Source organism: Pseudomonas sp. GD04091, assembly GCF_029836165.1.
GTDB lineage: Bacteria > Pseudomonadota > Gammaproteobacteria > Pseudomonadales > Pseudomonadaceae > Aquipseudomonas.
On record NZ_JAOEBG010000028.1, the window covers coordinates 1 to 54,443 of the forward strand.

Below are 54,443 nucleotides of genomic sequence, written 5' to 3' on the forward strand. Positions count from 1 at the left end.
TAGACTCGCTCAACCAGGCTTTCAACACCGACCTTCAGAAACTTCGGGCTCTCGCCCAGAATCTCCCGCGCCTCGACCTCGTCCACCCGCCACCCGGCAAACCCTGCCCGCACTTCGGCGTCCGGCACCGCAAACGGTGGCCCGTCGATCAATGCCTGGTCGTAATCCAGGGTCACCAGCAGACCGCGGCAGGCCGCCGGCAACTGCTCGCCCAGCAACACCATGTATCGCTCGCGCATCGCCACTGGCAAGGCGATCAACGCCGCCCGGTCATACACCCCCGTGCAATCCACCAGATCCTCGGCGCGCAGGGCGAACACATCACCGCACCACAACTCCACCTCGTCGCTGCGCCACACCTCGAAAGCGCCACGCTGGGCAACCTGCGCCACCAGCCCATGCTCGGCGAAGAAGTCCTCCACCGCCCGACGCGACAGCTCCACCCCCAGCACCCGATACCCCTGCGCGGCCAGCCAGAGCATGTCCAGGCTCTTGCCGCACAGCGGCACCAGCACCCGCGCGCCCGGGGCCAGGCCCAGCGCCGGCCAGTGCGCCTGCAGGTACGGATTCACCTGAGGTTGGTGAAAGCCGATCTGGTTGTCCGCCCACCGCTTGTGCCAGAACGCTGGCTCCATGATTCCTCCCGGTTTTTCGATAAAAGCCTGTGAAAACTTATATTGGATCTCGATCGTAGGCTGATCGAAGATGGCAGCATCTTACCTGCCAGGACCCTGCCATGCTGCCCAGCCTGTTCATTTCCCACGGTTCGCCCATGCTCGCCCTGCAACCGGGTGCCAGCGGCCCGGCCCTGGCCGGCTTGGCCCGCGCCCTGCCCCGTCCAAAGGCGATCGTGCTGGTGTCGGCGCATTGGGAGAGCCGTGAGCTGCTGGTCATGGCCAATCCGCAACCGCAGACCTGGCACGACTTCCACGGCTTTCCTGCCGCGCTCTATGCCGTGCAGTACCCGGCCCCCGGCGAACCGGCACTGGCTCGTCGAGTTGCCGAGCGGCTGGGGGCCAGGCTGGATGAACAACGGCCATTCGATCATGGGGCCTGGGTGCCGCTGTCGCTGATGTACCCGCAGGCGGACATCCCGGTGATCCAGGTGTCACTACCCAGCCAGGCCGGCCCCGCCCTGCAGCTGAAGGTCGGCCAGAATCTGGCGGCGCTGCGCGAGGAAGGCGTGCTGCTGATCGGTTCGGGTAGCATCACCCACAACCTGGGTGAGCTGGACTGGCACGCCGGACCGGATGTGATCGAACCCTGGGCCCTGGCGTTTCGCGACTGGGTGGTGGAGCGCCTGCAGGCCGGGGACGAGGCGGCGCTGCTGGACTATCGGCGCCAGGCGCCGTTCGCGGCGCGCAATCATCCGAGCGACGAACATCTGCTGCCGCTGTACTTCGCCATGGGTGCCGGCGAACGGTTCGGTATCACGCACCAGGGGTTCACCCTGGGGGCGCTGGGGATGGATATCTACCGGTTCGACTGAACGGCCTCCGCGGGCAAACCCGCTCCCACCGGCCTCGTGCCCGACCTGGGCAACGGGTTGGCTCGCGAAGAGGCCAGAACAGGCAAAAAAATCCCCGGCCTAGGCCGGGGATTTTTCATTGCAGCGCCAGGATCAGTCCTCGCGGTAGCGACGCAGCTTCAGCTGCTTGCCGGCCACGCGGGTGTCCTTGAGCTTGGTCAGCAGGCGCTCCAGGCCGTCTTCCGGCAGCTCGATCAGGCTGAAGCTGTCGCGCACCTGGATACGACCGATGGCGTCACGCGCCAGGCCACCCTCGTTGAGGATCGCGCCCAGCAGGTTCTTGGCGGCGATGCCGTCACGGGCACCCAGGGCGGTACGGCAACGCACGCGACCTTCGGCCAGCGGCATCGGCGCACGACGCTCACGATCGCCACGCTCAGGGCGCTCGCCACGCTCGGTGCGCTCACCACGCTCACGCGGGGTGTAGGTCGGCACCAGCGGCTGCTCGCGCTCGACGCTGGCCAGGTCCAGCGCCTGGCCGTTGGTGGCCTTGCGCAGCAGGGCCGCGGCCAGGGCGCGCGGGGTGCAGCCCAGGTCGGCGGTCAGGCGGTCGAACAGCTCGCCGTGGCTGGCCTCGGACTCGGCCACCAGCGGCGCCAGGCTCTTGGTCAGCTTCTTGATACGCGCGTCCAGCACGGCCTGCGGGTTAGGCAGACGGGCTTCGGCGACCTTCTGCCCGGTGACACGCTCGATCACCTGCAGCATGCGGCGCTCGCGCGGGGTGACCAGCAGCAGCGCACGGCCATCGCGACCGGCACGGCCGGTACGGCCGATGCGGTGCACGTAGGACTCCGGATCGTACGGCATGTCGACGTTGAACACGTGAGTGATACGCGGCACGTCCAGGCCACGGGCAGCGACGTCGGTGGCGACGACGATGTCCAGGCGGCCGTCCTTGAGCGAGTCGATCACGCGCTCACGCTGGTTCTGGGCGATGTCGCCGTTCAGCGCGGCAGCCTTGTAGCCTTTGGCTTCCAGGGCGGCGGCCAGGTCCAGGGTGGCTTGCTTGGTACGCACGAAGGCGATCAGCGCGTCGAACTCTTCGACTTCCAGCAGACGCAGCACGGCCGGGATCTTCTGGTCGGCGTGGACCATCAGGTGAGCCTGGTCGATCGCGGTGACGGTCTGGGTCTTGCTCTGGATCTTGACGTGCTTGGGCTCGCGCAGGTGACGCTCGGCGATCGAACGGATCGACGACGGCAGGGTGGCGGAGAACAGCACGGTCTGGCGCGACTCGGGGATGGCGTCGAAGATCACTTCGAGGTCGTCCATGAAGCCGAGCTTGAGCATCTCGTCCGCTTCGTCCAGTACCAGGTACTGCACGGTGGACAGGACTTTCTCGTCACGACGCAGGTGGTCGCACAGGCGGCCAGGGGTCGCGACGACGATCTGCGCGCCATTGCGAATGGCGCGCAGCTGTGGGCCCATCGGGGCACCACCGTAAACGGCCACCACATTAACGCCCGGCATCTGCTTGGCGTAGGTTTCGAAGGCGGTGGCTACTTGCAGCGCCAACTCACGGGTTGGCGCCAGGATCAGGGCTTGCGGTTCGCGCTTGCTCACGTCGATCTTGTTGAGGATCGGCAGGGCGAAGGCAGCGGTCTTGCCGGTGCCAGTCTGCGCCTGGCCGATCATGTCGTGACCGGCGAGGATGATCGGGATCGACTGTTGCTGGATGGCCGACGGCTCTTCATAGCCGGTGGCCAGAACGGCAGCAACGATGTTCGGATTGAGATCGAGAGCGGCGAATCCGCCGGTTTCCTGGGTCATGGGTCTGCCTCTAGGTGCATCCGCAAAGACCCATGCTCCAAAGCTGCACATGCCTTGAAAGACCAGAAGGTCACCCAGGCAGCTTTGGCGGCGGGGATTTGCGAAAACGATTGAAATAGGAACGTCTTGGGGAGGTCCGCCTAGCGGACGCGCAGCCGAAGCTGGATTCGGAGGATTTGCACCACCTGATTTTGAGGTCCGCTAAAAGACCGGCGCGTACTATACCCGAATTCGACGAAAGCCGTGAGAAATATTTCAATGAAAAAGGCCAGCATCCGGCCATCGCAGGATGAAAGCTGAAACGTTTCCATGCTGCGCCTGTTTTTACCCGCTAAGAGGGCAACACGATGCTCAGGAGGCCGGCCTGACGCCCTTGATCAGGTACTCCAGCGAATACCCCAACCGCGGCGCCAGCGCATCGGCCCGTGCGCGCAGGCCATCGAGGTCCAGCGTCTGCTCCAGGTCCGCCGGCACCAGCAGGATGACATTGCCCTCCTTCACCGGCAGCTCCCAGTAATGGCGGTGGTACAGCCCGCGCAACAACGCCGCGCCCAGCGGCCGGCCATCGTCGCCGGCCCACTGGTTGATCACCAGCCAGCCCCCGGGATTGAGCTGCTTCTGGCAGTTCTCCAGAAAGCCCCAGGCCAGGTGTCCGACACCCGGCCCATGGTCGGTATAAAGGTCGACGAACAGCAGGTCGGCCTTCTCTGCCGTGGGCAGCAGCTCGATGGCGTCGCCCACCCGCACGTACAACCGAGGATCGTCGTCCAGCCCCAGGTATTCCATGGCCAGACGCGGCACATCGGGGCGCAGCTCGATGGCCTCGACATCGTCGAGCGGCAGGAACTTCAGGCAGGCCTGGGTCAGGGTGCCGGCGCCCAGACCCAGGAACAGCGCGCTCTCGGGCTGCTCGTGGCACAGCGCGCCGGCCAGCATCGCACGGGTGTAGTCGTACTCCAGCCAGCTGGGGTCGGCGATGAAGGTACAGCTCTGCTCGATGGCGTCGCCGAACTCGAGGAAGCGGTAGTCCTCCACCTCGTACACGCTGATGACGCCAAAGGCATCCTCGACCCGTGCCAGCAGCCGCTCTTCCCGCTCCGTTGCCATCCCCTGCCACCTGCCTGCGCAAAACGCGTATTGTCCGCCAATGCCGAGGGTGCAACAAGCACGCCGGCGGCTGTACCATGGCAGACACGCCTGAATTCCTTATCGATAGAGCCTGCGATGACCCAACCCTGGAGCCCTGACAGCTGGCGCGCCCTGCCGATCCAGCAGCAACCCGTCTACCCGGACGCCGCCCACTTGTCGAAAGTAGAGCAGACGCTGGCCAGCTACCCGCCGTTGGTGTTCGCCGGCGAGGCCCGCGAGTTGCGTCGGCAGTTCGCCGAGGTCACCCAGGGCCGGGCCTTCCTGCTCCAGGGCGGCGACTGCGCCGAGAGCTTCGCCGAATTCTCGGCGGCGAAGATTCGCGACACCTTCAAGGTGCTGCTGCAGATGGCCATCGTCATGACCTTCGCCGCCGGCTGCCCGGTGGTCAAGGTCGGGCGCATGGCCGGCCAGTTCGCCAAGCCGCGCTCGGCCAATGACGAGACCATCGGCAATGTCACCCTGCCCGCCTACCGTGGCGACATCGTCAACGGCATCGGCTTCGACGCCACCAGCCGCGTGCCCGACCCGGAGCGCCTGCTGCAGGCCTACCACCAGGCCACCGCCAGCCTCAACCTGTTGCGCGCCTTCGCCCAGGGCGGCTTCGCCGACCTGCATCAGGTGCACAAATGGAATCTGGACTTCATCGCCAACTCGGCGCTGGCCGACAAGTACCACCAACTGGCCAACCGCATCGACGAAACCCTGGCATTCATGCGCGCCTGCGGCCTGGACACCGCGCCGCAACTGCGCGAGACCAGTTTCTTCACCGCCCATGAAGCGCTCCTGCTCAACTACGAGGAAGCCTTCGTGCGTCGCGACAGCCTGACCGGCGACTACTACGACTGCTCGGCGCACATGCTGTGGATCGGCGACCGCACCCGCCAGCTGGACGGCGCCCACGTCGAGTTCCTGCGCGGCGTGCACAACCCGATCGGGGTGAAGGTCGGCCCGAGCATGAACCCCGAGGAGCTGATCCGCCTGATCGACGTGCTCAACCCGGACAACGACCCCGGTCGCCTCAACCTGATCGTGCGCATGGGCGCCGGCAAGGTCGGCGACCATCTGCCGGGGTTGATCCGCACCGTCCAGCGCGAGGGGCGCCAGGTGCTGTGGAGCTCCGACCCGATGCATGGCAATACCATCAAGGCCAGCAGCGGCTACAAGACCCGCGACTTCGCGCAGATCCTCGACGAGGTCAAGCAGTTCTTCCTGGTGCATCAGGCCGAGGGCAGCCATGCCGGCGGCATCCATATCGAGATGACCGGGCAGAACGTCACCGAATGCATCGGCGGTGCCCGGCCAATCACCGAGGATGCCCTGTCCGACCGCTACCACACCCACTGCGACCCGCGCATGAACGCCGATCAATCACTGGAGCTGGCCTTCCTGATCGCCGAAACCCTCAAGCAGGTACGCCGCTGAGCAACACCTGACGCAGCCGACCGCCCTCGGCACGGGGGCAGTTGAGCTGCACCCGTTCCAAGCCCAGCCAGCCGGCCAGCTGCCGCAGGCCGAGCGCCACGGCGTGGTAGCCCTGTTCATCCAGCCCCGTTTGCTCTTCGTGCACCGCATGCACCGCCAGGCGCCCATGGGCGCGCTCGGCGCGCAGGTCGAGGCGCGCGGCGATGCGTTCCTTGTACAGGAACGGCAGCACGTAGTAGCCATACACGCGCTTGTGCGCCGGGGTGTAGATCTCCAGGCGATAGCGGAAATCGAACAGGCGCTCGGTACGGCTGCGTTCCCAGACCAGCGAATCGAACGGCGAGAGCAAGGCGCTGGCCTCGATTCGCCGGGGAATCCGTGGCGTGCCCGACACATAGGCCGGCTGCTTCCAACCTTGCACGGCGCAGGCCTGCAAACGCCCGTCCGCCAGCAGCTCGGCCAGCGCGGCCTTGCTCTGTTGCGGCGACAGGCGAAAGTAGTCGCGCAGGTCCTGCTCGGTGGCCACGCCCAATGCGTTGGCGGCATGCAGCATCAGCCCCTGATGCGCCTCGGCTTCGCTGATCATTGGCTGATCGAGAATGGCCGTCGGCAAGACCCGCTCAGGCAGGTCATACAGGCGCTCGAAACCACGACGCCCGGCCACGGTGACCTCGCCAGCGGCGAACAGCCATTCCAGCGCGTGCTTTTCCTCGCTCCAGTCCCACCAGGGCCCGGCGCGCTCCTGGCGCGTGGACAGACTGCCCGCGCCCAAGGCACCCTGGTCGCGCACCGCCGCCAGCACCCGGTCGATCACGTCCCGACGCTCGCGGCCGAACGCTGCCAGTTGTCGGTAGATGCCCTGGCCTTGCGCGGCGCGGGCCATGCGCCAACGCATCAAAGGATACAGCTCCAGCGGCAACAGGGACGCTTCGTGCCCCCAGTACTCGAACACCCGGCGTTGGCGGTTCTTGCCCCAGGCAAGCTGGTCGAGGGCGGCCTGCGGATAGTCGCCCAGGCGGGAGAACAGCGGCAGGTAATGGGAGCGGACCAGCGCGTTGACCGAGTCGATCTGCACCACGCCCAGGCGCTGGAGCATGCGCTTGAGGCTGGCCAAGGTTGGCGGGCTGACCGGCGCCTTGCCGAAACCCTGGGCGGACAAGGCCAGGCGGCGAGCCTGGGAAATGGACAGATCGAGGGGCAATGCTGATACCTCACAGTTGTTCTGCAACCCTTCTGGTGTGTCTGCACCATAGCATTCGCGGGCAAGCCCGCTTCCACAAGTTCAGCCGCGATGAACCTGTGGGAGCGGGCATGCCCGCGAAGAAACCAGCAAAGCCCTCACCTGCCTACTTGCGTAGCGGATCCTCCCAGAAATGCCGATCGGCCTCCTGCTGGATGTCCGCCCGCGACAACCCCAGGTCGTGCAGCGTGGCATCGCTCAGGCGCGCCAGCTCCTCGCGCTGGCGGTGCAGTTCGTACCAGCGCAGCAGCAAGCCGCCGGCGTCGTGCAGCCAGTGGTTCAGGGTCGACACAGGCTGGTGAGCAACGTTGAAATGACCTTTCATCTTGACGTCCTCCTTGTGGATGGCTTCAGTCTCGACCCAGGCCTAAGATCAATCCAACGAATGTTTCTGATGCCATGCATCTCGGAGATTGATGCCATGTCCCAGTATCAGAGTCTCGATGCGGATGTGCTGCGCACCTTCGTCGCCATCGCCGAGCAAGGTGGCTTCACCCGCGCCGGGGAAGTGGTCAATCGCACCCAGTCGGCGGTGAGCATGCAGATGAAGCGACTGGAGGAAGACATCCTGCAGCGCCAGCTGTTCGAGCGCGACGGCCGCCAGGTGCGCCTGACCGCCGAGGGCCAGGTGCTGCTGGGCTATGCCCGGCGCATCCTCAAACTGCATGGCGAGGTGTTCAACACCCTGCGCATGCCGCACATGGTCGGCGTGGTGCGCATCGGCACTCCGGACGACTACGCCATGCGCTACCTGCCGAGCATCCTCACCCGCTTCGCCCAGGCGTACCCGCTGATCCATGTCGAGGTGCATTGCGATTCGTCCAAGCAACTGATGCTGCGCCAGGACCTGGACCTGACCATCGTCACCCGCGAGCCGGGCAACGAGGTCGGCCAACTGCTGCGCCAGGAGCGCCTGGTCTGGGCCGCGGCGAAGGGCTTCTGTCCCCATGAGCAACGGCCGATGCCGCTGGCGCTGTTCAATACCGACTGCTTCTGCCGCGCCTGGACCTGCAACGCCCTGGAGCGCCAGGGCATCGAGTACCGCATCGCCTATACCAGCCCGAGCCTGGCGGCGATCTTCGCCATCGTCACCGCGGGCCTGGCGGTGACCGCTCAGCTGCAGAGCCTGATCGGCGGCGAACTGCGCATCCTCGACGAAGAGGACGGCCTGCCGCAGCTGCACATGGCCAATGTGATGCTGCTGCGCAACGACCAGCAGCATTCGCCGATCACCGACTGCATGGCCGAGTACATCGTCGAAGGGTTCAAATGAAGGGTGGGATCCACGGCCGCCTTGCGGCCCTTTGCGACCGGTCCGACGCCTCGGCAAGGCCGCGATCTTCTGTAGGAGCGGCCTTGTGTCGCGAAAGGGCTGCGTAGCAGCCCCTACCTACTAAAGCTCGAACCCAAGCATCACCGCACACACCACCAGGAACCCGCAGAACAGCGTGCGCAAGACCTTCTCCGGCAACGCATGCGCCAACTTCACCCCCCAGCTGATGCTCAGCAAGCCACCCACCGCCAACGGAATCCCGATGCTCCAGTCCACGCTCTGGTGCAACCCGTAGGTCAGCAGTGTCACCGTGGTGCTCGGAGCCGCCAACGCCAGCGACAGCCCCTGGGCCACCACCTGGGTGGTGCCGAACACCGAGGTCATTATCGGCGTGGCCACCACCGCCCCGCCCACGCCGAACAGCCCGCCCATGGTTCCGGCGAAACTGCCCAGCACCCCCAGCCAGGGCCATGGATAGCGCAACTCGGTACTCGCAGGCTTCACCGGCAGGAACATCCGCGCCACGTTCCACAACGCCAGCGCCACCAGAAAGCCGACGAAGTACAAGCGCATCGACTGGGCATCGATGCCCACCGCCCAGATCGACCCCAGCCAGGCGAACACGAAACTGCACAACGACAACGGCAGCGCATGGCGCAGTTCGATGCGGTTGCGCTGGTGATAGCGCCACAGCGCCAGCAACACGTTGGGCACCACCATCACCAGCGCGGTGCCCTGGGCCAGTTGCTGGTCGAGACCGAACAGCACGCCCAGCGCGGGAATGGCGATCAGCCCGCCGCCAATGCCGAACAGGCCACCCAGGGTGCCCAGAGTCGCACCCAACACGATATACATCAACCACTCGATCATCCGGGCCTCATCCGCCTGTATTGAGAAGATGACCGACATGCTACCCAGTCGCTGCTGGCGGGGAAACGCAAAGCAACGCACAATGGCTTTGCGCGTTACGCACAAGCAGAGACACCATGAGCCCCGACACCCTCACCGAACAACTGAGCCTGTTCCTCGACGTGCTGGAAACCGGCAGCTTCTCCGCCGCCGCCCGTCGCCACCCGCTGACCCCTTCGGCGGTGGCCCGGCGCATCGACAGCCTGGAAAGCGCGGTAGGCAGCCGCCTGTTCTCGCGCAGCACCCACGCCGTGCGCCCCACCCCGGCGGGCAACGCCTTCGCCGAACGAGCCCGACGCATCATCGAGGAACTGCGCCTGGCCCGCGCCGAAGCGGTGTCGCTGAGCAATGCACCCGAAGGGTTGATCCGCATCGACGCCCCCGCCGCCTTCGGCCGGCGCCATCTGGCGCCGGCCATCGCCGACTTCCTGGTCGCCTACCCCGGGCTCGATGTGCAGTTGCGCCTTATCGACAGCTTCGTCGACCTGCACGGCAGCCACCTGGGCGAAGTCGACCTGGTGCTGCGCGCAGGCCCCCTGGCCGACACGCGACTGGTGGCCACCCCGCTGGCCTACATGGTCCGCATCGCCTGCGCCAGCCCGGCCTATCTGGCCAGCCGTGGCCTGCCGGCCTGCCCCAGCGAATTGCCCGGGCATGACGGCCTCGACTGGGACGGGCTGGCCCCACCCTTCGCCTGGCGCTTCGAGATCGCGGGGCAGACCCGCCTGTTCCGCCCGGCGCGCATGCGCATGGCTGCCAACAACGCCGAGACCTTGCTGTTCGGCGCCTTGGCCGGGCTGGGCGTGGCCCATCTGCCCACCTGGCTGGTCAGCGACTACCTGCTGCGTGGCGAACTGGTGCCACTGTTCTGCGACAACGGCCTGCCCGCGCCCGAAAGCAGCGGTATTTATGCCCTGCGCCTGGAACATGAAACGAACTCTCGCAGCCGCTTGCTGCTCGAATTCCTCAAGAGCCGTTTCAGTCCGGTCCCGCCGTGGGACCTGGCCCTGCGCAGCGAGCTGCGCTGGTCATGAGCGCACCAAGCATTGGCGTGCTAGATTTCAATCCTCACCGATTTCAAGGACCTGCATGAACGCCGACACCCAAGCCCCCTGCGACGAGCTGCTGCTGGACAACCAGGTCTGCTTCGCCCTGCACTCGACCTCGTTGCTGATGACCAAGGTCTACAAGCCCCTGCTGCAAGCGCTGGGCCTGACCTACCCGCAGTACCTGGCCATGCTCGTGCTGTGGGAACACGATGGCCTGACCGTGGGCGAAATCAGCCAGCGGCTGCTCACCGACCCCGGCTCGCTCACACCGCTGCTCAAGCGTCTGGAAAGCGAAGGCCTGCTCAAGCGCAACCGCAGCCGCGAGGATGAACGGGTGGTGATCGTGCAGTTGACCGACAAGGGCCGTGCGTTGCAGGTCGAGGCCCGCCGTGTACCGCACTGCATCCTCCAGGCCAGCGGCCACAGCGCCGAGCAACTGCGCAAGCTGCAGGCCGACCTGCTGACCCTGCGCACGCACCTGCAAGAAAATCTCTGACGGCTAAGCTGTGAGATGGCCGTTCGGATGAATGGTCGAACATTTATCTTGCACGCAAAATAATTGCGCGCTAAGTTAATCCCATTCCCACCCCGCGCCCTCGGCGCACAACACACAAGCGAGGCTCAAGATGCAAAAGGTCACTCCGCTGTACATCGCAGAAGCCACTTCCACTGGCGGTCGTGATGGCAAATCCCGCTCCAGCGACGGCAAGCTGGAAGTCAAGCTGAGCACCCCCAAGGAACTGGGCGGCGCGGGCGGTGAAGGCACCAACCCCGAGCAGATGTTCGCCGCCGGCTACTCGGCCTGCTTCATCGGCGCGCTGAAGTTCGTTGCCGGCCAGGAGAAGAAAGCCCTGCCGGCTGACGCGTCGATCACCGCCAAGGTCGGTATCGGCCAGATCCCCGGTGGTTTCGGCCTGGACATCGACCTGCACATCAACCTGCCGGGCCTGGCCCAGGCCGACGCCGAAGGGTTGGTGGAGAAGGCGCACAAGGTCTGCCCTTACTCCAACGCCACCCGTGGCAATGTGGATGTGCGCCTGCATGTGACGGTGTGATACGCGGCTGGGGGCGCTTCGCGCCCCTTTCGCGACACAAGGCCGCTCCCACAGGGGGCGAGGCAACCCGCTGGATCCAGGCACAAAAAAACCCGGCCAAGGCCGGGTTTTTCGTGGGTCGCAAGAAGCAATTACTTCTTGGAACGGCCCTTGAAGCTGTTGTCGCGAGTGTCGATGTCGATCCACTCGTCGATCTGGATGAAGTCGGCAACCGAGATCTCGGTACCGTTCTTCAGCTTGGCAGGCTTCATGACCTTGCCCGAGGTGTCGCCACGGGCGGCGTTCTCGGTGTAGACGACCTGACGGCTGATGGTGGTCGGCAGTTCGACCGATACCAGGCGGCCTTCGAAGAAGACGGCTTCGCAGATGTCTTCCATGCCTTCTTCGATGTACGGCAGAACGGCGTCGATGTCTTCGGCGTTCAGTTCGTACATGGTGTAGTCGGTGGTGTCCATGAAGGTGTACGAGTCACCGCTGATGAACGACAGGGTCGCTTCTTTGCGATCCAGGATCACGTCGTCCAGCTTGTCGTCCGCACCGTATACGGTTTCGGTCTTGTAGCCGGTCAGCAGGTTCTTCAGCTTGGTCTTCATGATCGCGCTGTTACGGCCCGACTTGGTGAACTCAGCTTTCTGAACCAGCCACGGGTCGTTGTCGATCCGCAGTACGGTACCGGGTTTCAGTTCTTTACCAGTTTTCATTACGAAGTATCCGAATCTGGATGGATTTATAAAAATCGAGGCCGCGTATCATAGCGAATTTCGGTAAAACTGTACCAGCCTCGTGGCAAGGTCCGGCCGAGCGGCCTGTGCGGCCTGCCACTGGCGGGCGTGCTCGCGGACTTCGTCCCAGTGCGGTTGCAGCGCCTGCCAGGCCTGCCCCATCGGGCGGTCCATGTTCCAGGCGCGCCACAACCCGGTCAGCGCCTGGCCAGCGGCGTCCGACAGCCCGCGTCGATACAGGGCAAGGAATGCCTCGAGCTTTTCCCAGTGGGCGTTTTCTTCCTGGATATAGATGTGCCACAGCATCGGCACACCGGCCCATTGCGCCCGCACGAAGGAGTCCTCGCCGCGCACGGCGTTGAAATCGCAGCTCCACAGCAGCCGGTCGTAGTCGTCCTGGCTGACGAAAGGCAGGACCTGCACGGTCAAGGCCCCGCGCCGATGAAGCGCCCCCACGGGCAGATCGGCCTCGCCCAGCCAGTCGCCGAGATCGCCCAGGATGCGCCCCTGTGGCACCAACAGATGGACAGGGTGCGCGTCGGCGGCCAGCACATCGAGCCAGTTGCCCAACTGCGGGTTCTCGTAGGCGAACAGCGAGATCAGCCGTGCGCCCTCCTGGGGCTGGATGCCCAGCGCCTCGAGGAATCGCGCCCGCGCGCCCGGCGTCTGCCGGAACGCCTCGCAACGTGGCAGCAAGGAGGCCTCACGCAGCAGGCCACCGGTATGCTCGGTGAAGCCCGGGAAGAAAAAGAACTTGCGCAGCCCATTGGCCTGGGGCGACGGCAATCCATGACAGCCCTCGACCCAGTCCTCGGCGCTGAGGTAGTCCAGGTTCAGCCACAAGGGCGGCGTGGGCTGGCTGCCCATGGCCGCGACGTAACCTTGCGGCAACTGGCAGGCGAAGGCGCCCACCACCACTTGCGCCGGTTCCGCGTCCTGCCATTCGGCTGGCCAGTGACGCACCTCGACCCCCTGCTGCCATTGCTGCATGGCCTGGCTGTCGGCCTCGGGGCACAGGCGCGCGAAAGCGTGCAGGTCGTCCACCCACAGGCGTACCGCCAGGTCGTGCTCGCTCGCCAACTGACGGGCCAGGCGCCAGGTGACGCCAATGTCGCCATAGTTGTCGACGACCGTGCAGAAGATGTCCCAGGTGGTTTTCATCGCCACGTTCCGTTACCTGCGAAAAAGACCGCGGATTTTGCGGATAAACGCCCGCCAACAAAAGTGCGACGCTGAAAAAATCCGCCGCGCCATGCGAGAATGCCGCCATCGATACGCCTGCCAGGAGGCCAGCATGCCCCGCTCCCGCGAACTGAAGATTACCTTCAAGCCCATACCGTTGATCCTGTGCGTCGCCTTCGGCCTGTGGCTCGGCGCGCTGGCCATCGCCCTGAGCCTGTGGCTGGCCCTGCGGTTGTGGCCGCAGCAGGTGCAACCGCTGACCCAGGCCGTCGCTCCAGCGACCGTTCAGCCGGCGCCGAGCGCGCCTCCGGCACCACCGGTCGATGCCCAGGCTCGGATGTTCGAGCAATACAAGCAGATATTGCGCGAGCAGGAACTGCAACAGGCCGCCGATGCCGCCCAGGGCAACCCGCGCAACCTCAACAGCCCCAAGTGCCAGTTCTGGCTGCAGCAGAACCGTACCGCGCCGACCGACAAGAGCCAGGCCAACGTGCTGGAGTTCTGCTACTGACCATGGACAAGGCCACCCTGCTGCAGCGCATCGTCACCACCCTCGAACAGGACATGGAGGTGCTGCGCCGCGCCGCCCAGAGCGCCTACGAGGCCGCCACCGCCGAAGAGAACATTGCCGAGAACAAGTACGACACCCTGGGGCTGGAAGCGTCTTACCTGGCCACCGGGCAGGCCCGGCGCACGGCAGAGATCCGCCAGGCGCTGCTGACGTACCAGCAGTTGGTGCTGCGCGATTACGACCCGGCGCGGGGGATCCAGATCGGCTGCCTGGTCACGCTGGAGGATGAAGATGGGCAACGACGCCAGCTGTTCCTCGGACCGGAAGGCGCCGGGTTGAAGGTCGGCGAGGAGGATGGGCTGGTGACGGTGATCACCCCCCGAGCTCCGTTGGGGCAGCAGTTGCTCGGCAAGCGGGTGGATGACGAGGTGAGCCTGGTGGTGGCCGGCAAGGCCCAGGTCCAGTTCATCGTCGATATCGCCTGATCGAGCGCTATCGCGGGGCCATCAATGGCTCTGCAGCGCATCGAAGCGCCCCGCCAGCCCCTGCTCGGCAAACTGCTCCACCACGAAATCGATGAAGGTCCGGGTCTTGCCCGGCAACAGCTTGCGCTCGGCGTAATACAGGCTGATGTGCCCATCGTCCACATACCAGTCCGGCAACACCCGGCACAGGCGTCCTGCGCTCAGGTAGGGCAAGGCGAACGGCAGGCTGACCAGGGCGATGCCCAGCCCTTGCTCAGCCACCGCACAGGCGGCGTCCGAATCGCTCATGGTCATGCGCTGAGGCATTTGCAGGGGCTGCTGCTCCTGCCAGCGGCTGGTCAGCGGCCAACTGCGCACCCGACCGGTCTGCGGCGAGCGGATGAGAATGCCCGCGCACGCCTGCAACTGCTCCGGGCGGTCGATCGGTCCGTGCTGGCGCAGATAACCCGGCGATGCCACCAGCACACGGTGCGCCGGGGTCAGCTTGCGCGCCACCACACCCGGCGGCAACTCGAAGCCACCGCCGATGGCGGCGTCGAAACCCTGCCCGATCAGGTCGACCTGACGGTTGTCGAAGTGCCAGTCCGGGGTGATCGCCGGGTAGCGGCGCAGGAACTCACCTAGCAACGGCAATACATACAGCCGTCCGAACACCGTGCCCATGCTCACCCGCAGCAGCCCCGCCGGCTGCCCCTCGGCGCTGGCCAGATTGGCCATGGCGTACTGGATGGTGCGCAGGCTGTCACTGACCTCGCCGAGAAAGCGCTGCCCGGCCTCGGTCAGGGTCAGTTTGCGTGTACTGCGCTGGAACAGCCGCACGCCCAGGCGCGCCTCCAGCTGGGCGACGTTCTTGCCCACCGCCGCCGGCGTCAGGGACAGGCGCCGAGCCGCTTCGGCGAAACTGCCGACCTCGGCGCTGCGCACGAAGCACTCAAGGCTGCTGAAGGATTCCATGATCTCGATTACCAACCAAAGGTTTACTCTGCCAATCGCGATTGCCATCTTATCAGCATGTAATCCTGGGCCGATACTGCGCCCATCCAAGGCATCCGGCCTTGCTTGAACGCAGGAGATCAGCATGTCCCAAACACTTCCTCTCAGCGGCAAGGTAGCGCTGGTCCAGGGCGGTTCCCGTGGCATCGGCGCGGCCATCGTCCGCCGCCTCGCCAGCGAAGGCGCCAAGGTCGCCTTCACCTATGTCAGCTCGACGACACCCGCCGAGGCCCTGGCCGGCGAGATCAACAACCGTGGCGGCCAGGCCCTCGCCCTGCGCGCCGACAGCGCCGACAGCCACGCCGTGCAACAGGCGGTGGCCGACACCGTGAAGGCCTTCGGTGGCCTCGATATCCTGGTCAACAACGCCGGCGTACTGGCAGTGGCGCCGGTCGCCGAGTTCGACCTGGCCGACTTCGACCGCCTGCTGGCGGTCAACGTGCGCAGCGTGTTCGTCGCCACCCAGGCCGCCGTGAAGCACATGGGCCAGGGCGGGCGGATCATCAACATCGGCAGCACCAACGCCGAGCGCATGCCATTCGCCGGCGGCGCGCCCTATGCCATGAGCAAGTCGGCGCTGGTCGGCCTCACCAAGGGCCTGGCACGGGACCTGGGACCGCAGGGCATCACCGTCAACAACGTGCAGCCGGGGCCGGTGGACACCGACATGAACCCGGCCAGCGGCGAGTTCGCCGAGAGCCTGATTCCGCTGATGGCCATCGGACGCTATGGAAAGGCCGAGGAGATCGCCAGTTTCGTCGCGTACCTGGCTGGGCCTGAGGCGGGGTACATCACCGGGGCGAGCCTGTCGGCCGATGGTGGGTTTGCGGCCTGATCGACGCGGTTGCCCGAACCGGCCCTGTCGCGACACAAGGCCGCTCCAACAGGGGAAGCGCACAACCTGTGGGAGCGGGCTTGCCCGCGAAGAAGCCAGTGCAGGTCACACTTCAATGGCTCGCAAGGCGCTCTTCCAGGACGTCGAGAAAAGCCCGCGCCGCAGGCGTCGGGCTGGGTGACCAGACCACATACAGATGCCTGACCGGCGCATCGACCAGCGGCACCACCGCCACCCCCTGAAAGCCCCGGGCGATACGCTCGGGCACCAACCCCAGCGCCATCCCGCGCTGGACGAACTTTTCCACCAGGCGAATATGCCCGATCTCGAACTGCACCCGATGCCGCAACCCCGCCGCCAGGAATGCCTCGTCGGTCTGCCGGCGCGCGCCCGTGCCCTCGGGAAAGTCCACCAGCACCTCGTCGACCAGCTCGGCCAGGGCCAGTTGCGCCCTGCCCGCCAGGCGGTGGCCGGGCGGCAGTACCGTCACCAGTTCCTCCCGCGCCAGCAGGCGATGCTGCACGCCACGCAGTTCTTCGCCCTGCCACAGGCCGATGAAGCCCACATCCAGTCGGCGCTCGCAGACATCGGCCATCAGCAGTTCGCTCTTGGCGGTCAGCCAGCGCACGTCCACCTCTGGGTAGCGGCGGTGGAATTCGGCCAGCGGATCGACCAGGTCCAGTGCCGTGAGCGAACTGATCTCGCCGATCGACAGGCGCCCCCGCACCTGGCCGCAGGCCGCCGCCACGTCCTCGGCCACCCGCCGCGCCGCCGCCAGCGCCGGCCGGGCGCTGAGCACGAACGCCTCGCCGGCCGGAGTCAAGCGTACCCGCCGCGAGCTGCGCTCGAACAGGCTCACCCCCAGGTGCGCCTCCAGCCGCGCCACCTGGTGGCTGAGCGCCGACTGCACCACGTGGCAGCGCTCGGCGGCGCGGGTGAAACTGCCAGTGTCGGCCACGGCGAGGGCGTATTCGAGCTGCTTGAGATTCATCGATCTATCTGCTTTCAAGATTGATAAGTTGAAAACTATACATTGGCGTCATCCAAGACACTTCCTGATACTTGCCTCCATTCAACCTTGCCTGCAACGAGACTGCCCATGAACACCCCGACTCTCGGCCGCGCCCTGCTCCTGCTGATGGCCACCGCCACCGGCCTGGCCGTGGCCAGCAACTACTACGCGCAACCGCTGCTGCACAGCATCGCCCAGCAGTTCGGCCTGAGCACCGCCAGTGCCGGCACCATCGTCATCGCCGCGCAACTCAGCTATGGCGCCGGGCTGTTACTGCTGGCACCGCTGGGCGATCTGTTCGAGCAGCGCCGGTTGATCGTGACCATGGTGCTGATCGCCACGGCGGGGCTGGTGATCAGTGCCTGCGCGCCAAGCCTGCCCTGGCTGATCCTCGGCACGGCGTTGACCGGGCTGTTCTCGGTAGTGGCCCAGGTGCTGGTGCCCATGGCTGCCGCCCTCAGCCCGCCTGAACAGCGTGGCCGGGCCGTGGGCACGCTGATGAGTGGCCTGCTGCTGGGCATCCTGCTGGCACGCACCGCCGCCGGCTTCATGGCCGAGCTGGGCGGCTGGCGCAGCATCTACGTGCTGGCCGCGGTGCTGATGGCGATCACCGCCCTGGCCCTGTACCGCAGCTTGCCGCGGCACCACAGCCATGCCGGGCTGAAATACCCGGCGCTGATCGGCTCGGTGTTCCGCCTGTTCATCGAGGAGCCGGTGTTGCGCCTGCGCTCGCTGCTGGGACTGCTGGCTTTCAGCCTGTTCGCGCTGTTCTGGACGCCGCTGGCGTTCCTGCTGAGCGAGGCGCCGTACCACTACTCCGATGCGGTGATCGGCCTGTTCGGCCTGGCTGGCGCGGTCGGCGCGCTGGCCGCCAACTGGGCCGGGCGCCTGGCCGATCGTGGCAAGGGGCCGCTGGGAACCACGGTGGGGCTGGTGGCGCTGCTGGTGTCCTGGGTGCCGCTGGCCTTGGCGCAAAGTTCGCTGGTGGCGCTGCTGATCGGCGTGCTGTTGCTCGACCTGGCGGTGCAGCTGATCCATGTGAGCAACCAGAACGCGGTGATCGTGCTGCGGCCCGAGGCGCGTACACGGCTCAATGCCGGGTATATCACCTGCTACTTCATCGGTGGGGCGCTGGGTTCGTTGCTGGGGACGCAGCTGTTCGAGGTGCACGGCTGGAATGGAATCGTGATCGCAGGATTGCTGATCGGCGCGCTGGCGCTTGTGGTATGGGCACTGGCGGAACGCAGACGGGTGAAGGCAGCGGTGAAGGCCTGAAAGCGTTTCAGTGACAACAGCGGCCTCATCGCCGGCTTGCCGGCGATGAGGCCAGTGCGGGATTCAGGGCTTACCCTCGATGAATGCTTCGTCCACCCGTGCCAGCTGTGTCTCGCTCAGCCCCCCCGCCTGGTAGTGCAGCTTGATCCACGCCAGCAGGTAGTCGTAGCGCGCCTGGGCCAGGTCACGGCGGGTGGTGGCCAACTGCTGTTCGGCGTTGAGCACGTCCAGGTTCACCCGCTCGCCACCCTGCACGCTCTTGCGCGTGGACACCACCAGCGCCTCGGCCGCCACCAGCGCCCGCTCATACGCACGCAAGCGGCTGGCGCCGGACTGGCAGGCGTTGTACTGCTTGCGCAGCTCGATCAGGGCACTGCGGGTATTGCCATCGAGCTCGTACTCGGCCTGTTCCAGATGCCGGCTGGCCTGGCGGGTCGAGGCCGACACCCCGCCCCCGGCAAAGATCGGCACACTGACCTCGATGCCCACGGTGTTGGTGTCGTAGCGCTGGTTGTAGGTGTTGCCGCTGTCCGACTCCTGACGCCGCGAGGTGGCGAACGCGGTGACCTTGGGCAGGTGCCCGGCGCGGTTGCGCTCGACTTCGTGGCGCGCCACTTCCAGTGCCTGGCGTGAAGACGCCAGCTGCGGATTGTTGGCCAGCGCCCGCTCCTGCCAGGCACCGTAGCCACTCGGGTCGACCACCGGCAGGGCGAAGCCGACGCGCAAGGGCGCCAGCTCCTCGACACGCACCGCCGGCTCGCCGATCAGCGCGCCCAGCTCACGCAGCGCGGCGTCCTGATCGTTGCGCGCCTGGATCTCTTCGGCGTCGGCCAGCTCGTAGCGGGCCTGGGCTTCGAGGATGTCGGTGCGCGTGCCTTCGCCTGCGTCGAACAGCCGCTGGTTCTGCTGGAACTGCTGCCGGTAGGCCTGCTTGCTGGCCACGCTGATGGCGATCTGGTCCTGGGCGAACAGCGCCTGGGTGTAGCTGGTCATCACCCGTACCAGCAGTTGCTGGCTCTGATCGCGGAACGTCTCGTCGGCGAACAGCGCCTGGGCCACGCCCTTGCGGTAGCTGGAGTAGGCCTCGTAGTCGAACAGCGGCTGCTGGAGGATGAAGGTCGAGCCCATGCTGTCGTAGTGGCGGTCCTCCTTCTGCCGGCGCGAATCGCCCAGATAGCGCACCTCGGAATCGTTGCGCCCCTTGTTGTAGCTGTACGACAGAGTGGGCAGCAGGCCGGCTCGGCCGATGGCGCGATACTCCTGGCCGGCCTCGCGGGCCTTGAACGCCGCCAGGTACAGCGGGTCGCGGCGCAGGGCCTGCTCGTATACCTGGAACGGCCCCATGGTCGCCTGGGCGGTGGCCGGCAGCCAGGCGCAGGCGATCAGCAGCCCGATCAGTGGGAACTTCTTCACTGGGCGGTCCTTATTGTTCGGTCAAGGCGGTGCCTGCCCGGTCGAGCAGGGGTTTGAACAGGTAGTTGAGCAGCGAGCGCTCGCCGGTACGCACGAACAGTTCAGCGGGCATGCCCGGGCGAATCGCCAGTCCTTCCAGGCGCGCCAGCGCCTCTTCGCTGACCGTGCTGCGCAATACGTAGTACGGCTGGCCGCTGCGCTCGTCGATCAACTGGTCGGCGGACACCAGCGCCACTTCCCCGGTCACCCGTGGCGTGCGGTTCTGGTTGAAGGCGGTGAACAGGATGTCCACCGGCAACTGCGGCGCCACCTTGTCCACCAGGTTCACCGGCAGGCGCCCTTCCACCTCCAGCGCGGCGCCCTGGGGCACGATTTCCAGCAGTGTGTCGCCGGCCCGCACCACGGCGCCCTCGGTGTGCACCGCGAGGTTGACCGCCACGCCATCGGCCGGCGCCAGGATCTCGCTGTGCTGCAACTCGAAGTGCGCGGAGTTGAGCTGCTGCTCCAGGGTCGCGGCCTTGACCTGGGCTTCGGCCAGTTGGCTGCGCACCTCCTTTTGATACTCCTCGCGGCGCTGTTGCAGGTTGAGCCGGGCTTCGACGATGACCTGTTCCAGCCGTGCGCTCTCGCCGGCGTTCTGCGCCAGGTCGCGCTGCACCTGCGACAGCTGCCGTTGATACTCCAGCACGCGGTTGCGCGGTATGTAGCCGTCGCCGGCCAGCGGGCGCAGGCTGTCCAGCTGCTCGCGCAACGAGTCGGCCTGGGCCTGCAGGTCGCTGCGCGCCCGGCGCATGCCGGTCAGCTGGGCCTGGGAACCGTCGATGCTGGCGGCCAGCGCGCCTTGTTCGCGGGCCTGGGCCTGGCGGCGGCTGTCGAACAACTGGCGCTGGCCTTCGAGGATCAGCGCCAGGCGGGCGTCGGCATCCTCGACAAGTTCCGCGGGAAACCGCACCTGGCTCAGGTTGTCACGCTCGCTCTGCCAGCGGGCCAGGGCGGCGCGGGTCATGCGGTACTGGGCCTGCAGCGCATCGACATCGGCCTGCACCTGAGTACGGTCGAGGCGAAACAGCGGTTCGCCCTGGCGCACCACCTGACCTTCACTGACCAGGATCCGGCTCACCACGCCGGCGGCCATGGACTGCACCGCCTTGCGCTTGCCCGACACCACCACGGTGCCTTGCACCGGTACGCCCTGATCGAGCGGGGCGAGGCTGGCCCAGGCCATGAAACCACCGAAACCGACCAGGGTCAGCAGCCAGCCCAGGCGGACATGAAAACGTGCATCACGGGTCTGCCTGTTCATGCGCCACCTCCGGCCTGCATGGGGCGTTGCGCCGGGGCCTGGCCCATGGCGTGGAGGATGTCGCGGGCCGGACCGAAGCCCTGCATCCGGCCCTCGTTCATCACCAGCAGCTTGTCGGCCTGGGCCAGCGCCGCGCTGCGGTGGGTCACCAGCACCACGGTACGGCCCTGGGCCTTGAGCTGGACGATGGCGTTGGCCAGCGCGGCCTCGCCGTGGCTGTCGAGGTTGGAGTTGGGCTCATCGAGCACGATCAGCCGGGCATCGCCGTACAAGGCGCGAGCCAGGGCGATGCGCTGCTTCTGGCCGCCGGACAGATCGACGCCCTCCTCGCCCAGGCGCGTGTCGTAGCCCTGGGGCAGGCGCAGGATCAGTTCGTGCACCCCGGCGAGGCGGGCCGCTTCCACCACCTTGACGCCATCCAGCTCGCCGAAGCGGGCGATGTTCTCGGCGATGCTGCCGCGCAGCAGTTCGATGTTCTGCGGCAGGTAGCCGATGTGCGGGCCCAGGGCATCGCGGTCCCACTGACTGAGCTCGGCGCCGTCCAGGCGCACATGGCCGCTCAGGGTGGGCCAGACGCCGACCAGCACCTTGGCCAGGGTCGACTTGCCCGATCCCGATGCACCCAACACACCGAGCAGTTCGCCTGGAGCCAGGGCAAAGTGCACCTGCTGCAGCGTGGCCAGGTTGCGCCCGGGCGGACCGGCGCTGATCTGCTCCACGGTCAGTTGCCCGGTCGGTGCCGGCAGGGGCATCGGCGTCGGGGGTTCAGGGTGATCGCGCAGCAGATCGTCCAGGCGCTGGTAGGCCAGTTGCGCGCCGCTCCATTGCTTCCACACCGCGATCAGCTGGTCGATCGGCGCGAGCACCCGGCCCATCAGGATGGAGCCGGCGATCATCATGCCTGGGGTCATCTGGCCCTCGATCACCAGCAGCGCGCCCAACCCCAGCACCAGCGACTGCAAGCACAGGCGCAGGCCCTTGCTGGTGGCGGTGATCACCGCGCTAGTGTCACTTGCCTTGTTCTGCAGGTCGAGGAAGCGCCCGTGCAGGTCGTACCAGCGTCGGCGCAGGGCGCCGAGCATACCCATCGCCTGGATGCTTTCGGCGCTTTGCAGCTGGCTGCCGGCCAGCAGCGTCGATTGCTGCTGAAATCCGCTGGCTTCGGCCAGGGTGGCATGGGTGAGGCGTTCGTTGAGCATGGCCAGGGCGATCAGCAGCAACGCACCGACCGTGGCCATCACGCCGAGCCAGACGTTGAAGGCGAAGATCACCGCAAGATAGATGGGAAACCACGGCGCGTCGAAGAAGGCGAACAGCGCCGGGCCGGTAATGAACTGGCGCAGTTGCGTCAGGTCGCCCAGGGCCTGCCCGGCGGCGCCATCGCGCTGGCGCAAGTTGCGTTCGAAGGCGGCGCGATAGACCTTCAGGTTGAAACTTTTTTCGAGCAGATTACCCACCCGAATGACAATGAAACTGCGCACCGCTTCAAGCGCGCCTATATAAACGAAGAAGCCGACCACCATCAATGTCAGCACCCACAAAGTTGTGATGCTCTGTGAACTCAGTACACGATCGTACACTTGAAGCATATAAATGGATGGCACCAGCATGAGCAAGTTGATCAATGCCGTGAAACACCCCACGCTGATCAAGGTTGACTGATGTTCGCCGAGTGCCGCCCACAAAGGCGCCCCGGGCTTTTTGCTCGGTAGTTTCATGTTTCGCCCTTGCTCGCCTGGAACTTTAAAAGTTCCAGGCCGGGGTTATTTTTCCAGGCGCTCGAGCACCAGTTGTGTACCGCCCGGCGTGGTCCAGCCATAGCGCCTGGCACCTTCACGGCTGAAATGCACCACGGTGCTGCCATCGCCGCCCACCAGCGCCAAGGTGTCGGGCGTCACCAACCAGCTGCCAGGGCGCAGGCCCAGCAACGCGCTGGCGCAGTCCAGGTCGCCCTCGACCACACCTTCGCTGGCGCCCAGGCGCAGGTTGCAGGCCTGGGTCTGTGGTTGTTCGGAGTACAGCGTCCAGTCACCGGCCAGTTGCGCGGCGTTGGGGAGTAACAGGCTGCTCGCCATACCTACCTCGGTCATCGACATCAGGGGAATCGCGGCCAGCGCGATCGTTCGCACGGTTGCTCTCATTCATCGGCCTCGTCGGCAAAAGGGGCGACGCGCGAGCGCCGCCCCCTCGTACATCAGACCACGATGTCGGTTGCAGCGGCCTGGCCGACGGTGGTCACCAGGAAATCAGCCAGGCTGTTTCCGGTGAAGTCCACGGACAGGCTGCCCAGGTTGGTGGCCTGGTCGTAGGTCAGTACCGCCTCGCCGGCATGGCCGGTGAAGGCGTTGACGAACTGCAGCGGCAGCTTGTTCACGGCGAAAGCCGAGATGGCCGACAGGTCGATCTTGTCCACACCCGAGGTGAAGTCCATGATCCGGTCCGGCGCCGCCTTGGTCGAGTCGCTGACGGCCGCGTACACGAAGGTGTCCGCGCCACTGCCACCCCACAGCTGGTCGGCGCCGCCGCCGCCGTAGATGATGTCGTTGCCGGCACCACCCTTGAGCACGTTGGCCAGCGCATTGCCGATCAGCAGGTCGTTGCCCGAGCCGCCGATGGCGTTTTCGATGGTCACGCCCTTGGCGATGGAGACGTTGCCGACCATGCCACCGACATCGGAGAACGACGCTTCGTTGAGGTTGATCTTCTGGTTCTGGGTGAACCCGGAGAAGTCGAAGGTGTCGTTGCCGCCACCGTCCCACACCGAGAACACCAGCTTCGACGAGGCCGAGGTGGCCGAGTAGAAGTCGCGATCAGCGGTGGAGTTGAAGCCGTAGGTGGTGTCGCTGGCACGGGTCGCGTAGTTGGCGCCGTAGAGCTTCTGGATCGCCAGTATGTCGTCCATCAGCGGGGCCGAGGCGTAGTACTGCCCGCCGCCCTTGACGAAGTTCTGCCCGTTGTTGCTCTCGCTCCAGTAGCTCATGACGCTGTAGCCGCGGGTGTCCTGGGCGTAATCGGCGTCACGGTAGGTCGGGTTGCCCTCGCCGGCGTTGTAGTCGCCGGGGTGGGACAGGCCGAGCACGTGACCGATCTCGTGGGTCAGGGTCTGGCGCCCGTAGTTGCCGGTGCCCGGGGTGATGTTGACCTGGTAGCCGCTGTTGATCAGGTACCAGGACTCGCCCTTGTGCGAACCCGGCTGGTCGAACGGCAGGTAGGCGAACGCGGCACCGCCATTGCTGGCGCTGAAGTTGCCGAAGGTCATGTGACCGTCACCACCGGAGGCAGACTCGGTGAAGGTGACCTTGGCCACGTCCGCCCAGGATTGCATGGAGAGCTTCGCCTGGGTTTTCTGCAGGTCGCTGAACTGGCTGAACGAGCCCAGGCCACGGCTGTAGAAGTCGGAGGGTGCCTTGGTCAGGAAGGTGTAGGTAAGGCTGATGGTGCCGTCCTTGTTCAGATCCTTCCAGGCAGCGCCATCACGCAGCAGGTGGTCGGCGGCCTGGTCGACCGTGAACGACTTCTTGCCATTGATGTTCGCGCCACCGCGATCGTACTGGTGGGCAAAACTATTGATCAGGCCGTAGGAAGAACTCGGACCGTTCGGTTGCAGCACGGAAGCGGCCGAAACAATAGCGTTTTCTTTGACTTTCGACATGCAGGTTACTTCCTTGTGTACAAAAAAGCAGTTGATGTCAGACAGGCGTCTCCCACCTGGCGAGAGCATCCTGTCACTCGCCCTTATGAGGCGCAAAAAAACTGACACAAACTGAAACTTATTGTCCAGCACTTTTTGACGCCATTTTTTCGTTTTCGAAAAAACAACTGCACCGCAATTATTTGCGCAAACTGAGAGGGATCAATGGCATCGGCTGCAACCATTAGTTCCAGTCATGACTGTCGGGTTTTTATATATATCAAGTCGAAGTTTAGTTATGAAAAGGCGACTGCCGACTGTTCCGGCGAAACGCTGTTTCGTCTTGGCCTGCGCCGGCGCGACAACACGCCACACGACCCTCCGTCGCCTGGCCGTTGACTTGCCCCTTGGCCGGGCGCTCAGTAGGCGCTGGTCAAAAGCCCCCTTCCTGACAGGACGACACGATGACAAGACTCACGGTGCAATCCGGCGATTTCTTGCAGGGTGAAGGCGAGTATCGCAATGGAGCGCTCACACTCAAGACCCCACGCAGCCCCTCGCCCGGCGAGCGCATCTCGCTCACGCGCATCAAGGACCTGAAGCTGGCCAACCTCGAATCCACCCGCAGCCTGGGCGGCGCCCTGGGCTGGGGTGTGGCCGGCGCGCTGGTGGCCGGCCCGGTGGGCTTGCTGGCCGGCCTGCTGCTGGGCGGCAAGGAGGACGAGGTCACCTTCCTCGCCACCTTCAAGGATGGCCGCAAGCTGCTGGCGATCACCGACGGCAAGACCTGGTCGAAGATCGACGACAACTGGCGCCGGCACCAGCGGCCGGCGGCGGCCTGAATCGCGGCCTGCTTCACGCAGGCCTGGTGGGAGCGGCGAACCGCCACTCCCACCTCCCTGCCCTGCTCCCCCTGAAAGGCCCGACAGCCTGCTAACATGGCGCCTTTTTGCCTGCCCGACAGCTGCCGAGCGATAACGGCGCGTCCGCTTTTCAAGGAGCCTTGCATGACCCCGCTTCGCCCTCGCCTCCCCCTCGGGCTGCTCAGCCTGGGCCTTGCCCTGCACAGTGGCCAGGGCCTGGCCGACGACAGCGTGACCCTGGCCCCCGTGCGCATCTCGGAAGTCCAGGACGACACCGGCTACCAGGTACGCGAGGCCCAGGTCGGCGGCCTGCACGGCGCGCCGCTGCTCGATACCCCGGCCTCGGTCAGCGTGTTCAGCCGTCAGCTGCTCGACGACCGCCAGGTGCGCAAGCTGAGCGAGGTGCTGCAAAGCGATGCCTCGGTGGGCCAGAGCTACGCGCCGATCGGCTACTACGAGAACTTCAACGTGCGCGGTTTCGAACTCAACGCCGCCAGCAGCTATCGGATCAACGGCCAGACCATCGCCGGCGAGCAGAACGTGGCGCTGGAGAACAAGCAGCAGGTGGAGTTGCTCAAGGGGCTGTCGGGGCTGCAAAGCGGCGTGTCGGAGCCCGGCGGGCTGGTCAACTACGTGACCAAGCGCCCGCAGGACGTGCGCAGCGTCAGTGTCTCGAGCAACGAACAAGGCGAGCGCTACCTGGCCACCGACCTGGGTGGCTGGTTCGGCGCCGAGCGTCAGTTCGGCCTGCGCGTCAACCTGGCCCATGAGGACATCCGTTCCTACGTCGACCATGCCGATGGCAAGCGGGATTTCGCCTCCGTGGCCCTGGACTGGCAGATCAGCCCGAACGCCGTGCTGGAACTGGACGCGGAGTACCAGCACCGCGAGCAGTACTCGGTGCCGGGGTACCAGTTGCTCGGCGGCACTCAGTTGCCCCATGGCATCGATCCCAAGGATCACCTGGCCTGGCAGTCGTGGGCGAAACCTGTGCAGAACGACTCGCTGAACCTGGGCGGGCGCTTCAAGTACCAGTTCAATGAGGCGTGGAACGGCACCTTGAGCGCTTCGCGCAGCAAGGTGGTGATCGATGACTACAGTGCGTTTGCCTGGGGCTCGAGTGAAGGGGCGTTCTTCGGCAGCAATGGCGACTATGACATCTACGATTTCCGCAGCCCGGACGACACCCGCCGGATCGACGAGGCACAGGCCATGCTCGATGGGCGCTTCGATGCGCTGGGCGTCGGGCATGAGCTGACGGTCGGCGCCAGCGCCCAGCGCCGCACGCTCGATCAACGGCCGTACTACAACGAGTGGCTGGGCACCGGCAACATCGATTCCGGCGCACCCGCCCTGGAGCCCTCCGGCAGAGCGATCGGCGCCAGCGAGCGCCGCCTGGACAGCCGCCAGTACGGCCTGTTCGTCAGCGACCGGATCACCTTCAATGAAAACTGGCAGACCGTGATCGGTGCCCGGGAAGTGCGCCTGGATGAAAAGACCTGGAAGGAAACGGGTGAAGCCGACCGCCACACCCGGCAGTACCAACTTCTGCCGAACGCCGCGCTGATCTACAAGCCACGGCCGGACACCACGCTCTACGCGAGCTATTCGAAAGGCCTGTCCGCCGGTGGCACGGCGCCCTGGTTCGCCAGCAACGCCTCGGAGATTCTCGCGCCGACCTTGTCGCGCCAGCTCGAAGTCGGCATCAAGCGCGACTGGCAGGGCATGAGCTTCAGCGCGGCGCTGTTCCAGATCCGCCAGGCCTACCAGTACGCTCGCCCGGAGGGTGACGGTGGCTTCACCTACGTGCAGTCCGGCCAGCAGAAGAACACCGGCCTCGAACTGGGCGCCAGCGGCTGGGTGACCTCGAAGCTGCAGATCCAGGCCAGCGCCGCGGCGATCCGCGCGCGGGTGCAGAACAGCGATACCGACGCCTACGAAGGCCACCAGGCGATCAACGTGCCGCGCCTGCGGGCCGCCGTGCAGGCCGACTACGCCCTGCCCGTCCCCGGCCTGGCCCTGCTCGGCGGCGCCCGCTACAGCGCCAGCAAGTACGCCAGCCAGGCGGGCAATGTCGAGGTCGGCGGGTATACCGTGTTCGACATCGGCAGCCGCTACCGCACCAACATCGGCGGCTACGACACCGTGCTGCGCCTGACCGTGGACAACGTCTTCGACAAGCGTTACTGGCGCGATGTCGGGGATTACCTGGGCGACAACTACCTGTTCCAGGGCGCGCCGCGTACCGCACGGCTGTCGGCGTCGGTCAGTTTCTGACAGCGCCATCGCTCCCACGGGCTGCGTGGGAGCGGGCTTGCCCCGCGACTGGGCTTTGCCAAACGCAAACAAAAAGCCCCCGAACCTTTCGATTCGGGGGCTTTTCGCAGAATGTGGCGGTGAAGAAGGGATTTGAACCCTTGATACGATTTCTCGTATACACACTTTCCAGGCGTGCTCCTTCGACCACTCGGACACTTCACCGTTTTCTCTTCAAGCTGTTCAGCCTGTCGAGGCGCGCTAATTTAGTGGAAGCGCTTTTCTTTGGCAAGCATTTTTTTCAGAATTTTCATGCGCTTAAGCCAATCGGCGGAAAAGTCCGGGCAATCAAGGCAATGCTGCCATTGTACCCAGCGCTTTTCCCCGCTCCCGATCGCCTGCCCCACTGGCGCAAGGCACACAGGCCAGGTGCTGACCGGTCAGTCAGTCTTGGCGCTTTACCTGGCCGAAATGGCTGGGTAACGTCATCGCCACGCCATCCAAAGGACTCTGCCATGAGCGAGCTGATTACCTACCACGCCGAAGACGGCATCGCCACCCTGACCCTGAACAACGGCAAGGTCAACGCCATCTCCCCGGACGTCATCGCCGCCTTCAACGCCGCCCTGGACCGTGCCGCGGAAGAACGCGCGGTGGTGATCATCACCGGCCAGCCGGGCATTCTCTCCGGCGGCTACGACCTCAAGGTGATGACCGCCGGCCCCAAGGAAGCCGTCGGCCTGGTCACCGCCGGCTCCACCCTGGCCCGCCGCCTGCTCTCGCACCCGTTCCCGGTGATCGTCGCCTGCCCGGGCAACGCGGTGGCCAAGGGCGCCTTCCTGCTGCTCTCGGGCGACTACCGCATCGGCGTGGAAGGGCCGTACAAGATCTGCCTGAACGAGGTGCAGATCGGCATGACCATGCACCACGCCGGCATCGAGCTGGCCCGTGATCGCCTGAGTCGCGCGGCGTTCCAGCGTTCGGTGAACAACGCCGAGATCTTCGACCCGCAGGGCGCCCGCGAAGCCGGCTTCCTCGACAAGGTGGTGCCGGCCGAACAGCTGCAGGAGGCCGCCCTGGCCGCTGCCCGCGAATTGAAGAAGCTGAACATGCTGGCGCACAAGAACACCAAGCTGAAGGTGCGCAAGGGGCTGCTGGAAGCCCTGGACGAGGCGATCCTGCTGGACCAGAACCACCTGGGCTGACCCCTCCACGGCTTTGCTCGTGGGCTTTGTGGGAGCGGGCTTGCCCCCGCGATGATCGCCATCGCAGGCAAGCCCGCTCCCACAAAGATTGCTCCCACGTGCTATCCAAGCCCCGCACACCGCACCAACGTTTGCCCCAGACAGTGCACACCCGTACACTGCGCCGCGACTGTCCGGTGTGAGTCGTACCATGCTTTATATCCTGCGCATGCTCCTGCTGGCGCTGCACTTCCTGTTCGTGGGCATCGTGGGCCTGGTCATCGGCCTGCTGCGCCCGTTCAACCCCGACAACAGCCGGCTGTTCGCCCGCCTCTACAGCGTGCCCGCGGCCTGGTTCATGCGCATCAAGGTCAAGGCCGAGGTCGGCCCGTTGTGGGACCAGCCCCCCGGCTGCGTGATCATCGCCAACCATCAGTCCAACTACGACCTGTTCATCCTCGGCCAAGTGGTGCCGCGCCGCACCGTGGCCATCGGCAAGAAGAGCCTGGGCTGGATCCCGTTGTTCGGCCAGCTGTTCTGGCTGGGTGGCAACGTGCTGGTGGACCGCAAGAACGCCTACCAGGCGCGCAAGGCCATGCAGGCCACCACCCGTACCCTGCGCGACGACACCTCGATCTGGATCTTCCCCGAAGGCACGCGCAACCCTGGCGAGCAGTTGCTGGCATTCAAGAAAGGCGCCTTCCACATGGCGGTCGAGGCCGGAGTACCGATCGTGCCGGTCTGCGTCAGCCGCTATTCGCGGCGCCTGGGCCTCAACAGCTGGCGCCAGCGCACAGTGATCGTCCGCTCGCTGGCACCCATCGCCACCGCCGGCCTGACCCAGCAGGACCTGCCGGCGCTGATCGAACAATGCCGCAGCCAGATGCAGCACTGCATCGACCACATGGAAAGCGAACTGGCGGGGAGCTGACACACCTGCACGAGGGCATCCGCCTGTGCAGGAGCGGCCAGGGCAAATCTTCACCCGCCACAGGTTGCCCCGCGCCGCTACACAGCCCAAGCTGTCTGCCATGTTCAACCGAATAAGCGGACAACCATGGGTCGAGTCGTCGCAGCGGCGGTCTACAGCGCCGGTAGAAAGGTCACCAATATCAACCTCGACGAGGGCGCCGAATGGGCACGCAAGCCCGGGCACTTCGTCTGGATCGGCCTGGAAGAGCCCAACGCCGAGGAACTGGCCAACCTGCAACGCCAGTTCGGCCTGCACGAGCTGGCCATCGAGGACGCCCTGGAGAAGCACAGCCGGCCAAAGCTGGAAACCTTCGGCGACGCGCTGTTCATCGTCACCTACTCCCCCGTGCGCCATGAGGGCCGGCTCGAATTCATCGAGACCCATATCTTCGCCGGCAACGGCTACATCATCACCTGCCGCAACGGCCACTCGAAGTCCTATGCCCTGGTACGCCAACGCTGCGAGGCGCGACCGCTGCTGCTCGAACATGGCGAAGACTTCGTGCTCTATGCCCTGCTCGACTTCGTCACCGAGAACTATCAGCCGGTGAGCGAGGCCATTCATGGCGAGATCGAGGAGCTGGAGCAGAGCGTGCTCGGCAACTCGCTGAAGGAAGAGGACATCCAGCGCCTGCACAGCCTGCGCCGCGACATCCTGCGCCTGCGCCGCTACGTCGCCCCGATGGTGGAGATCAGCGAGGAACTGCAGCGCCTGAGCTTCCCGTTCATCGACAAGAACATGCGCCCGTATTTCCGTGACGTGCAGATCCACGTCACCCGGCAGATGGAGGATCTGGCCGGGATCCGCGACATCGCCAGCCAGACCATCGAGATCGGCATGCTGCTGGAATCGTCACGCCAGAGCATCACCCAGCGCAAGTTCGCCGCCTGGGCGGCGATCCTGGCGTTTCCGACGGCGGTCGCGGGGATCTATGGGATGAACTTCCAGAACATGCCGGAGCTGGCATGGCGCTATGGCTACTTCGGTGTGCTGGGGGTGATCGCCCTGGGGTGTTCGGGGTTGTATTTCAGCTTCAAGCGTTCGGGGTGGCTTTAAGATCGCCGGGGGCGCCGCGCGCCCCTTGCGCCGGCAGGCCGGCGAAAAGGCCGCAAAGCGGCCTCGCGTGATCAGGCGGCGCTGCCACCCTTCTTGGCTGGCTGCTGGACGAAGCGCAACATCCACTCGCCCACCAGATCCCCCTGGTGTTCGGTGGCCAGGCTGGCCACCGCCTTCTGGTACACCTCGTCACCCAGGTACGCCTGGCGCGCGTCGAGCAGCGCACGGGAGTAGTCATGGACGAACTCGGGATGTCCCTGGAAACACAGCACCTGGTCACGGATGTGGTAGGCGGCGTTCGGGCAGAAATCGCTGGAAGCGATCACCGTGGCGCCTTCGGGCAGCTCGGTGACCTGGTCCTGGTGGCTGATCAACAGGGTCAGCTCGGTCACCTCAGGGTCCATCCACGGCGCATGGGCCGCCAGGCTGTAGCGATGAATCCCCACCCCCCAGCCCTTGTCGGCACGCTCGGCCTTGCCGCCGAGGGTCAACGCCAGCAACTGGTGGCCGAAGCAGACGCCCAGCAGCTTCTCGCCGCGCTGGTAGAGTTTGAGCAGGTAGGCCTTGAGCGTCCGGATCCACGGGTCGTCACCGAACGAGTCGGCCTTGCTGCCGGTCACCAGATACGCATCGAAGCGTTCGCCGTCAGGGGGGTAATCGCCGTTCATCACGTTGTACACGTCAAACTCGGCGGCGATCGGCTGGCGCGAAAACAGCTGCTCGAACATCCTTCCGTAGCCCTGATATTGCGCGACCAGTTCCGGTCGCAGGACATCGGTTTCGAGGATGCAGATGCGTAACGACATAGCGGTAGTCCTGAACGACATGTGGGTGGGATTTTTGGTAGAGACTGACGCGAAAGACCCGCACAAGCAAGTAGGATGTCCAGACGAACGGTAGGCGCTGTAACCCTTGGTAACCCTGGGCGCGCACTCGTCTAGCCTGAGCGTGCCAGCGAAATGGCCAATGGCCTTTAAGCAATCGGAAATCAACCGGTAGCTGGTTAGAACAAAGGGTTCTGAAACAGGGATGACGCGGCCCCTACTGTTGGTTGTATACCCAGAAACACGAGGCAGGCAGAGGGCGCCACATCGTGCCACTGCGATCGACCCGACGCGAGACAAGGAAGCCAAGGCTTATTCAGGAATAACAACAAGAAGGCGGTCCGCCATGTTCAGACAATCGAAAGTACGCCAAGCGGGGCTCATCCTCTTCGCCACGACGCTGCTGCTCATCCTGCCGAACCTCACGCGACTGTTCGGCTGACGCGGCCTGTGGCCATTTCCGACAACGCACAGGTAATCTGCCAGCCTTGATGGCTGGAGATTGCCCATGCGCCTGTGCCTCACCCTGCTCTGCCTGTTTGCCCTGCCAGTGACAGCGGCGCAACTGACCCTCGAACTCGGCGATGCCAGCCGCCAGTGGCGCAGCGAGCAGCTGCTCGACCATGCACAGGCCCGTGACATCACCGTGGATCAGGATGTCGCCTACCAGCGAACCATGCACTACCGTGCCATCCCTCTGGCAGTACTGCTGGAAGGCGTGCGCCCGGGCGATCACCTGCAAGCCGTGGCGCTCGATGGCTTCGCGGCCGAAATGCCCGCGGCGCCCTTGTTGCAGCAGGGGCCGGCACAGGCCTGGCTGGCGGTCGAGGACCCAGCCCAGCCCTGGCCCTCGCTGGGCAGCGGCAGAGCCAGCGCCGGGCCGTTCTACCTGGTGTGGCAAAACCCACACGCCAGCGCGATTCGCCCGGAGCAATGGCCGTTCCAGATCGCCACGATTCGCCGTCTGCCACCGGTGGAAACACGCTTCCCCGCCCTGCTGCCCGACCCGGCCCTGGCCGAGCACGACCCCGTTCGCCAGGGTTTCGCCCTGTTCCAGCAGAATTGCCTGGCCTGCCATCGCCTCAATGGCGCGGGCGATGCGCAGTTCGGGCCGGACCTGAACCTGCCGCACAACCCGACCGAATACTTCCAGCCGGCATTCCTGCGCCAGTACCTTCGTGACCCACAGAGCCTGCGGCACTGGCCGCAGGCGAAGATGCCGGCCTTCCCCGAACAAGTACTGAAAGATGATGAGCTCGATGCGCTGCTGGCCTACCTGAAGCACATGGCCGCGCGTAAACAGCCCTGAGGTTGGAGCGGCCTAGGCGATCGGCCGTTCCTGCTTGACGCCCCAGCCCTCGACCTCGCCACCGTAGGGTGAAACGACCCGTTCGAAAGCCTGTTCGAAGGCCCCGATGCCACCGTGGGTGGCAAACATGACCTTGCTCAACTCCAGGTGCCAGGCGCCGTCGTCACGTTCGCTCACCTGGGCACTGAGGGATTCGCCGCGAAACTGCCGCGCCGCCCGGCGGGCACCGGCTTCATCAGGAAAGACGGCATAGAACTCGATGGGATGGATGCGGGTGAAGTCGAAACCGCCAGCTTTCATCTGGCGCAGGACGCTGCTGCTGATGTCGTCGTTCTGGCTGCTCATGAAACGTCCTCCTGCATAGCAATGGATAGACTTTCCGTGCACAACGCACCTGCCTGGCACACAAGGCATGCCTGACAATACGAGCGGATTGCAAGACGCGAATGGAGCAGACGCCGGCCCGCAGATTAGACCGACACCTGTGTGCAGCGTAGCGCCTGTGCAGGCACTACGCCAGCGAGCGGCGGCCTAGGGCACCTGGCGAATGGTCGTGATGATCACGCCGCTCTGTTCCTTGAGCCAACGTGCGGTGGGGGAATAGCTGCGGTCCTGGAAGTCATTGAGGTCCAGTTCGTCCATGAGCGGGAACAAACGCGAACGGATGGCGCGCGCGGCGTCTTCCTCGCTGGGGCGCTGTTCGGCATCGATCAGCAGTGTCTGTGGTTCGCCCTTCTGGTCGGCAAAGCTGACTTCCCACGCTTTCATCGATCAGCCCTCGCTGGCACAACGGTAAGTGGAACGGTGTATTAGCTTGACCGTCCCGCAGGGCCAAACGTTCAGCCCGGTACATGAAACCGCATGAAAAAAGCCCGCCGGTCGACGGCGGGCTTTCAGGGTTGCCGAGCGGGTCTACTTCGGCGTGCCGTGCACCACGCCGGCGGTGTTGTCCAGCAGGCTCTTGGTCGCCGTCTGGATGTAGGCTTCGAGCTTTTTCAGCATCTCGGGCTGGTCGGGGCTTTCGATCAGCTCGGCCTTGAACTCACGACCCAGCTGGTAGCGGTACATCCGCGGGGTCATGTCCTTGGACTCGATGAGGATACGGTCGCCCTGCACCAGGCCGACGATCTGCTCGCTGCCGGACGGCTTGATCATGCCTACGCCCTGGTCGCCCTCAGGCAGGTTGAGCAGGTCGCGGCCCCAGCACTGGTGACGGGCCTGGCCACCGAGACGGCCCATGATGGTCGGCACGATGTCGACCTGGGTACCCACGGTATGGTTGACCGCGCCGAACTTCTCCTGGATGCCCGGGGCGATCAGCAGCAACGGCACGTTGAAGCGGCCCAGGTCCAGCTCGGTGACCTGCTGGTGATTGCCGAAGCCATGGTCGCCGACGATGACGAACAGGGTGTCCTTGAAGTAAGGCTCCTTGCGCGCCTTCTCGAAGAACTGGCCCAACGCCCAGTCGGAGTAGCGCATGGCGGTCAGGTGCTCGTCCAGGCGGCCTTGACCGGTGACCTTCTCCACCGGCAGGTCCTTGGGCAGCGCGTACGGCGTGTGGTTGGAGAGGGTCTGCAGCAGCGCGTAGATCGGCTTCTTGCCGTCGTGCTTGGCCAGCTCTTCGTTGCCACGGTCGAACATGTCCTGGTCGGACACGCCCCAGGTCGGATCGGAGAACACCGGGTCGACGAAGTCGTTGCGGCCAATGAAGGTGGTCATGCCCTGGTTGCCGAAGAACCCGGACTGGTTGTCCCAGGCGAAATCGCCGTTGTAGACGTAGACATCGTCATAGTCGCGGGCACTGAGCAGGGCCGGCAGGCCGGAAAGCTTGTGGCCGCCTTCCGGGGTCTGCATCAGGTACTCGAAGCCCGGCAGGTTGGGGAAGCAGGCCATGGTGGCAAACATGCCCTGGTGGGTATGGGTGCCATTGGAGAAGAAGCGGTCGAACAGCACCCCTTCCTTGGCCAGCTTGTCGAAGTACGGGGTGATGTTGTTCGGGCTGCCCAGCGCACCGACCGAATGGCCGGCAAAGCTCTCCATCAGGATGACCACGACGTTCTTCACCGGCAGGGTGTTCGCCTGGGGCGGCACGAAGTCGCGGCGGATCGCGGCTTCATCGCCATCGACCAGGGTATCGTTGGCGGTCAGCAGTTGCTCGCGCACGGTCTGGGTGGCCAGCGGCTGCTCGAGCACAGGCTTCCAGATGTTGGCGCGGTCCTCGCCGAAGCGGCTCTTGGCGGCGTCGATCAGGGTCAGGGTGCCGTTCAGGCCGAGCTGGTTGACGAAGTTCGAGTCGGTGGTGAAGGCATCGCCCCAACGCATGGGTGGACCCTGGCGCAGGGTGCCACGGGCAGCGACCACGGCCACCAGCAGCACGACCATGAACACCGCCAGACGGCCATACCATGGCGCGAGCTTGCGGCTGGCGGCGGGCTGGAGGCTTTGCTCGCCGCGGGTCAGGCGATCGATGCCCTTGAACAGCAGGCTCAGCAACCAGGTGCCGACCACCCACGCCAGCAGGTAGCGCACCACGGGGAAGCCGTACCAGAGCATGCTCAGCACGGTCTTGGGGTCTTCCTTGATGTACTGGAACACCAGGCCGTTCAGGCGCTGGTGGAACTCGCGGTAGAAGTCCATCTCCATCAGGCCGAGGAACATCACCACGCTCGAGGCGATGGTCAGCCAGAACCGGAACAGGCCGCGGCGGGCCATCAGCCAGGGGCTGAGCAGCGCCAGCAACAGCGGAATGCTGATGTACACCACCACCCGCAAGTCGAAACGCAGGCCGTTGAAGAAGCCTTCGGCAACGGTCGAATACGGCGTGTCGCCGATCATGTCGCTGTTGTAGACCAGCAGCGCCAGGCGTACCAGGCTGAGCATCAGCATGATCACCAGGCCACTGAGCAACGTGTAGGCCAGGTGGGATTTCAGGGTCGGCGAGAACGAGCCTCGCACGCCCTGTTGCTTCAAGGCGTCCGTGTTAGCCATGAATGGAGAGGTCCTAGGATTTGCGGTTTGCGGGAAGGCGACAAGCGCCAACAGCCTGGTGGCCCGACCATCAGCGTGGTTTTGGACCAAGGCCGCATTGTGCGGCGCGGATTTTCAAAAATCGAGTGTGAAAATTTTGTCGAGAGCGACCATCGCCTGCCCTTTGGGCCGCGCCGTCGCGCAGGGAACAACGTTGCAGGCATCACCCGCGTGGCAGCGGGCTCGCCCCGCGAGCACCGGCAAAACCGGTGCCTTGCCCCGGCGGTCAGATCCGCACATTGCCCCGCGGCCCGGCAATCGCCCAGATGATCAGCCCCAGCACCGGCAGCAGAATGATCAGCAGGATCCACAGGACCTTGATACCGACCTCGGCGCCACTCTTGAGCACATTGAGAATCGCCCAGATGTCCAGGGCGAGGATGATCAAGCCGACCAGGCTGTTGAAGGTGGAACCCATGCCGCCGCTCCCAAGCGATGTGTGTGCGGCAAAGCATAGCTGGCTATGGCCTCGATAGAAGGGAATCCTTGGCCGGCTCCTGGGGTCACTGGCTAGACTGGCTCCATTCATCGCTCCGAGGTCCGCATGCCCCCCGCCCACGCCCACAGCCCCGCTCCCGTCTCGATGTTCAGCGCCTGGCGCCAACAAGCCCTGAATACGCCCTGGCTCAGCGCTGGCCTGGCCCTGAGCCTGCTGGCCATCGTCGCCCTGCTGCTGGCCAGTGTCTGGAACGCGGTCAACGGCGACCATGCCGACAACCTGCACCTGGCCCTGCTCGGCGGTCTGTCAGGCTTCGGCGCCACCGCGCTGGGCGCGGTGCTGGCGGTGGTCCTGCGCGATGTCAGCGCGCGTTCCCAGGACGTGATGCTGGGTTTCGCCGCCGGCATGATGCTCGCCGCCAGTTCGTTCTCGCTGATCCTGCCCGGCCTCGACGCCGCCCGAGAGATCACCGGCAACGGCCCGGCCGCGGCCTTCACCGTGGTGCTGGGCATGGGCCTGGGCGTGCTGCTGATGCTCGGCCTGGACCGTTTCACCCCGCACGAGCATGAAAGCACCGGCCCCTGTGGCCCGGAAGCCGAGCGTTTCAGCCGGGTCTGGCTGTTCGTGCTGGCCATCACCTTGCACAACCTGCCCGAAGGCATGGCCATCGGCGTGAGCTTCGCCAATGGCGACATGAACATCGGTCTGCCGCTGACCAGCGCCATCGCCATCCAGGACATCCCCGAAGGCCTGGCGGTGGCCCTGGCCCTGCGTGCCACGGGTCTGTCGAACTTCAAGGCGGCGCTGGTGGCGATCGGCTCGGGGCTGATGGAACCCCTGGGCGCCGTGATCGGCCTGGGGATCTCCACCGGCTTCGCCCTGGCCTACCCGATCAGCATGGGCCTGGCGGCGGGGGCGATGATCTTCGTGGTGTCCCACGAGGTGATTCCGGAAACCCACCGCAACGGGCACCAGACCGCGGCGACCTTGGGCTTGATGGGCGGGTTCGCGGTGATGATGTTTCTCGACACCGCGCTGGGTTGAAACAGTCGACGATCCGCGCCAGCCTCTTCGCGGGTAAACCCGCGAAGAGGCCAGCACGATGCTCAGACGTGCACCGCCACCTTCAGCGCCTCCAGCGCCGGTTCCACCTTGATGCCAACCGCCGCGCCCAGCTCCAGCACGCGGGCCAGGTCGTTCTGCCCCACCATCACCATCTGCAGCTCGTCGTCGAGCAGCTGGCTGAAGTTCAGCAGCACGTAGCCGCCGGCCTCCTTGTTCAACGCGCCCATCTGCACCTGGATGCGGTTGAGTGCGGTCAGTGCCTCGGTGCGCGCCAGCTGCTTGGGCTTGAGGGTGAATGGCACGCTCTTGTCGAACGAGTCGCTGATCTGCTGGAACAGGTCCTGATAACTGTCAGCCTGGAACAGCACGGTATCCGGCAGGCTGCCGACCACCACCCATTCACCCAGCGGGAACGGGAAGCTGTCGTCATAGTTGATGTCGGGGTTGGCGGCGAGGAAGGCGGTGGGGTCGGCGTAGGCCTGGGCGGCCTCGGCGGCGATGCGCTCGATGTCGTCATCGCGCATGCAGCCGGCGCCGATGAGGCTGATGAATTCGAGCAACTGGTCTTTCATGGGGGGCCCTGCGGGTTGGCGTAAAAGGCGCCAAGGATAGCCGCAAAAGCCCCCCGACGGTTAGCCGGCCAGCGCTTCGAGGCGCGCGGCGGCCTGCGCCGCGCCCATGGTGCGGGCGGCCATCAGCGCGGTGGCGCCGGCGGCGTCGCGGTGCGCCGGGTCGGCGCCCTGCTCGAGCAGGAAATCGATGATGTCCAGGCGGTTGAACATCGCCGCCAGCATCAGCGCGGTGCGGCCATCCGCGGCAGCGGCATCCACCGGCACGCCCTGGGCCAGCAGCAGGCGGATCATCGCCAGGTCGCCCTTGAACGCCGCGCCGGCGATGGGCAACTGGCCGTTGTCGTTGGCGATCAACGGATCCGCCCCATGGGCCAGCAATACCCGCACCGCCTCGTGATGGCCGTGGTAACTGGCCAGCATCAGCAGCGTATCGCCCTTGTGGTTGCGCAGGTCCGCCGGCAGTCCGGCCTCGAGCAGACGCCCGAGCATCTGCGCATCGCCATGGCGGGCGCGCTCGAAGACCTCCTCGGCGAAGGCCGCGGTTTCTTCGCGGGTCATGGTGGCGGGCTGTTGGTCGGACATCGGGAACCTCCTGGCATTTTCGTGGGGCCCAGTGTTGGTCAGGCAGCCCCGGCAGGTCAAAGGTTCAGATTCTATGGGGAACAGAGACGCAGCCTATCACCGTGCAAATTGCACTGTGCAAAATGCACGACCTTGCAGGATGCAATGCAAGGGCGTTGCGAAAAGATACTAATATATTGATTTATAAGTATTTTTTAAAGACAAAAGGAATGGCACGGTCGCTGCAACCATCAACTCACGTCTGCCCACCCAACAGTCAGGAGTTGATATGGATCTCATCCAGGAAAAATTCGCCTCGGTGTTCTCTGCCTACCAGGTGGCTACCCAATCGCGCCCGGACGGCGGCATTCTGCTGACCCTGCGCGCCACCGACGGCAAGGTGACCCGCCGCGTGCTGTCCTACGCGCAGTTGCACAGCGCCGAACAGCTCTCCTGGGCGATCAGCGCCATCCGTCGCGACCTGGCCGAACAGGCCTGCGAACTCCCCGTGATCTCCAGGCTGCAGAGCCAACAGCGGTTCGCCCTGCCGACCTATCGCTGATCGCGCGACCCGTTTCGCGGGGCATGCCTTCTCTCACCAAGGGACTACGTGAGTAAAGGCGTGCCCCGCGAGCCATCTCCCTCAGAACTCATCCAGCCCGGCAAATTGCCGGGCCGTGGCATCGCCAGTGAATCGAGGCAACGCGCCCTGCTCGCTGGCGAACAGGCGCAAGGCCAGGCAGAACGGATTGTCCCCCAGATCGAGCCAGCGCCGCGTCCCAGCCGGCACCACCAGCACATCATCCTTCTCGCACAGCACGGCATAGACCAGACCGCCCAGCCGTAGGCTGACCTGGCCGCGCCCGCTGATCAGCGCAAATACCTCTTCGCTTTCATGCACATGCTCGTCACGCAGGTCGACCTGGGTCGGATCGACGCCATCGCGGCTGAACACGGCGAAGGTGGCGCTGCCGTGCTCGGTCATCAGTCGATCCAGCGGCGCGCGACAGGCCTCTAGCACTTCGTCCTGGCTGCAGCCCGGGCGCAGGCGCGCCCCGGACTGCCAGCGCGCGAAGCGCACACCGTGTTCGCCAAGGGTCGCGGCGATGTCTTCGTGGTGGGTCAGCACCTTGTTCGGCAGTTCCGGGCTGGAGGGGTCGAAAACGCTGAGGATGCTCATCAGGGGTCGTTCCTGCTTTCTTTAAGACGGAGGGCAATGATAACGGCTGCCGCCAGTGCTGCGACGCTGGCCATACCAAAGGTGAAGTGCGGCCCCAGCAGTTTCCAGCTGTAGCCCGAATACAGGGCGCCCAACGCGCCACCGGTGCCCGACAGCGCGGCGTACAACGCCTGGCCCTGGCCCTGCTGGCGGGCGCCGAAAGCAGACTGCACGAAGGCGATGCTGGCGGCATGGAAGCAGCCGAACGTGGCCGCATGCAGCACCTGGGCGAATACCAGCACCATCGGGATATCCGCCAGGTTGCCCAGCAACAGCCAGCGCAAGGCGGCGAGCAGGAAACTCGCCAGCAGCACCCGGCGCACCGGGAAACGCGCGAAGATCCGGCTCATGGCCATGAACACCAGCACCTCGGCCACCACCCCCAGCGCCCACAGCAGGCCGATGGCGCCACGGCTGTAGCCCAGGTGCTCCAGGTGCAGGGTGAGGAAGGTGTAGTAAGGCCCATGACTGAGCTGCATGAGCGCCACGCACAGATAGAACGCCAGCACTCCAGGGGCCATCACCTGCTTGAGGAAGCCCCCTGCCCCACGCCGCTCGGCATGCTCCACCGGTTGCGCGTTGGGCACCCACAGGCTGGCGACGACGATGCCGGCCATGATGATCACCAGCGCCAGCGGATAGATGTCCAGGCTCAGCCATTCGAACAATCGCCCCAGGCCGACCACGGCGAGGATGAAACCGATCGAGCCCCACAGGCGGACCTGGCTGTAGCGCGCCGTCTGGCCGTGCAGGTGGGCCAGGGTGATCACCTCGAACTGCGGCAGTACCGCATGCCAGAAGAACGCGTGCAGCGCCATCACCAGCGCCAGCCAGGCGTAGCTCTTGCCGAAGAAGATCAGCGAGAAGGTGGCCAGGGTCGACAGCGCGCCCAGGCGCACGATCAGCAGGCGCTGCCCGCTGCGATCGCCCAGCCAGCCCCACAGGTTGGGCGCGAGGCAGCGCATCAGCATGGGGATGGCCACCAGCTCGCCGATGCGCGCGGGCGAGAAGCCCAGGTGGTCGAAGTACAGGGCCAGGAACGGCGCGGTGGCGCCGAGCAGGGCGAAGTAGCAGAGGTAGAAGCTGGAGAGGCGCCAGTAGGGGATCGGGGGCATGCTTCAACCCCGTGGGGGCGCTACGCACCCCTTTCGCGACACAAGGCCGCTCCCACAGGAATCGCATGCACCCTGTGGGAGCGGCCTTGTGTCGCGATGGGCCGCAACGCGGCCCCAGGATGAGTCGATCAACGCAAGACCGGTGTATCTACTCGAACATCGGCATTCTGCGCCCTGTGGCGCAGCAAGTGGTCCATCAAGACGATGGCCATCATCGCCTCGGCGATCGGCGTGGCACGAATGCCGACGCACGGGTCGTGACGCCCCTTGGTGATCACCTCGACCGGATTGCCGTCGACGTCGATCGAACGGCCCGGGGTGGTGATGCTGGACGTCGGCTTGAGCGCCAGGTGGGCGACGATCGGCTGGCCGGAGGAAATCCCGCCGAGGATGCCGCCCGCGTTGTTGCTGAGGAAACCTTCCGGGGTCAGCTCATCGCGGTGCTCGGTGCCACGCTGGGCGACGCTGGCGAAGCCGGCGCCGATCTCCACGCCCTTGACCGCGTTGATGCTCATCAGCGCGTGGGCAAGTTCCGCGTCGAGACGGTCGAAGATCGGTTCGCCCAGCCCTGGCATCACGCCTTCGGCGACCACGGTGATCTTCGCGCCCACCGAATCCTGGTCGCGGCGCAGCTGGTCCATGTAGGCCTCCAGCTCCGGCACCTTGTCCGGGTCGGGGCTGAAGAAGGCGTTGTGCTCCACCGACGCCCAGGTCTTGAACGGAATCTCGATCGGGCCGAGCTGGCTCATGTAGCCGCGCACGCGAATGCCCTGGGTGGCCAGGTACTTCTTGGCGATGGCGCCGGCGGCCACACGCATGGCGGTCTCGCGCGCCGAGCTGCGGCCACCGCCGCGGTAGTCGCGGATGCCGTACTTGTGGTGGTAGGTGTAGTCGGCATGGGCCGGGCGGAACAGGTCCTTGATCGCCGAGTAGTCCTTGGACTTCTGGTCGGTGTTGCGGATCAGCAGGCCGATCGAGCAGCCGGTGGTGCGGCCTTCGAACACCCCGGAGAGGATCTCCACCTCGTCGGGCTCCTGGCGCTGGGTGGTGTGCCGGCTGGTGCCCGGCTTGCGCCGGTCGAGGTCATGCTGCAGGTCGGCAAGCGAGATCTCCAGGCCTGGCGGACAGCCGTCGACAATGGCGACCAACGCCGGGCCATGGCTTTCGCCTGCGGTGGTGACAGTGAACAGCTTGCCGTAGGTATTGCCGGACATGGACGCTCCGCGAATCTGCCTGAAGTGAAGGAAATCGGCAGTATACGGAAAACACGCGGGGATAGGTTGCCTGTACCGGCCCCGCGATACGGCGGCGAACCTTCATGATGGTGCAAGGTCGAACCAACAACTTCCCACGTAGTACCCCCGTCCATGAAATCGCGTCTCGCCGCCCTGCTCCTGCTGCTGTTCGCCAGCCTCGCCCAGGCCGCGGCCCCCACCGTGCTGCAGCGCCCCATCGACCTGGACACCGGCCAGGGCGTGCTGCACGGCAGCCTGCTGCTGCCCCAGCAGGCCACGCCACCGCCGGTGGTGCTGATCATCGCCGGCTCCGGTCCCACCGACCGTGACGGCAACAACCCGGCCTCCGGGCGTATCGACAACCTCAAGCGCCTGGCCCTGCTGCTGGCCGGCGAGCGCATCGCCAGCGTGCGCTTCGACAAGCGCGGCGTGGCGGCCAGCCAGCCGGCCACCCCCGATGAACGCGACCTCAGCGTCGAGCGTTACGTTGCCGATGTGGTGGCCTGGGGGCGCGCCCTCAGGCAGGACCCGCGTTTCGGCCCGCTGATCCTGATCGGCCACAGCGAGGGCGCGCTGATCGCCAGCCTGGCCGCCGAACAGGCCGGCGCCAGCGCGGTGATCACCCTGGCCGGCAGCGGTCGCCCGGTGGCGGACGTGCTGCGCGAACAGCTCGCCCAGCGCCTGCCACCACCACAACTGGCCGGTGGCGTGGCGTTGATCGACCGCCTGCAGGCCGGACAGACCAGCCTCGACGTGCCCGCGCCGCTGCGCCAGGTATTCCGCCCCAGCGTGCAGCCGTACCTGATCACCTTGCTGCGCCAGGACCCGGCCGCCGCCTTCGCCCATCTCAAGGTACCGGCGCTGATCGTGCAGGGACGCAACGATGTGCAGGTGGAGGTGGCCGACGCCGAACGCCTGAAGGCCGCCAAGCCCGACGCCCAGCTGGCCCTGATCGACGGCATGAACCACATGCTGCGTATCAGCCCGCCAGACATGAGCCAGCAGCGCGACAGTTACCGCAACCCCGAACTGCCGCTGGCCCGCGAGCTGGGTGAGCGGATCGTCACCTTCATCCACGGCCTGCCGTCGGCCTGACGGCAGCGCTCAGGTCTTTTCGGCAGCTGCCGATAACGCGGCAAGAAGGCCGTGAGCGACGGGAGTCGCTCATGCAGCCGCCGTGTACCTGAGGATGAGCCTGATGACCGATGCCCCCGCCGCCGAGGCGACCGAAGAAGACGTTCCGCAAAGCGCCCCGCTGCCCTGGGCGGACCTTGCCGTCGAACACTTCCAGCTGCTGCGCCTGGCCCCCCTGCCCACCGACCGCAACAGCGGCGCGCGCCCACTGCGCTTCGTCCAGTTCGGCCATGCCGAGCGCCACGACAAGGCCCACAGCCTGCTGCGCATGGAGATCCGCCTGCCCGGGCAGAAGGTGCGCAAGGAACAGAACCAGCTGGACATCCGCGTCGATCACGAACAGCGCCTGGTGCGCATCGGCGATCCCGGCGGCCTGCAGATCGAGCCGCTCAACCGTGGCATCGGCCGCTACCTGCTGGCCCAGGCGGTGCAATGGCTGCAGCAGCGCTGCTCGCATTACCGGATCGAGGGCATGAGCCTGCCCAACAAGGACGCACTCAACGAAGACACCCGCCTGCGCCGCGACCATGTGCTGAGCAGCGTAGGCCTGGCGGTGGAGTACACCGACGGCCAGTTGCTCAAGGGACGCCTGGTGGAAACGGCGGTAGGCCAGCTCAAGGGCGGCTGGAATACCGAAAAGGTCCAGCGGGTGGACATCCTCGAGGCCGCCGGCATGCTGCAGCAGGCCGAGCAGAACCTGATGGAGAAGGAGGCCCAGCTGCGCGAGCGTGACGAGCGGGTGGCCAAGTACCGCCGGGAAGACAGCGGGCTGCGCTTCACCATCACCTGCCTGGTGGCATTCGCCGTATTCCAGGCAGGGTTGCTGATCTGGATCGCCACCCGCTGATAACAACAGGGGCCGCTATGCGGCCCCCAACATTCAAGGACGGTCAGACCCGCGCCTTGAACAGTTCCTGATGCTGCCGGCACTGCTCGGCCGTCAGCATGAACACGCCGTGCCCGCCGCGCTCGAACTCCAGCCAGGTGAAGTCCACCTCAGGGTAGAGCGACTCCACATGTACCTGGCTGTTGCCCACCTCGACGATCATCAGCCCCTTCTCGGTCAGGTGGTCGGCCGCTTCGGCCAGCATGCGCCGCACCAGGTCCAGGCCATCGTTGCCACAGGCCAGACCCAGCTCGGGCTCGTGCTGGTACTCCGCCGGCATGTCGCCGAAGTCCTCGGCATCGACATACGGCGGATTGGACAGGATCAGGTCGAAACGCTGCCCCGGCAGCCCGCCGAAGCCATCACCCTGCACGGTATAGACCCGCTCCTCCAGGCCATGGCGCTCGATGTTCTGGTTGGCCACCTCCAACGCGTCGAAGGACAGGTCGGCCAGCACCACCTCGGCGTCCTGGAACACGTCGGCGGCGACGATGCCGATGCAACCGGAACCGGTGCACAGGTCGAGGATGCGCGCAGGCTCCGCCGCCAGCCACGGCTCGAAGCGCTTCTCGATCAGCTCGCCGATCGGCGAGCGCGGCACCAGCACACGCTCATCGACGATGAACGACATGCCGCAGAACCAGGCCTCGCCCAACAGGTACGCGGTGGGCACCCGTTCCTCGATGCGGCGCTTGAGCAGATGCTGCAGGCGTACCCGCTCGTCATCCTCCAACTGGCAGTCCAGGTAGCTGTCGGCCACCTCCCAGGGCAGGTGCACCGCGCCCAGCACCAGCAGGCGGGCCTCGTCCCAGGCATTGTCGGCACCATGACCGAAGAACAGCTCGTGCTCATGGAAGCGGCTGACCGCCCAGCGGATATGGTCGCGCAGAGTGCGCAGGCGGGATGTGATCACGGGGTACTCCTTTTCAGACAGGACAAAAGTCTAACAGCCCACACCGCACAAATGTGTCCTCCTATGGCCGAATGGATAGCCACAGGCCAGTAACCATGCCGCTTGCGCTGTCAACCATTCACATTGGCGCCCCGGCAGGGGAGAATAGGCGCACAAAAGCCCTATCCAAGGAGCCCTTGATGTCCGTTCCAACCACGATGTTCCGCCTCACCGGCCGCGACTACCCGCCGGCCAGGCTGAGCCAAGCCAGCCTGATCGTCATCGACGCGCAGAAGGAGTACCTGAGCGGTCCGCTGGCGCTGTCGGGCATGGACGAGGCCGTGGCCAACATCGCCAGGTTGCTCGACGCCGCCCGCAAGGCCGGTCGCCCGATCATCCATGTCCGCCACCTCGGTACCGTCGGCGGCCGCTTCGACCCGCAGGGCCCGGCGGGGGAGTTCATCCCGGGCCTGGAGCCGCGCGACGGCGAAATCGTCATCGAGAAGCGCATGCCCAATGCCTTCAAGAACACCAAGCTGCACGAGACCCTGCAGGAGCTCGGCCACCTCGACCTGATCGTCTGCGGCTTCATGAGCCATTCCAGCGTCAGCACCACCGTGCGCCGCGCCAAGGACTATGGTTATCGCTGCACCCTGGTGGAAGACGCTTCGGCGACCCGCGACCTGGCCTTCAAGGACACCGTCATTCCCGCCGCGCAGATCCACCAGTGCGAAATGGCCGTGATGGCCGACAACTTCGCCTGCGTTGCCCCCACCGCCAGCCTGGTCTGAACCGCCGACCGCCCGGCGGACGGGCGGAACCCAAGGGTGACCCGCAGGTCGAAATCCGGATCAGCTCCACCAGATCCTGAGGAATTCGAATGAAGCTCAAAGGCAGTTTCGATGCCAAGCGCCTGCGTCAACGCGAGCCAAGCAACTGGGGCGCGCGCATTGCCGCGGCGCTGTCCGTGCTGCTGGGCACCCTGGGTATTCTGCTGAGCATGGCCGGGGTTGCCGGCCTGCTGGGCAACTATGCCGCCTTCGCCGAGCTCAATGCCAACCGGCCGCTGTCGGCAATCCTCAGCGTGCTCGGCTTGCTGCTGCTGTACTTCGGTGTGCGCCTGTGGCGGCGCAGCCGCATTCGCTTGCGCCGCGGGCGCGAGTTGAACCTGTCGCCGCACCTGATGAAAAAGCACGATTGAAGCACCAATCGCGAGGCAAGCCCGCACCCACGCCTTGTGGAAGCGCGCTTGCCCCGCGATGACAGTCGCGTAAACTACGCCGCCCACGTGGAGGCACCATGCAAGACGACGATTTTTCCCTCTTCCGCAGCCAAGTGCAGGGCGTCAAGCCGATCAAGCACGACCGCGCCGAAGTCGGCAAGCCCAAGGCCGACCGCAAGCAACTGGCCGGCCTGCGCCAGGCAGCGACCGTGCGTAGCGACCAGCCGCTGGTGATCGACGGCCTTTCCGACCAGTTCGTCATCGACGTTGGCGCCGAGGACGAGCTGATGTGGCGCCGCGACGGCGTCCAGGAAACCCAGATCCGCAAGCTCAAGCTCGGCCAGATCGCCTTCGAGGGCAGCCTCGACCTGCACGGCATGAGCGTCGAGAAAGCCCGCGAAACGCTGTGGGACTTCATCGCCGAGGCCACGCGGCTGGAAGTGCGCTGCGTGCGCGTCACCCACGGCAAGGCCGCGCGCCTCGACGGCAAGCGCCCGATGATCAAGAGCCACGTCAACACCTGGCTGCGCCAGCACCCGCAAGTGCTCGGCTTCGCCTCGTGCCAGGCCCGTCATGGCGGCACCGGCGCGGTGTACGTGATGCTCAAGCGAACCATGCTCGAAGGCCGCGACGAGTGACATCGCGCTTGCAGCGCCGCCGCCGCCGCCGTACCCTTCGCCTTTGCGAAATTTTCCACAGGTAGATCCATGTCCCTGGAACAGAACTACACCGCGATCCTCAGCCAACTGGGCGAGGACGTCTCCCGCGAGGGCCTGCTCGACACGCCGAAGCGGGCCGCGAAGGCCATGAAGTACCTTTGCCGCGGTTACGAACAGACGCTGGAAGAAGTGACCAACGGCGCGCTGTTCACCTCCGACAACAGCGAAATGGTGCTGGTCCGGGACATCGAGCTCTATTCGATGTGCGAACACCACATGCTGCCGTTCATCGGCAAGGCCCATGTGGCCTACCTGCCCAAGGGCAAGGTGCTGGGCCTGTCGAAGGTCGCGCGGATCGTCGACATGTACGCCCGCCGCTTGCAGATCCAGGAAAACCTCAGCCGCCAGATCGCCGAGGCCGTGCAGCAGGTAACCGGCGCCGCCGGCGTGGCGGTGGTCATCGAAGCCAAGCACATGTGCATGATGATGCGCGGTGTCGAAAAGCAGAACTCGACCATGCTCACCTCGGTGATGCTCGGCGAGTTCCGTGACAACGCCGCCACCCGTAGCGAGTTCCTCAGCCTGATCAAGTGATCGGCCTGCGTCCCGAGCCGACCCCAAGGGGTCGGCTTTTTCATTTCAGGAGTTGCCCATGATCGTCAAAGCCCTGCGGGTCGGCCTCGGCCAGCTCATCGTGTTCGGCGACTGGATCAGCCGCCCGGCCAAGAAGAAGCGCGACGCTTCGGCCCAGGCGCGGGTCGAGCAGGAGGCCAAGGGCCTCGCGCTGTACCAGTTCCATGCCTGTCCGTTCTGCGTGAAGACCCGCCGCACCCTGCACCGCCTGAACGTGCCGGTGGCGCTGCGTGATGCGAAGAACGACCCACAGCACCGCCAGGCGCTGCTCGAGGGCGGCGGTCGGGTGAAAGTGCCGTGCCTGCGTATCGAGGAGGACGGCAAGGTGAGCTGGATGTATGAGTCCAAGGACATCATTGCCTATCTGGACAAACGCTTCGCGGGGCTCTGACAGCCCCCATACCCGTGTAGGAGCGGCCTTGTGCCGCTCCTACACGGGGGCGATAGCCGGTCAATCCACCATCGGCACATGCCGTGGATGGCTGGCCACCCGCGCCAGCCAGGCCTGCACGGCCGGGTAACCCGCCAGGTCGAAGCCGCCCTGGTGCGCCACATGGGTATAGGCGTACAACGCCACATCGGCGATCGAATACTGCTCGCCGACCAGGTAAGGCGTCATCTCCAGCTGCTTGTTCATCACCTTGAGCGCCTTGTAGCCGCCCTTGTGCAGGCCCCTGTACTCCTCCAGGCGCTCGTCCGGCAACCCGAGGTAGAACTGGATGAAGCGCGCCACGGCAATGTACGGCTCGTGGCTGTACTGCTCGAAGAACTGCCACTGCAGCACCTGGGTGCGCAGGCGTGGCTCGCTGGGCAGGAACTCGCTGCCATCGGCCAGGTAGTTGAGAATCGCATTGGACTCCCACAGGCAGGTACCGTCCTCGAGCTTGAGCACCGGCACCTTGCCGTTGGGGTTCATCGCCAGGAATTGCGCAGTCTCGGTCTCGCCCTTGAGAATATCCACCGGCTGCCATTCGTACGGACGGTCAAGCAGGCTCAACATCAGCTTGACCTTGTAGCAGTTGCCCGACTGGTAGTCCCCATACACCTTGTACATTGCCCCTCCCCTTTTCACGCCGTTGTCGATCAGCGACCAATAGTTGGCGACTGTACGGCTAAATGCAATGCCCGCTGTATGGCAAGGATCGCGCCATGGCACGGTAGCCTGAAAAAACTGCTTACACCTGTACAAGGAATTCACCCCATGACCGATGCCACCTCAGCGCGTCCACGCCCGCTGGCGGACAGCTCGCCTTCGGCGGTCGTCGCCGGCTTCATCGCCATGCTCACTGGCTACACCAGTTCGCTGGTGCTGATGTTCCAGGCCGGCCAGGCCGCAGGCCTGACCAGCGCGCAGATTTCCTCCTGGATCTGGGCCCTGTCGATCGGCATGGCGGTGTGCAGCATCGGCCTGTCGCTGCGCTACCGCACGCCGATTACCGTGGCCTGGTCGACCCCGGGCGCGGCGCTGCTGATCACCAGCCTGGGCGGCGTGAGCTACGGCGAGGCCATCGGCGCCTACATCACCTGCGCCGTGCTGGTGCTGATCTGCGGTCTCACCGGCAGCTTCGAGCGCCTGGTCCGACGCATCCCCGCCTCACTCGCCTCCGCCCTGCTGGCCGGCATCTTGTTCAAGATCGGCAGCGAGATCTTCGTCGCCGCCCAGCACCGTACCGTGCTGGTGCTCGGCATGTTCTTCAGCTACCTGCTGGTCAAGCGCCTGTCGCCGCGCTATTGCGTGCTGGCGGCACTGCTGGTCGGCACCGCGCTGTCCGGCGCCCTGGGATTGCTGGATTTCAGCGGTTTCCAGCTGGAAGTCGCGACCCCGGTATGGACCACGCCAAGCTTCTCGCTGGCGGCGACCATCAGCATCGGCATTCCGTTGTTCGTGGTGGCCATGACCTCGCAGAACATGCCCGGCGTCGCCGTGCTGCGCGCCGACGGTTACCAGGTGCCGGCCTCACCGCTGATTTGCGCCACAGGCTTCGCCTCGCTGCTGCTGGCGCCGTTCGGCTCACATGGCGTCAACCTGGCGGCGATCAGCGCGGCGATCTGCACCGGGCCGCACGCCCATGAAGACCCGGCCAAGCGCTACACAGCGGCGGTCTGGTGCGGGATCTTCTACGGTATCGCCGGCACCTTCGGCGCGACTTTGGCGGCGCTGTTCGGCGCCCTGCCCAAGGAGCTGGTGCTGTCGATCGCGGCACTGGCGCTGTTCGGCTCGATCATGAACGGGTTGAGCGTGGCCATGGGTGAGGCCCGTGAGCGCGAAGCGGCGCTGATTACCTTCATGGTCACGGCGTCGGGGTTCACCTTGTTCTCGATCGGCTCGGCGTTCTGGGGGATCGTGGCAGGGGTGCTGACCTTGCTGATCCTCAGCCCGCGCAAAGGCTGACAACGCAATCGCGGGGCAAGCCCGCTCCCAACGCCTGACCTGTGAGTGGGCATGCGTGGGAGCGGACCGGTATAGGCCATCACAAGCGGAAATGCCCCACCATCCCCTTCAAGTCATTGCCCAGCTGTGCCAGCTCGACACTTGAGCGGGCGTTGTCCTCCATCGCCAACGCCGCCTGATCCGCGCTGCCGCGAATCTGCGTGACGCTGCGACTGATCTCCTCGGCCACCGAACTCTGCTGCTCGGCCGCCGCGGCGATCTGCTGGTTCATCTGCTGGATCAGCGACACCGCCGCGGCGATGCTGCCCAGGGCGCTTTCGGTCTGCAGCGTGTCGGCCACCGCCAGGCGCACCAGCTCGGCGCTGCCGCGAATCTGCCGCACCGACTGCTGGGCGTTGCCGCGCAGACTGGCGACCAGGCGCTCGATCTCTTCGGTGGAGTGCCGGGTGCGCCGGGCCAGGGCGCGCACCTCATCGGCCACCACGGCGAAGCCACGGCCCTGCTCTCCAGCCCTGGCCGCCTCGATCGCCGCGTTGAGCGCCAGCAGGTTGGTCTGCTCGGCCACACTCTTGATCACCTCCAGCACGTCGCCGATGGTGTGGATCTCGGCACTCAGGCTGTCGATCCCGCTGCTGGCGGTTTCGGCGGCCGTGGCCAGTTGCTCGATGCGCTGCAAACTCTGGCGCACCACCTGCTGCCCGGCCTCGACCTTGTCGTCGGCGGCCTGGGCCGCCTGGGCCGCCTGCTCGGCATTGCGCGCCACGTCATGCACGGTGGCGGTCATCTGCTGCATGGCGGTGGCCACCTGTTCGGTCTCGCCCTTCTGGCAGCCGACCTCGCGATTGGTCTGCTCGGTGACCGCCGACAGTGCCTGGGCGCTGCCCGCCAGTTGCTCGATGCCCTGCTGCAGACCACTGACGATGCCAGACAGGCCCTCGGCCATCTGCTGCATGGCCTGCAGCAATTGACCGACCTCATCGCCACGCGGCGCCTCTGCCTCGATGCCCAGCTCACCGGCGGCAATGCGCCGGGCACGACTGATCACCCGCTTGAGCGGCGCGACCACGGCGCGGGTGATCAGCCAGGCAGCCAGCACACCCACCAGCAGCGCCAGTGCCGTGGCCCCGGCGATGGCCCCGGCGTTGCGGGTCAGTTCGGCCTGCATGGCCTGCTCCTGGGCAGCGTAGGCCTGGTCGACCCGGGCCGTGACCTGCTCGGCGCGCTCCTGCAGCTGGCGCTTGATGCCCTGCTCCTGCCCGAGCAAGTCGGTGTACTCGTTGAGCCTCTCGGAGAAACTGGCGATATGCCCAGCCACCTCGCCCAGCACACTCTGGTATCCGGCATCGGCGACGGCTGACTTGAGCTGCTCCACGAGAGTCGCCGCTTCCACCGTTTGTGCGATGCGCCCCTGGGCGATGGCCTCGTCGCCCTTGCGGCTCTGTTCGAGGCGGACCCTGGCCTCGTCCATGGCCTGCAGCATCAGCCGCGAGACCTGCGCCACCTGCCCGGCCTGTTCGAGAAAATCGCTGCCCTGCTGGCCCTGGGATTGCTTGAGGGTATAGGTGCCGTCGTCGCTCAGGCCGGCCTGCAGCACATCGAGGTTGTTGGCGACGCTGGACACCGACCAGCTGGCCATGTCCAGCGCCAGCTCCTTGGCCTGGACCGCCTGGACGAACTGATCGAAGGCTTGCCCGTATGCGCCGAGGTCAGCCTCGGCCGCCTCCAGCACAGGGATGCCACGGGTACGCTCGACCAACCCCTGCAAACCGCTGCGCAGCGCCTCGGCCTCCTTGACGTCCGAGCGCAAGGCGAACGCCTGTTCGTGCTGGCGCAACTTCAGCAGGTCGGTGTTGAACTGGGCCATCTGGCGCAGCCCATCGAAACGCTGGCCGACGCTGGCCAGGGCGTATACACCGATGGCCGCCACCACCAGGGTCAACAGCAGCACCAGGGCGAAACCCAGGCCCAGCTTGCGCGCCATGCCCAGGTTGGCCAGTACTCCGTGCTTGGTCGCCACCATCGCCCATCCCCCGTCGTCTCTGATCTGGCAAGAGTGGCAATGGCGCGGACTCCCTCACAAGAGCCGGAGGTACCAATGGTGTCATTTAGCTATGTTCGTGTCGTTTTCAGGCCGATGAAGGTCGCCCTGCATCGGCAAAGAACGCCTGCGCACGGCAATCCTGCCCATAAGCGACATTGATTCGCAGCCAGTCGCAAGCCCGCCCTTGCGGGTCGAAGGCACTGCCAGGCGTCAGCAGCACGGCATGCTCAAGCGCTCGGCGCTCCAGCTCGGCGAAGGTCAGCCCCGGCACCCGCGCCCAGACGAACATGCCGCCGAACGGTTCGCAGAACACCTCCCAGCCACACGCCTCCAGCTGTCGGAGCACTCTGGCCATGTGCTGGCCGAGGCGCATCCGCAGGCGCTGCACGCTCTTGCGGTAGCTGCCATTGGCGAGCATCTGCCCGACCACCTGCTCGGCGAAGCGTGAAGTACCGATGCCACTGACCATCTTCAGCTCCGCCAGGCGCGCGATCAGTGTGGGCTCCGCCACCAGATAGCCGACCCGCAACGCGCTGCTGAGGGTCTTGGAGAAACTGCCCATGTAGATCACCCGCTGCTCACTGTCGAGGGTGCACAAGCGGGTCGCCGGGCCTTCCTGGAAGTCCGCGTAGATATCGTCCTCGACGATGCGCAGATCGTGCTCGCGCGCCAGCTCCAGCAGCCGGTAGGCGACCTTGGGCGTCAGGCTGGTGCCGGTCGGGTTCTGGTACAGGCTGTTGATGAACAGGCAACGCGGCCGGTGCTCGGCCAGTACCTGTTCGAGCACCGCCAGGTCCGGACCGCCAAGGGTGCGCGGGACTTCCAGCATCTGCACGCCATGCTGGCGCAGCAAGTTGTACAGGTTGTAGTAGCCGGGGCGTTCCACCAGCACCTTGTCCCCCGGCGACAGCAGCGTGCGCACCAACAGGTCGAGTGCATGACTGGCGCCCTGGGTGGTGATGATCCGCTCGGGCTCGGCGGCGATATCCAGCCGGGCCAAGCCCTTGTGCAGCTGCAGGCGCAGACTGGCCAGGCCCTGGGGCGGGCAATAGTCGAACAATGCCTCGGGGGCGCCGCGGCTGACCTGGCGGATAGCCTGGGCCAGCTCGGCCTCGGCGCGCCAGGCCACCGGCAACCAGCCGCAGCCGAGCTTGAGCAATTCATCGTGCCCCTCGCGGAATTGCCGCCAACTGCCATCGATCGCCTCGCCCCACGGCGTGCCGGCGTCCGACTGCAGGCCAGGTTTACGTTCGGCGACGAAAAAGCCGGCGCCATGCCGGGCTTCCAGCCAACCGCTGGCCACCAGCCGATCATAGGCTTCGATCACGCACGACGCGCTCACCGCCTGATCCCGCGCCAAGGCACGGATCGACGGCAGGCGCGCGCCAGGACGCAGGCGCTGCCGCTCGATCCAGGCCTGCAGGTGCCGGGTCAACTGCTCGACCAGGGGCAAGGGGTGATGGCGATCCAGATTGAAGTGCATGGAAAGTGTTCGCTGATTTCAGGCAAACAGTTAAGCACAAATGCTGCTGGAGTGTGCCTTGGCGATCCCGGCCCAACGACCGATGCTGCACGAAACCGATCCAGTGGATACCTTCGATGCCTGTTCGTCACGCGCCAGCCCTGCTGGCTTTCGCCCTGTGCCTGATCACCCTGGCGGTGAACCTCCAGGCACCGCTGTACATGACCTATGCCGACCTGTCCGGACGCGGCGCAGCGGCCACCGCCGTGGCCTTCTCCGGCTATGTGCTCGGGGTGCTGCCGGTGCTGCTGGCGCTGGGCGGCCTGGCCGACCGGGTCGGGCGGCGCCCGTTGATCCTTGCCGCCCTCATCCTGTCGATGGTCGCCACGCTGATCATGCTGCTGATGCCAAGCCTGGAGACACTCGGCCTGGCGCGGCTGCTCCTCGGCCTGGGCACCGGGCTGGCCTCGGCCACCGCCACGGCCTACATGAGCGAGCTGATGGCGCCCGAGGATGGCGGCCGCGCCATGCTCTGGGTCACCGCCAGCACCTCGCTCGGCTTCGGCCTGGGCGCGGCACTGACCAGTCTGTTCCTGTTGCGTGGGCCAACGCTCACACCCGCCAGTTTCCACCTACAGCTGGCCTTGGCCGCGCTTGCCCTGCTGCT

The 54,443-nt window shown here is 65.7% G+C and carries 55 protein-coding genes, 1 tRNA gene and 1 pseudogene (1 of these 57 running past the window's edge); 27 read left to right on the forward strand and 30 right to left on the reverse strand.

All coding sequences use genetic code 11. The features are described from left to right. The coding region (locus N7422_RS23940; RefSeq protein ID WP_279808836.1) for a thiopurine S-methyltransferase at positions 1-635 on the reverse strand (635 nt) is incomplete at its 3' end. Between the two features lie 101 nt (positions 636-736). On the opposite strand from N7422_RS23940, the gene N7422_RS23945 reads away from it, so the two are divergent. Beyond that, entirely contained in the window at positions 737-1,489 is a 753-nt protein-coding gene (locus N7422_RS23945) for a class III extradiol ring-cleavage dioxygenase (protein ID WP_279808837.1), read from the forward strand. A 132-nt stretch (positions 1,490-1,621) separates the two neighbouring features. On the opposite strand, the pseudogene N7422_RS23950 reads toward N7422_RS23945, so the two are convergent. Both N7422_RS23950 and N7422_RS23955 read right to left on the reverse strand, forming a co-directional pair. Continuing rightward, positions 1,622-3,332 (reverse strand): annotated as a pseudogene (locus N7422_RS23950) (DEAD/DEAH box helicase). Positions 3,333-3,649: 317 nt separating this feature from the next. Further along, on the reverse strand, positions 3,650-4,405 hold the full coding sequence (locus N7422_RS23955; RefSeq protein WP_279808838.1) for a spermidine synthase: 756 nt from the start codon (positions 4,403-4,405) through the stop codon (positions 3,650-3,652). Between the two features lie 117 nt (positions 4,406-4,522). Between N7422_RS23955 and N7422_RS23960 the strand changes: the two genes are divergently transcribed. After that, positions 4,523-5,869, forward strand: coding sequence for a 3-deoxy-7-phosphoheptulonate synthase class II (locus N7422_RS23960; protein WP_279808839.1), 1,347 nt, complete (start codon positions 4,523-4,525; stop codon positions 5,867-5,869). Here the strand turns inward: N7422_RS23960 and N7422_RS23965 are convergent. Both N7422_RS23965 and N7422_RS23970 read right to left on the reverse strand, forming a co-directional pair. Then, positions 5,850-7,070 carry a winged helix-turn-helix domain-containing protein gene (locus N7422_RS23965; RefSeq protein WP_279808841.1) on the reverse strand — a complete coding sequence of 407 codons (1,221 nt, stop codon included), beginning with the start codon at positions 7,068-7,070 and terminating at the stop codon, positions 5,850-5,852. The genes N7422_RS23960 and N7422_RS23965 overlap by 20 nt on opposite strands. Positions 7,071-7,215: 145 nt before the next feature. Further along, positions 7,216-7,434: a DUF1127 domain-containing protein gene (locus N7422_RS23970; RefSeq protein WP_279808843.1), complete on the reverse strand. Its 219-nt coding sequence runs from the start codon at positions 7,432-7,434 to the stop codon at positions 7,216-7,218. Positions 7,435-7,530: 96 nt separating this feature from the next. Between N7422_RS23970 and N7422_RS23975 the strand changes: the two genes are divergently transcribed. After that, entirely contained in the window at positions 7,531-8,382 is an 852-nt protein-coding gene (locus N7422_RS23975) for a LysR substrate-binding domain-containing protein (RefSeq protein WP_279808844.1), read from the forward strand. Positions 8,383-8,502: 120 nt separating this feature from the next. Here the strand turns inward: N7422_RS23975 and N7422_RS23980 are convergent, their stop codons facing one another. Then, complete coding sequence (locus tag N7422_RS23980; protein WP_279808845.1) at positions 8,503-9,252, reverse strand: sulfite exporter TauE/SafE family protein; 750 nt, start codon at positions 9,250-9,252, stop codon at positions 8,503-8,505. A 116-nt stretch (positions 9,253-9,368) separates the two neighbouring features. Here N7422_RS23980 and N7422_RS23985 point away from each other — a divergent pair, with 116 nt between their 5' ends. The 3 genes from N7422_RS23985 to N7422_RS23995 all read left to right on the forward strand — a co-directional run bounded on the left by N7422_RS23985 (position 9,369) and on the right by N7422_RS23995 (position 11,395). Beyond that, entirely contained in the window at positions 9,369-10,325 is a 957-nt protein-coding gene (locus tag N7422_RS23985) for a LysR family transcriptional regulator (protein ID WP_279808846.1), read from the forward strand. 55 nt (positions 10,326-10,380) lie between these two features. Next, the gene (locus N7422_RS23990; protein WP_279808847.1) at positions 10,381-10,836 is read left to right on the forward strand and encodes a MarR family transcriptional regulator; all 456 of its coding nucleotides are present in this window, start codon (positions 10,381-10,383) and stop codon (positions 10,834-10,836) included. A 130-nt stretch (positions 10,837-10,966) separates the two neighbouring features. Then, the gene (locus N7422_RS23995) at positions 10,967-11,395 is read left to right on the forward strand and encodes an organic hydroperoxide resistance protein (RefSeq protein WP_011532840.1); all 429 of its coding nucleotides are present in this window, start codon (positions 10,967-10,969) and stop codon (positions 11,393-11,395) included. A 131-nt stretch (positions 11,396-11,526) separates the two neighbouring features. Here the strand turns inward: N7422_RS23995 and efp are convergent, their stop codons facing one another. Both efp and earP read right to left on the reverse strand, forming a co-directional pair. Beyond that, entirely contained in the window at positions 11,527-12,096 is a 570-nt protein-coding gene (gene efp, locus N7422_RS24000) for an elongation factor P (protein ID WP_060483780.1), read from the reverse strand. Positions 12,097-12,144: 48 nt separating this feature from the next. Beyond that, positions 12,145-13,278 (reverse strand): elongation factor P maturation arginine rhamnosyltransferase EarP, encoded by a 1,134-nt coding sequence (gene earP / locus N7422_RS24005; protein WP_279808848.1) that lies wholly within the window; start codon positions 13,276-13,278, stop codon positions 12,145-12,147. A 133-nt stretch (positions 13,279-13,411) separates the two neighbouring features. On the opposite strand from earP, the gene N7422_RS24010 reads away from it, so the two are divergent. Together N7422_RS24010 and N7422_RS24015 are read left to right on the forward strand one after the other, a co-directional pair. Then, positions 13,412-13,810 carry a hypothetical protein gene (locus tag N7422_RS24010; protein WP_279808849.1) on the forward strand — a complete coding sequence of 133 codons (399 nt, stop codon included), beginning with the start codon at positions 13,412-13,414 and terminating at the stop codon, positions 13,808-13,810. Between the two features lie 2 nt (positions 13,811-13,812). Continuing rightward, complete coding sequence (locus tag N7422_RS24015; RefSeq protein WP_279808850.1) at positions 13,813-14,295, forward strand: GreA/GreB family elongation factor; 483 nt, start codon at positions 13,813-13,815, stop codon at positions 14,293-14,295. Positions 14,296-14,316: 21 nt separating this feature from the next. Here the strand turns inward: N7422_RS24015 and N7422_RS24020 are convergent, their stop codons facing one another. Next, positions 14,317-15,249, reverse strand: coding sequence for a LysR family transcriptional regulator (locus N7422_RS24020; RefSeq protein WP_279808851.1), 933 nt, complete (start codon positions 15,247-15,249; stop codon positions 14,317-14,319). Between the two features lie 124 nt (positions 15,250-15,373). Between N7422_RS24020 and N7422_RS24025 the strand changes: the two genes are divergently transcribed. After that, positions 15,374-16,123, forward strand: a complete 750-nt coding sequence (locus tag N7422_RS24025) for a 3-oxoacyl-ACP reductase FabG (protein ID WP_279808852.1) — start codon at positions 15,374-15,376, stop codon at positions 16,121-16,123. Positions 16,124-16,235: 112 nt separating this feature from the next. Here the strand turns inward: N7422_RS24025 and N7422_RS24030 are convergent, their stop codons facing one another. Further along, complete coding sequence (locus N7422_RS24030) at positions 16,236-17,114, reverse strand: LysR family transcriptional regulator (RefSeq protein WP_279808853.1); 879 nt, start codon at positions 17,112-17,114, stop codon at positions 16,236-16,238. Between the two features lie 108 nt (positions 17,115-17,222). On the opposite strand from N7422_RS24030, the gene N7422_RS24035 reads away from it, so the two are divergent. Continuing rightward, positions 17,223-18,410 (forward strand): MFS transporter, encoded by a 1,188-nt coding sequence (locus N7422_RS24035; RefSeq protein ID WP_279808854.1) that lies wholly within the window; start codon positions 17,223-17,225, stop codon positions 18,408-18,410. 63 nt (positions 18,411-18,473) lie between these two features. On the opposite strand, the gene N7422_RS24040 is transcribed toward N7422_RS24035, so the two are convergent. From N7422_RS24040 to N7422_RS24060, 5 genes are all read right to left on the reverse strand, one after another. Beyond that, on the reverse strand, positions 18,474-19,754 hold the full coding sequence (locus tag N7422_RS24040; protein WP_279808907.1) for a TolC family outer membrane protein: 1,281 nt from the start codon (positions 19,752-19,754) through the stop codon (positions 18,474-18,476). 79 nt (positions 19,755-19,833) lie between these two features. After that, entirely contained in the window at positions 19,834-21,126 is a 1,293-nt protein-coding gene (locus N7422_RS24045; RefSeq protein ID WP_279808855.1) for an HlyD family type I secretion periplasmic adaptor subunit, read from the reverse strand. Then, entirely contained in the window at positions 21,123-22,844 is a 1,722-nt protein-coding gene (locus tag N7422_RS24050) for a type I secretion system permease/ATPase (RefSeq protein WP_279808856.1), read from the reverse strand. Before N7422_RS24050 ends, N7422_RS24045 begins: the two co-directional genes overlap by 4 nt. A 45-nt stretch (positions 22,845-22,889) precedes the next feature. Continuing rightward, positions 22,890-23,255: an AprI/Inh family metalloprotease inhibitor gene (locus N7422_RS24055; protein ID WP_279808857.1), complete on the reverse strand. Its 366-nt coding sequence runs from the start codon at positions 23,253-23,255 to the stop codon at positions 22,890-22,892. A gap of 65 nt (positions 23,256-23,320) precedes the next feature. Further along, positions 23,321-24,778, reverse strand: coding sequence for a serralysin family metalloprotease (locus N7422_RS24060; RefSeq protein ID WP_279808858.1), 1,458 nt, complete (start codon positions 24,776-24,778; stop codon positions 23,321-23,323). A gap of 443 nt (positions 24,779-25,221) precedes the next feature. On the opposite strand from N7422_RS24060, the gene N7422_RS24065 reads away from it, so the two are divergent. Then, positions 25,222-25,599, forward strand: coding sequence for a hypothetical protein (locus tag N7422_RS24065; RefSeq protein WP_279808859.1), 378 nt, complete (start codon positions 25,222-25,224; stop codon positions 25,597-25,599). Between the two features lie 165 nt (positions 25,600-25,764). Next, positions 25,765-27,897 (forward strand): TonB-dependent siderophore receptor, encoded by a 2,133-nt coding sequence (locus N7422_RS24070; RefSeq protein WP_279808860.1) that lies wholly within the window; start codon positions 25,765-25,767, stop codon positions 27,895-27,897. A gap of 114 nt (positions 27,898-28,011) precedes the next feature. Here the strand turns inward: N7422_RS24070 and N7422_RS24075 are convergent. Further along, positions 28,012-28,101, reverse strand: a tRNA-Ser gene (locus tag N7422_RS24075). Positions 28,102-28,391: 290 nt separating this feature from the next. On the opposite strand from N7422_RS24075, the gene N7422_RS24080 reads away from it, so the two are divergent. The 3 genes from N7422_RS24080 to N7422_RS24090 all read left to right on the forward strand — a co-directional run bounded on the left by N7422_RS24080 (position 28,392) and on the right by N7422_RS24090 (position 31,089). Next, positions 28,392-29,081 (forward strand): crotonase/enoyl-CoA hydratase family protein, encoded by a 690-nt coding sequence (locus tag N7422_RS24080; RefSeq protein ID WP_279808861.1) that lies wholly within the window; start codon positions 28,392-28,394, stop codon positions 29,079-29,081. 190 nt (positions 29,082-29,271) lie between these two features. Next, complete coding sequence (locus N7422_RS24085) at positions 29,272-29,991, forward strand: 1-acylglycerol-3-phosphate O-acyltransferase (RefSeq protein WP_279808862.1); 720 nt, start codon at positions 29,272-29,274, stop codon at positions 29,989-29,991. A gap of 126 nt (positions 29,992-30,117) precedes the next feature. After that, positions 30,118-31,089 carry a magnesium and cobalt transport protein CorA gene (locus N7422_RS24090; RefSeq protein ID WP_279808863.1) on the forward strand — a complete coding sequence of 324 codons (972 nt, stop codon included), beginning with the start codon at positions 30,118-30,120 and terminating at the stop codon, positions 31,087-31,089. A 71-nt stretch (positions 31,090-31,160) separates the two neighbouring features. Here the strand turns inward: N7422_RS24090 and N7422_RS24095 are convergent, their stop codons facing one another. After that, on the reverse strand, positions 31,161-31,895 hold the full coding sequence (locus N7422_RS24095) for an amidotransferase (RefSeq protein ID WP_279808864.1): 735 nt from the start codon (positions 31,893-31,895) through the stop codon (positions 31,161-31,163). Between the two features lie 526 nt (positions 31,896-32,421). Between N7422_RS24095 and N7422_RS24100 the strand changes: the two genes are divergently transcribed. After that, positions 32,422-33,222, forward strand: coding sequence for a cytochrome c (locus N7422_RS24100; protein WP_279808865.1), 801 nt, complete (start codon positions 32,422-32,424; stop codon positions 33,220-33,222). Positions 33,223-33,234: 12 nt separating this feature from the next. Here N7422_RS24100 and N7422_RS24105 read toward each other — a convergent pair whose 3' ends face one another. From N7422_RS24105 to N7422_RS24120, 4 genes are all read right to left on the reverse strand, one after another. Continuing rightward, positions 33,235-33,567 (reverse strand): ribonuclease E inhibitor RraB, encoded by a 333-nt coding sequence (locus N7422_RS24105; protein ID WP_279808866.1) that lies wholly within the window; start codon positions 33,565-33,567, stop codon positions 33,235-33,237. 186 nt (positions 33,568-33,753) lie between these two features. Then, positions 33,754-33,990, reverse strand: coding sequence for a hypothetical protein (locus N7422_RS24110; protein ID WP_279808867.1), 237 nt, complete (start codon positions 33,988-33,990; stop codon positions 33,754-33,756). Positions 33,991-34,134: 144 nt separating this feature from the next. Next, the gene (locus N7422_RS24115) at positions 34,135-36,210 is read right to left on the reverse strand and encodes an LTA synthase family protein (protein ID WP_279808868.1); all 2,076 of its coding nucleotides are present in this window, start codon (positions 36,208-36,210) and stop codon (positions 34,135-34,137) included. 265 nt (positions 36,211-36,475) lie between these two features. After that, positions 36,476-36,667 carry a PLDc N-terminal domain-containing protein gene (locus N7422_RS24120; protein WP_279808869.1) on the reverse strand — a complete coding sequence of 64 codons (192 nt, stop codon included), beginning with the start codon at positions 36,665-36,667 and terminating at the stop codon, positions 36,476-36,478. A gap of 126 nt (positions 36,668-36,793) precedes the next feature. Here N7422_RS24120 and N7422_RS24125 point away from each other — a divergent pair, with 126 nt between their 5' ends. Next, positions 36,794-37,732 (forward strand): ZIP family metal transporter, encoded by a 939-nt coding sequence (locus tag N7422_RS24125; protein WP_279808870.1) that lies wholly within the window; start codon positions 36,794-36,796, stop codon positions 37,730-37,732. Positions 37,733-37,794: 62 nt separating this feature from the next. Here N7422_RS24125 and N7422_RS24130 read toward each other — a convergent pair whose 3' ends face one another. Both N7422_RS24130 and N7422_RS24135 read right to left on the reverse strand, forming a co-directional pair. Continuing rightward, the gene (locus N7422_RS24130; protein WP_279808871.1) at positions 37,795-38,325 is read right to left on the reverse strand and encodes a hypothetical protein; all 531 of its coding nucleotides are present in this window, start codon (positions 38,323-38,325) and stop codon (positions 37,795-37,797) included. A 60-nt stretch (positions 38,326-38,385) separates the two neighbouring features. Beyond that, a complete protein-coding gene (locus N7422_RS24135; protein ID WP_279808872.1) occupies positions 38,386-38,907 on the reverse strand; it encodes an ankyrin repeat domain-containing protein in 522 nt (173 codons plus the stop codon). Between the two features lie 268 nt (positions 38,908-39,175). Here N7422_RS24135 and N7422_RS24140 point away from each other — a divergent pair, with 268 nt between their 5' ends. Further along, positions 39,176-39,448, forward strand: a complete 273-nt coding sequence (locus N7422_RS24140; protein ID WP_279808873.1) for a DUF3509 domain-containing protein — start codon at positions 39,176-39,178, stop codon at positions 39,446-39,448. Positions 39,449-39,529: 81 nt separating this feature from the next. Here the strand turns inward: N7422_RS24140 and N7422_RS24145 are convergent, their stop codons facing one another. From N7422_RS24145 to aroC, 3 genes are all read right to left on the reverse strand, one after another. Beyond that, positions 39,530-40,066 carry an oxidase gene (locus N7422_RS24145; RefSeq protein ID WP_279808874.1) on the reverse strand — a complete coding sequence of 179 codons (537 nt, stop codon included), beginning with the start codon at positions 40,064-40,066 and terminating at the stop codon, positions 39,530-39,532. Continuing rightward, the gene (locus N7422_RS24150) at positions 40,066-41,220 is read right to left on the reverse strand and encodes an MFS transporter (protein ID WP_279808875.1); all 1,155 of its coding nucleotides are present in this window, start codon (positions 41,218-41,220) and stop codon (positions 40,066-40,068) included. The genes N7422_RS24145 and N7422_RS24150 overlap by 1 nt, the downstream gene beginning before the upstream one ends. Before the next feature lie 128 nt (positions 41,221-41,348). After that, entirely contained in the window at positions 41,349-42,434 is a 1,086-nt protein-coding gene (aroC, locus tag N7422_RS24155; protein WP_279808876.1) for a chorismate synthase, read from the reverse strand. 153 nt (positions 42,435-42,587) lie between these two features. Between aroC and N7422_RS24160 the strand changes: the two genes are divergently transcribed. Continuing rightward, complete coding sequence (locus tag N7422_RS24160; RefSeq protein ID WP_279808877.1) at positions 42,588-43,550, forward strand: alpha/beta fold hydrolase; 963 nt, start codon at positions 42,588-42,590, stop codon at positions 43,548-43,550. Positions 43,551-43,653: 103 nt separating this feature from the next. Further along, positions 43,654-44,436 carry a hypothetical protein gene (locus tag N7422_RS24165; protein WP_279808878.1) on the forward strand — a complete coding sequence of 261 codons (783 nt, stop codon included), beginning with the start codon at positions 43,654-43,656 and terminating at the stop codon, positions 44,434-44,436. Positions 44,437-44,479: 43 nt separating this feature from the next. Here N7422_RS24165 and prmB read toward each other — a convergent pair whose 3' ends face one another. Beyond that, the gene (gene prmB, locus N7422_RS24170; protein ID WP_279808879.1) at positions 44,480-45,388 is read right to left on the reverse strand and encodes a 50S ribosomal protein L3 N(5)-glutamine methyltransferase; all 909 of its coding nucleotides are present in this window, start codon (positions 45,386-45,388) and stop codon (positions 44,480-44,482) included. A 179-nt stretch (positions 45,389-45,567) separates the two neighbouring features. On the opposite strand from prmB, the gene N7422_RS24175 reads away from it, so the two are divergent. The 5 genes from N7422_RS24175 (at position 45,568) to N7422_RS24195 (ending at position 48,272) form a co-directional block, all read left to right on the forward strand. Then, on the forward strand, positions 45,568-46,158 hold the full coding sequence (locus N7422_RS24175; protein WP_279808880.1) for a cysteine hydrolase family protein: 591 nt from the start codon (positions 45,568-45,570) through the stop codon (positions 46,156-46,158). Between the two features lie 89 nt (positions 46,159-46,247). Further along, complete coding sequence (locus N7422_RS24180; protein WP_279808881.1) at positions 46,248-46,568, forward strand: hypothetical protein; 321 nt, start codon at positions 46,248-46,250, stop codon at positions 46,566-46,568. 98 nt (positions 46,569-46,666) lie between these two features. Continuing rightward, positions 46,667-47,227, forward strand: a complete 561-nt coding sequence (locus N7422_RS24185; RefSeq protein ID WP_279808882.1) for a Smr/MutS family protein — start codon at positions 46,667-46,669, stop codon at positions 47,225-47,227. 69 nt (positions 47,228-47,296) lie between these two features. Then, the gene (gene folE, locus N7422_RS24190) at positions 47,297-47,842 is read left to right on the forward strand and encodes a GTP cyclohydrolase I FolE (protein WP_279808883.1); all 546 of its coding nucleotides are present in this window, start codon (positions 47,297-47,299) and stop codon (positions 47,840-47,842) included. A 58-nt stretch (positions 47,843-47,900) separates the two neighbouring features. Continuing rightward, a complete protein-coding gene (locus N7422_RS24195) occupies positions 47,901-48,272 on the forward strand; it encodes a glutaredoxin (RefSeq protein WP_279808884.1) in 372 nt (123 codons plus the stop codon). Between the two features lie 60 nt (positions 48,273-48,332). Here the strand turns inward: N7422_RS24195 and N7422_RS24200 are convergent, their stop codons facing one another. After that, the gene (locus tag N7422_RS24200) at positions 48,333-48,935 is read right to left on the reverse strand and encodes a glutathione S-transferase family protein (protein WP_279808885.1); all 603 of its coding nucleotides are present in this window, start codon (positions 48,933-48,935) and stop codon (positions 48,333-48,335) included. Between the two features lie 147 nt (positions 48,936-49,082). Here N7422_RS24200 and N7422_RS24205 point away from each other — a divergent pair, with 147 nt between their 5' ends. Continuing rightward, a complete protein-coding gene (locus N7422_RS24205) occupies positions 49,083-50,273 on the forward strand; it encodes a benzoate/H(+) symporter BenE family transporter (protein WP_279808886.1) in 1,191 nt (396 codons plus the stop codon). Positions 50,274-50,352: 79 nt separating this feature from the next. Here the strand turns inward: N7422_RS24205 and N7422_RS24210 are convergent, their stop codons facing one another. Together N7422_RS24210 and N7422_RS24215 are read right to left on the reverse strand one after the other, a co-directional pair. Next, positions 50,353-52,293, reverse strand: a complete 1,941-nt coding sequence (locus N7422_RS24210) for a methyl-accepting chemotaxis protein (protein ID WP_279808887.1) — start codon at positions 52,291-52,293, stop codon at positions 50,353-50,355. 106 nt (positions 52,294-52,399) lie between these two features. Further along, positions 52,400-53,797 carry a PLP-dependent aminotransferase family protein gene (locus N7422_RS24215; RefSeq protein WP_279808888.1) on the reverse strand — a complete coding sequence of 466 codons (1,398 nt, stop codon included), beginning with the start codon at positions 53,795-53,797 and terminating at the stop codon, positions 52,400-52,402. A gap of 116 nt (positions 53,798-53,913) precedes the next feature. On the opposite strand from N7422_RS24215, the gene N7422_RS24220 reads away from it, so the two are divergent. Further along, positions 53,914-54,443, forward strand: the beginning of a protein-coding gene (locus N7422_RS24220) for an MFS transporter (RefSeq protein ID WP_279808889.1). 637 nt of this gene lie beyond the right edge of the window; 530 of the gene's 1,167 nt are visible here — the first part of the coding sequence; the start codon lies at positions 53,914-53,916; its stop codon lies beyond the right edge, outside the window.

What these genes read in the sequence shown, in the direction of transcription:
- N7422_RS23945 (WP_279808837.1), top strand. Translation starts at nt 737, where the DNA reads ATGCTGCCCAGCCTGTTCATTTCCCACGGTTCGCCCATGCTCGCCCTG.
- N7422_RS23955 (WP_279808838.1), bottom strand. Translation starts at nt 4,405, where the DNA reads ATGGCAACGGAGCGGGAAGAGCGGCTGCTGGCACGGGTCGAGGATGCC.
- N7422_RS23960 (WP_279808839.1), top strand. Translation starts at nt 4,523, where the DNA reads ATGACCCAACCCTGGAGCCCTGACAGCTGGCGCGCCCTGCCGATCCAG.
- N7422_RS23970 (WP_279808843.1), bottom strand. Translation starts at nt 7,434, where the DNA reads ATGAAAGGTCATTTCAACGTTGCTCACCAGCCTGTGTCGACCCTGAAC.
- N7422_RS23975 (WP_279808844.1), top strand. Translation starts at nt 7,531, where the DNA reads ATGTCCCAGTATCAGAGTCTCGATGCGGATGTGCTGCGCACCTTCGTC.
- N7422_RS23980 (WP_279808845.1), bottom strand. Translation starts at nt 9,252, where the DNA reads ATGATCGAGTGGTTGATGTATATCGTGTTGGGTGCGACTCTGGGCACC.
- N7422_RS23985 (WP_279808846.1), top strand. Translation starts at nt 9,369, where the DNA reads ATGAGCCCCGACACCCTCACCGAACAACTGAGCCTGTTCCTCGACGTG.
- N7422_RS23990 (WP_279808847.1), top strand. Translation starts at nt 10,381, where the DNA reads ATGAACGCCGACACCCAAGCCCCCTGCGACGAGCTGCTGCTGGACAAC.
- N7422_RS23995 (WP_011532840.1), top strand. Translation starts at nt 10,967, where the DNA reads ATGCAAAAGGTCACTCCGCTGTACATCGCAGAAGCCACTTCCACTGGC.
- efp (WP_060483780.1), bottom strand. Translation starts at nt 12,096, where the DNA reads ATGAAAACTGGTAAAGAACTGAAACCCGGTACCGTACTGCGGATCGAC.
- earP (WP_279808848.1), bottom strand. Translation starts at nt 13,278, where the DNA reads ATGAAAACCACCTGGGACATCTTCTGCACGGTCGTCGACAACTATGGC.
- N7422_RS24010 (WP_279808849.1), top strand. Translation starts at nt 13,412, where the DNA reads ATGCCCCGCTCCCGCGAACTGAAGATTACCTTCAAGCCCATACCGTTG.
- N7422_RS24015 (WP_279808850.1), top strand. Translation starts at nt 13,813, where the DNA reads ATGGACAAGGCCACCCTGCTGCAGCGCATCGTCACCACCCTCGAACAG.
- N7422_RS24020 (WP_279808851.1), bottom strand. Translation starts at nt 15,249, where the DNA reads ATGGAATCCTTCAGCAGCCTTGAGTGCTTCGTGCGCAGCGCCGAGGTC.
- N7422_RS24025 (WP_279808852.1), top strand. Translation starts at nt 15,374, where the DNA reads ATGTCCCAAACACTTCCTCTCAGCGGCAAGGTAGCGCTGGTCCAGGGC.
- N7422_RS24030 (WP_279808853.1), bottom strand. Translation starts at nt 17,114, where the DNA reads ATGAATCTCAAGCAGCTCGAATACGCCCTCGCCGTGGCCGACACTGGC.
- N7422_RS24035 (WP_279808854.1), top strand. Translation starts at nt 17,223, where the DNA reads ATGAACACCCCGACTCTCGGCCGCGCCCTGCTCCTGCTGATGGCCACC.
- N7422_RS24040 (WP_279808907.1), bottom strand. Translation starts at nt 19,754, where the DNA reads ATGGGGCCGTTCCAGGTATACGAGCAGGCCCTGCGCCGCGACCCGCTG.
- N7422_RS24045 (WP_279808855.1), bottom strand. Translation starts at nt 21,126, where the DNA reads ATGAACAGGCAGACCCGTGATGCACGTTTTCATGTCCGCCTGGGCTGG.
- N7422_RS24050 (WP_279808856.1), bottom strand. Translation starts at nt 22,844, where the DNA reads ATGAAACTACCGAGCAAAAAGCCCGGGGCGCCTTTGTGGGCGGCACTC.
- N7422_RS24060 (WP_279808858.1), bottom strand. Translation starts at nt 24,778, where the DNA reads ATGTCGAAAGTCAAAGAAAACGCTATTGTTTCGGCCGCTTCCGTGCTG.
- N7422_RS24065 (WP_279808859.1), top strand. Translation starts at nt 25,222, where the DNA reads ATGACAAGACTCACGGTGCAATCCGGCGATTTCTTGCAGGGTGAAGGC.
- N7422_RS24070 (WP_279808860.1), top strand. Translation starts at nt 25,765, where the DNA reads ATGACCCCGCTTCGCCCTCGCCTCCCCCTCGGGCTGCTCAGCCTGGGC.
- N7422_RS24080 (WP_279808861.1), top strand. Translation starts at nt 28,392, where the DNA reads ATGAGCGAGCTGATTACCTACCACGCCGAAGACGGCATCGCCACCCTG.
- N7422_RS24085 (WP_279808862.1), top strand. Translation starts at nt 29,272, where the DNA reads ATGCTTTATATCCTGCGCATGCTCCTGCTGGCGCTGCACTTCCTGTTC.
- N7422_RS24090 (WP_279808863.1), top strand. Translation starts at nt 30,118, where the DNA reads ATGGGTCGAGTCGTCGCAGCGGCGGTCTACAGCGCCGGTAGAAAGGTC.
- N7422_RS24095 (WP_279808864.1), bottom strand. Translation starts at nt 31,895, where the DNA reads ATGTCGTTACGCATCTGCATCCTCGAAACCGATGTCCTGCGACCGGAA.
- N7422_RS24100 (WP_279808865.1), top strand. Translation starts at nt 32,422, where the DNA reads ATGCGCCTGTGCCTCACCCTGCTCTGCCTGTTTGCCCTGCCAGTGACA.
- N7422_RS24105 (WP_279808866.1), bottom strand. Translation starts at nt 33,567, where the DNA reads ATGAGCAGCCAGAACGACGACATCAGCAGCAGCGTCCTGCGCCAGATG.
- N7422_RS24110 (WP_279808867.1), bottom strand. Translation starts at nt 33,990, where the DNA reads ATGAAAGCGTGGGAAGTCAGCTTTGCCGACCAGAAGGGCGAACCACAG.
- N7422_RS24115 (WP_279808868.1), bottom strand. Translation starts at nt 36,210, where the DNA reads ATGGCTAACACGGACGCCTTGAAGCAACAGGGCGTGCGAGGCTCGTTC.
- N7422_RS24120 (WP_279808869.1), bottom strand. Translation starts at nt 36,667, where the DNA reads ATGGGTTCCACCTTCAACAGCCTGGTCGGCTTGATCATCCTCGCCCTG.
- N7422_RS24125 (WP_279808870.1), top strand. Translation starts at nt 36,794, where the DNA reads ATGCCCCCCGCCCACGCCCACAGCCCCGCTCCCGTCTCGATGTTCAGC.
- N7422_RS24130 (WP_279808871.1), bottom strand. Translation starts at nt 38,325, where the DNA reads ATGAAAGACCAGTTGCTCGAATTCATCAGCCTCATCGGCGCCGGCTGC.
- N7422_RS24135 (WP_279808872.1), bottom strand. Translation starts at nt 38,907, where the DNA reads ATGTCCGACCAACAGCCCGCCACCATGACCCGCGAAGAAACCGCGGCC.
- N7422_RS24140 (WP_279808873.1), top strand. Translation starts at nt 39,176, where the DNA reads ATGGATCTCATCCAGGAAAAATTCGCCTCGGTGTTCTCTGCCTACCAG.
- N7422_RS24145 (WP_279808874.1), bottom strand. Translation starts at nt 40,066, where the DNA reads ATGAGCATCCTCAGCGTTTTCGACCCCTCCAGCCCGGAACTGCCGAAC.
- N7422_RS24150 (WP_279808875.1), bottom strand. Translation starts at nt 41,220, where the DNA reads ATGCCCCCGATCCCCTACTGGCGCCTCTCCAGCTTCTACCTCTGCTAC.
- aroC (WP_279808876.1), bottom strand. Translation starts at nt 42,434, where the DNA reads ATGTCCGGCAATACCTACGGCAAGCTGTTCACTGTCACCACCGCAGGC.
- N7422_RS24160 (WP_279808877.1), top strand. Translation starts at nt 42,588, where the DNA reads ATGAAATCGCGTCTCGCCGCCCTGCTCCTGCTGCTGTTCGCCAGCCTC.
- N7422_RS24165 (WP_279808878.1), top strand. Translation starts at nt 43,654, where the DNA reads ATGACCGATGCCCCCGCCGCCGAGGCGACCGAAGAAGACGTTCCGCAA.
- N7422_RS24175 (WP_279808880.1), top strand. Translation starts at nt 45,568, where the DNA reads ATGTCCGTTCCAACCACGATGTTCCGCCTCACCGGCCGCGACTACCCG.
- N7422_RS24180 (WP_279808881.1), top strand. Translation starts at nt 46,248, where the DNA reads ATGAAGCTCAAAGGCAGTTTCGATGCCAAGCGCCTGCGTCAACGCGAG.
- N7422_RS24185 (WP_279808882.1), top strand. Translation starts at nt 46,667, where the DNA reads ATGCAAGACGACGATTTTTCCCTCTTCCGCAGCCAAGTGCAGGGCGTC.
- folE (WP_279808883.1), top strand. Translation starts at nt 47,297, where the DNA reads ATGTCCCTGGAACAGAACTACACCGCGATCCTCAGCCAACTGGGCGAG.
- N7422_RS24195 (WP_279808884.1), top strand. Translation starts at nt 47,901, where the DNA reads ATGATCGTCAAAGCCCTGCGGGTCGGCCTCGGCCAGCTCATCGTGTTC.
- N7422_RS24200 (WP_279808885.1), bottom strand. Translation starts at nt 48,935, where the DNA reads ATGTACAAGGTGTATGGGGACTACCAGTCGGGCAACTGCTACAAGGTC.
- N7422_RS24205 (WP_279808886.1), top strand. Translation starts at nt 49,083, where the DNA reads ATGACCGATGCCACCTCAGCGCGTCCACGCCCGCTGGCGGACAGCTCG.
- N7422_RS24210 (WP_279808887.1), bottom strand. Translation starts at nt 52,293, where the DNA reads ATGGTGGCGACCAAGCACGGAGTACTGGCCAACCTGGGCATGGCGCGC.
- N7422_RS24215 (WP_279808888.1), bottom strand. Translation starts at nt 53,797, where the DNA reads ATGCACTTCAATCTGGATCGCCATCACCCCTTGCCCCTGGTCGAGCAG.